Origin of the sequence: Maledivibacter halophilus (genome assembly GCF_900167445.1) — a bacterium.
In the GTDB taxonomy this organism is placed as follows: Bacteria; Bacillota; Clostridia; order Peptostreptococcales; family Caminicellaceae; genus Maledivibacter; species Maledivibacter halophilus.
This window is the reverse complement of record NZ_FUZT01000004.1, coordinates 1-57,301: the sequence shown is the minus strand read 5'-3', so window position 1 is coordinate 57,301 and position 57,301 is coordinate 1. Positions and strand designations below refer to the sequence as shown.

The window sequence follows — 57,301 nt, the reverse complement described above, 5'->3', positions numbered from 1 at the left end:
TTTCTTCTATGCTGCTGTGTCCTAGCATTTCCTTAACCAATGTGATATTGTACTCGCTTTCCCTATAAATAGAATAGGCGTAAGTTTTTCTAAGGGAATGAGCTGTAATATTTTTTAGTCCAAATTCTTCTCCAGCTTCCTTCAGTATCACACTTACTCTCTTTACTTGAATATGTTGATTTCTGCCTTTTCTTGATTGGAATAGATATTCATAATCTCTTTTATTTTTTATATAATTCCTTAGAATTATTTCAAGGTTGTATATGACTTTAACTACCCTTGGTTTGATATTTTCTTTTCTTATGTTTTTACTATTTACCTTCTTGCCTTCCAATATCTCAAAGTACCCATTGGCCAAAGCTATTTTTATATCCCTAACCTTCAATCTAACTAAATCTCCAGCTCTATATCCTGTAGCTATTCCTAGTACAAATAAAACATAGTTTCTTATACTTTTATATTTTAAATAATCCTGAATATCTAAAACTTTTTCTCTATCTTTTATGGGATTAGCTGGCTTCTTTTTCTTTCTAGGTTTTTTACAGCTCATAATATCACCTTGGTTTTTCTTTATATAGCAAATCCTTTTCAGTAATTCTCTTAAACTTAGAACAATTCTTACATCCAACGGTCTCTTGAATTTCCCTTATAATTTCAATTCTCATTTGTCTTTTAATCTCTAAGTAATCTTTTCTGTTTCCCCACTTAATTCTATCCAATTTAATCACCTTCTAAAAACAAAAAATCCCCAGGGTTTCCTGGAGATTTAATCAAATAATATATAGTTCTACTTGATGCAAGTATAACACAAAATATAATGATTTTTATTGCATTTTCGTTGCAATTTCGTTGCATATACTTTTTTATCTATCTAATTCTTGACTTATAAAATTGATTATCTTATCCTTTTTTCTTTTTACAGTGCTTTTATCACATAATAGTACACTAGAAATATTATTCAATGACAAACCTTCATTATACTTCATTTTAACTATTTGCTGCTGCTCATCATCAAGCTTTTCTAATACTAGCTTTATATCTAAAGCCTTATTTTCCTTATCTCTGATTCTACGCCTTAGTCTATATTTCTTTTTTTGTGCTTCTTCCAGCTCTTGCTCAAGCTTAACAGCTTCTCTAATTAGCATACTTTCTATTGGAGATTTTTCCTGTATTCCTCCATTGACCTTTAAAGTATCATAATTGATCCCCTTAAGATTATCTCTTAGCACGTATCTACATTCTTTGATATCACTTTTTATTTGTAATATCCTTCTTTCTGTATGATCTATAATCCTTTTAAGTCTCTCGATTTTTCTAATTCTTTTAAAATGATTATATAATATCCACTCTGTTTTACTATATGAGCTATTATTTCTCATTCTCTACACCTCACTTGTCTTATTTTCTCTCTACAAAAATATAGTCCCAGGATAATATTTCAATCCTGGGACGCTTGGTCCGCTATATTTGTTTCTATGTAGTTCCACTCTCCACATTTTCTACATTTTATTTTTATCTTGCCCTGGCACTCACAAAGAAGCCTACCACATTTTTTACAATGTATTTCTGTCATTAAAATCCCCCTTTGCTGATGTTACACTTGCTTACTTCCCACTCTCCTTTTCCTATTATTTAATTTATCCATTTTTTTCTTATGCTTCTTTATGAGATTTTCTAGTTCAAAGACTTCTTTTATGTTCTTACAGCCTTTTTTAGTTTCTATACGAATGATTAATTTCTTTTGTTCAATTTTATTTTGCAGCTCTCTTATTGACTTATTTGTGATACAAACTCTATATTCTTTATTGCAATTAGGGCAATTATAATATGTCTCTTGGATCTCATCCCCCAATGATCTTTGTTTCAGTTTTTTTAGCTCAAAGCTTTCTTTACAGTTGTCGCATGTTATTTTCATATTTGCCTCCTGATATCTTATATTTAACGTCTATATTTTTTGCTTTTATTTACAGCTATGTTATAATTATTATGCTATTTTCAATAAACCTTAAAGGCGTGATCAAATGGATTTAGTTATGGATATAATTTACAGTTCAATTATAATATTGACTGCAATTTTCAGTTCTTTTCTATCAATTAAAGCCGTTAGAAATGGGAATGCTAAAACAAATGTTTTTGGTGTTCATTCAAATGGATTTTTAATAAATTTTGCTCTAATAATCATTTGGTACTTCTCTTTAAAGCTAATGTCAAGTAAACTAATGGCTAAAATTAGTGCTGCTCTTTCAATCTTAATTCTTGTACTAGTAGATAATATTTTACGTTATAAATATATTATTGATAAAAAAGAATACCGAATAGTTGAAATAGTAATATTTGATACTATTAGTTTAATTGGTCTATTAGTGTTTTTGTATTATGCTTGGCGTTAAGTGTAAAGTATCTACGATCTAATACCCATCAAACTCAGGTAAATTATTAAATTCTTCTTCGTCCATTTCTCCAGTCTCCAAATAATATGGACCTGCTTGATATACTTTATCTTCAAGATCTTCTTCTGTTAGATCATTTATTTCTTTCTTATATTTTTCAACTTCTTCTTTTGTGAAATCATCAGCACATTCAACATCGCATGTTATCATTTCTTTTGCATGGTCTAAATTATCAAATGCACACCAATTTCCTTCAAAACAAGTTTTATAAATTTTCATCACTATTCCCCTTTCTACGTGTAACCTCAATTCACCATTGTTCATGTGTTAAAATATAGTAGTGCTGTGTTAGTATATACAAGGAGTGTTTACTATGACTTTCTTATTATATGGTTTCATTATTGCTTCAATGATTTTATATGGCAACACTATTACTATAATTAAGAAAATTAAAGATGATAAAGATTTTTCAGGAAATTTGTTATTTGGTATTTTATTAGTAGGATTTATAGCTTTCTCACTTTTAAATTTTTTATAAAAAAATCGAACTAACACAGCTTACAAACTAAATTTTAAATAGTTACACAAAGTCCTCAGTTAGTTCTAATTACCTTTACTTCCAGTACTCATGTTTACAAATAAAGGTATAAACATAGTCCATAATGGTATTGCTGATTTAGTAATACATATTGCTGTAGATACTGCAATACTTGTTGATATCCAAACAAGTCCATATGCTAGAAAAAAATATTTATTTGAATTAAACATTACTGAACCCCCTCATGTTTATCTAACAATTCAATAGACTTTACAATTAGTTTTTCATACCCTTCAACCGAGCTATTATCTTTAATTATTACACCGTAGAAATCTTGAACAAACTCCACTAAATCACGATTCTGTGCTTGTAAATCTGCTATTTTATCATTTGCTTTATCATAAAAAGTATTTAATTTTTTATTTTCATTAATTATATCTCCTAAATCACCTTTTATTACATTCATCCTGCCCCCTCACTTTCTAGTCCATTTGATAATATGGAAGAACATCATATCCATCATCTTCTAGACTTTTTTTCATAGCTTCCATTGCTCTATTTCTGCTATTAGCAATTCCACACCCTACTGGAGATATCATATATCCGTTGCCTATCCATTTTCTTTTACCTCTACAATATAACCCCGCTCCCTTTATAGTTTCTAGTACCTTGTCTTCCCTAGCTCTTGGCAATCTTAAGAATACACAATCTAAATTAGCAGTTCCTCCATCTTCAATATTTCCTGCCTTCATACTTGCTTTTCTAGCTTTTATTAAGCTATTATTTAACTTTTTATAATCCATTCAAAACCCTCACTTTCCAAATATCCTAATAACTTTAAAATCCCTTTCTTCCCATTTTTCACATTTATCCTTGCTATAACCTATATATGTCAATGTGTTCCCATGTTTGCAATCATATATTTCTCTATTCGTCTTTACCTCTGTGCCTGTGCAACTGCCATACTCACATGTTTTACACTTCATGTTTGCCTCCTTGGGTATCAACTCTATAGTCGACACCATTAAATATTATTTCTCGCACTGCTTCATCAAATAGCCCACAACTCAAACATAGATATCTGCCCTTCTAAAACATCAGGCCCAGCAGCTTTAAATTTCTTTTCTTGTTTAACTTGTACCTTCTCTTTTTTAGAGGCTTTCTTTCCTTTCTTATCTCTATTTTCACTTTTATAATCTACAGATATTGCACCATTAACCTGGACTGCTGCTAAAAATCCTTTTTCTCTTAGATAGTCCCTGACTTGTATTGCGGTATCATGAATAATGCATCTTGTATTAAAATTCTTTATGTTGTATTTCTTATCTCCAATAGTCAAAATGACAATGCAGCAAGCTCTATTGCTGTCAGATGTAAAATGATTTTTGCATAAATTGTATCTAGTTCTATTTTCAATAGTTATACCTTTCCCTTTCAATTTAGGAATAACAGTTTCTTTTTCATCTTCTCTTAGATCATATGTGTAACTTCCATAGGAACTTCTACGTCCTATATAAAACATTCTTCTATTTATTACTAAAAATACACCTTCATATTTACTTTTGTTATAGAAATTAATCCCTTTTTTTAGCTTTAAATTATATCTACATTCCTTTTTTATTTCCTCATCTGGGTGAATACAAAACTCTTGTTTTGAGCATTCTTTGTATCTAGAACATACACTAAACATAATCTCTCCTTTTATTGTTTATTTTTTTCTTTACAGTTCCCATCTTCACCTATATAGACTATTTGGGAATAACAAAACCCGTTCTTGTTGTTCTTACAGGTTCTAACATTGCATTGGATTACTTTCATATTCAATCCTCCGTTAATATTCTATTTAATCTATTTTTTAATGCCATTTGTTAGATAGCGTGGCGGTTTTCTTAATTTTGCACTGTTTACTAACTTTGCTACATCATCAATACTTTTTGCACATTCGTTACAACAGTATGACCAAAAAACCCTTGGATTTACTACGGTCATATCTTCAATTTCATATCCAATTTCTCTCTTGAATTCTCTATTGCAGAATCTGCATTCTTTCCAGAAAAAAGGTTTTATTCGTTTTATGATAGGATATAATTTTTCTCTTCTTACTCTTTTCATCCGAATTCCTCCTCCTTCTCTAACTAGCACCTTAGTTTGAAAAATCAGGATTTTTAATCCATGATTTGCCATCCCAAATTTCCTTTCTTTTAGGATAAATTTTTCTACCTAAATATCTAAAGTGTTTTTTAAATTGATTACAATTTATTACAAATCCAAATGCTCCACCATGTTCATTAGGCAAGTCGATACTAAAAGTATTATCTTTATGCCTTGTAACAAGATAAGCTTTTTGATCTTTGACTAACTTAATTAACGCACCAGTTTCTATTTTAATATTTACATTGTCTTTAACTTCATAGCCATCATACATTGAGAAATCTTCGAGTTTGTGAAAGAAGCTTAGTTGTCGACAATTCACTTATTTCTCTCCTTTCAGTCAGTATCACCTTTACTGCACTTATAGCATTGATATTTGTTCATATTGCCTATAATTTACCCATAATATTTCCGTTCTTCTTTTCCCCTGTTCAGCATTAGTTTTAAATTCGTGTTTAGTCCATCCCGGTAATAGATCATTATACAATTCTGAATCATATCCACTTAACATTACAGGTCCTGAATGCTTTTTTAATAACTTAATAAGCTTTTCATGTTCTTCATTATCAGTCATTTCAACATTATAATATCTTTGTTTTCTGGTACTTAATAAATATGGCGGATCCACATATATCAAGCAATCTTTGTGGTTATATTTTTCAATAAGTTTCAATGCATCTGTATTTTCAATTTCTGCATCTTTCAATCTATCTGCTGCTTCAAGTATTCTTTGAGGTATTCTATTCCAATCTCCCGTAACTCTTTGTTTACACTTGGCCCCTAATACCGGTCCTGCATGTCGCCAGCTGGAAGTGTAATATTGCATTCCTGCTCTGGCCATATTGGATCTTGCTAGAAATCTTCTAGCTCTTTCTATTTCATCACCCTCAACATTATATGATTCTCTATATTCATCCCTTGAATAAGGTGTAAAATATACTCTTTCTGCAAGTTCCTGAGGATTATCTCTAATAACTTTAAATAAATTTGTAACTTGTAAATCTAAGTCATTCAGTACCTCAGTGTTAACAGGTGCCTTTTGAAAAAATACTGCTCCCGAGCCAAAGAATGGTTCAAGATAAATTTTATGCTCTGGCATTAATTTAATTATTCTTGATGATAAAGTCCATTTCGCCCCTGGCCATTTTAAAACTTTCAAAGTCTCACCCCTTTATGAGTTAACTACAACTTTAATCCTACTATCCTCAGTTCAACATCAACCACAACACAACTGTCACTACCACAGACGGAATCACTACCGTAATAAGCTTTTCAAGAATTGCAATTACTATCTTTCTTGCAAAGCTTTTTTTATTTTTCACTTAATTATCATCCTTTCTAAAATAATTTACTTAGTTCTAATAAAACTAAACACAAACTCAACTTATCCTCTTAACCTCAATAGCACCAATAACCACATCCACCTTCAAAAAGCTCTTACGCACATGCCCAGTATGTATCTGAAAATATGGATGCTTCATATCGTTTAAGATTACTTTTCCTTTTACTTCTTTTTTGCCGTGTCTGCCCTTTTCTTTATACTTAACAGATACTCTGTCACCAATATCTAGATTAACTTTCAGCTCGCTTTTCTTAAGCATATCTTTTCTTTCTGGAACAGCTCTTATATACTTAGCCATTTAATTCGCTACCTCCTCACAATTTAAACAAATAAATTTTAAATAATAACCGCCATTCCTCATAACAGGTATTACATAGCAGCTGCTATTTCTATTAATTTTAGAACTGCATTCATTACAAATAACCTCACGTTTTATGCTTTTTACAAAGTCATTACTGTTCACTTTCATTTTTCCATCCATAGATTTTTTTAGCCTTATTGAAAGCTTCTTTTTCACTGTATCCATCAAAATATAATCGTACTGCCTCCTCAGCAATTTTTCTAATTATGCCTCCTCTATCCATCAAATCAACTCCAATTTATTAAATTTTTTAACATAATAATCTTTCATTGATATGTGGCATAATTCACATCTTTTATAACCTTTAAAAACCTTAAACTTCTTTATTTCGCCACAATAGGGACACCAATAATAATTCTTTGGTAATTTTCCAATCCAATTAGGTTTAGGCCTTATTTTTAAATGCTGATTAAAATAGAATTCAATTCCTATTTGTCCAGGTAGTTGAGCATTCATATAATCACCTTCTAACTAAACAACAATTCTTGGATTTCTTCATTTTCTTTTTTTGCTAATTTACTTCTTACGCTTTCATCTGGCAGATATACTGGCGTGGCCATTCTTTCTATTCTGTTTTTTATACGTTCATCATGCTTAAGATCTTCAATGGCTAAATTTGAAGTAAATATAGTTATCTTCTTACCTACCATTCGACCATTTAAAATGTTGTAGAATATTTCTTTTACCCACTGCTTATCTTCTTCTATTCCAATATCATCAATTATTAAGACCTCAACATTTTTTATTGCATTAAGCAGCTCATTTTGTGTTATTTCACTATTTTTGCTATATGTATTTTTTATCTCTTCCAAAAGGTCTAAGGTAGTTATAAACTTCACTCTAACCTTTTTATAATTAACAAGTGCATTTCCTAAACTTGCTGCAAGTCTTGTTTTACCTGATCCCTTTACATAGCTGTAGAAAAATAAGCCTTTACCCAGCTGCTTCATAAGATCATAATTTTTAACAAAATTTACTGCTGCCTTTTTAGCCATTGCAGCTCTAAATTTACTTTCACTATTTTCATATAAATCTAAGTCAAAGGAGTTTAATGTCAGCTCTTTAAACTCTTTGGGTATATTTGCGAACTTTAGCCTTCTTTCATGTATGCTGTCCTCACGACATTTGCAAAATTTTACGGTGTTGTTTTCTTTATCGATTATCATTCCTGAACCATCACACTTGCCATATCTACAACTAGAAACTGCACTCTGTATCTTTGATTGTTCCATCTGCTCCGACGAGCCCTTTTTCTTTTGCAATTCTTTCAAGTCGTAGACTTTCTTCTGAAGGCCCTGTTTTTTCAGTATCTTGGCTGTGCTTTCCATTACTGTTACCACCTCCATATTGATAATTTGCAATCTGCTCTGCTGCAGCATTTCTCATTATTCCGTAGCAGTAATTTTCTTTTTTATCGTGATGTTTGGGATTGTTAATATAAATACTCAGCGCATACATTACAGCAGATACCTTATACTCCTGCCATTTTTTATATATTTTCAAAATAACACTGTCAGCAATCTTCCCATGCTTCCTGGTCCATCGTAAAATATCAAAATATTCATCAATAATTTTCAGTTGATTTTCTGAATACCTAAGACGCAAATTTTGAATTTGACGTATATTGTTTTTGTTAGTAGTCTTTGTAGTAGTCTCTGTATGTGTAGTCTTTGTATTTGTCTTACATTCTGTTGTAGGAGGGTGGTACATTTCATTGTAGGAGCCTCCTACATCCTGTTGTAACACCCTCTTACATTCTGTTGTAACAGGGGGGTCATCTTTTACCAGTACTCTGTCAATGCCAGTAATCTTTTTCAGCTCACCTGGTATTAGCTGTATAAACATTACATTGTTTAGCTTTTTACCATTTACTACAATAGTTCTAAACTCAATTTCTATAAGTCCCTTTTCCTTCAGAAAATCACATGCGAGCTTCGCTTGTCTTTTGCTAATACCAAACCGGTCTCCTAGTGCTTGATAACTCTTTTGAAGTTTATCAGCCTTAAATTTCTGCTTGTATCCTATGGCTTTACCTGTGGCTTCATCCCTAATAAGGGTTGGTTTATACCAGTAATAAATTTCACTGAGAATAAGTATTGCATTCATATTGGGCTTACCATTGTCATACCGTAAATTCTCAATCCAACCATTATCAATAATGTTGCCATCAAGAGCTAGGTCCTTTACTTCTATTACTGCTGTATTTATTTTTTGCATGATTAACATACCCCCTTTATAACAAAGTTTGGAGCAGGGACTTAAGTCCCTGGCCCCTATATATGAAAATAGGAGGATTAAAGATAATATATATTGTCAATACTATAGCTATAAACAGAGCAGCTAGTGTCATGACAAATCTGCTTCTGCCTTTGCGGGGTTTATAGCCCCGCCTTAGTTTTGCTAAATTGGATTTCAAATTATCACCTTCCTAATATCCATTTGGCTCACCACTTATATAAGTTTTATATAAACTTTATATAAGTTTTTAAAATAGTAACTGAATTGTTATATAAGTCTTATATAAGTTTTATATAACTACTTCTCATCATCATTATCCTCAAAGCTGCTAAATGCTGCTTCAAAACTATTATTTTTTAGCATGTCATCAATATTTAGTTCTTCATTCTTTTTTACAATCTCCATGCCATCAAGAATAATTTTTAATTCTTCTTTTACAATTAATCTCACTCTTTCTTCAGTAAGATTAGCTTCAGACTTACCTCTGTGCTTTTCATAAAATCTAATAGCCCTGCAAATATAATCAGACAAATTTTTCTTGTCTTTTTTAAGTAAAGTTATTAAGTCCCATACATCATCGAATTCATCTTTGACTGATATGAGCTGAGTTCTAGATTTTGCCATTATATTTTCTCTCTCCAAATAATAGATTGCCAATAACGCTTACTTCCTTAGCATCATTTAAAACATTGCTCAGCTTTGAAAACTTGGTATGAGAATTTATTTCATCCCTTATTAGTAGGGAGGTTCCACCAATAAAATTAAGCCTTTCCATAGTTTCAAATGTAATCTTCTTCTTTGCTGATTCCTTGATTATGTCATTTAAATATTCAATTTTGCACTGGCTTATAACTTCCTCAGACCCTTTAACTTTTTCGCCCCAAGACTCTATGTATCCATTTTTTAGATAATCAATTATCTTATCTCTATTAATTCCCTTATCAAACTTTGATTCCAATTTTTCTATGGTTCTATTCTCTAGCTCAGTACCCCCAAAATCTAAAGTAGTCATATATTTAACTGAACAATTTTCTACAACAACAAGTCCTATGTTGTATTTACCTATATCGATAATGCAGCTCTTACCCTCAAACAACTGAGGGTAATGAAAAATACATCCAACACTCTCAGGAAGGAAAAGAACATCAACTATCTTAAAGTTGTAAGGTATATCATTAACTGTAATCTGGATTTCCTCCTGGCTTTTATAAAATTCCATGTATTCTTGCTTAAGCTGCTTTGATTTATAACTGGTTGAAGGAATATTGTTAACAAGAACTACTTCCTTCTCCTCTGGGCCTAACATTTGAGCAATAGCTGTTAAGGTTGCAATTTTGTGAATCCTGTTCTTTTTACTTCTCTCATCTGCCGCATCTACTTCTCCTTGATTACCTAATACAACGGTACTTCCATCATATTCAACCTTGAAGCTGTCTTCACCGATTATGTCATTGTTATTTAGATCATCTAGAACAGTCATTCTTGTTTTAAAGTGATCTGTTTTTATTTTTCTATCTTCGCCTGTATATGCATACTTTGTGCTGTCCTTTCCTGGATCTACACTCACTACTTTCAAAACTCTCTCCTCCTTTTTACACATACTGCAATCTAGCCTTTTCATGTCTATCTATGGCATTGATACATGCCTCTCTAAATATAAGAACTTTTTCTCTAGCTGATCCAGTAACATTAGGATCATTTAGCTTCTTATCAAGTACTTTTAGATAATCTTTCTCCTGCTTTAAAGTTGCTTCTATCTGCTTTAACATCATTTCTCTATTATTCATATAAATCACCTTAATCCATCATCTGTACTGTTTTTGAAGGACTTTCTAAAAGCAAATCGTTCTTCTCATTTTCCAATAGTTCGCTAATTATACTAATTAGATGCTGATAATTCTTCCAATCACACGAAAAAGTAATTGTTTTCTTGAAAATATATAAGTTTTTATCAACTTCTTTATAGGTTTTACATCCTTTTTTTAACTCGAAAATGATTTCCTTTGCAACTTCCATAGTGGTCTGCTTGTATCTCTCTAATATATCTAATTGATTTTCTAAAATCTCTTTTTTAATCAACTTTTATTCCACCTTTCAATAATTTACTCAATGCCTCTCAAGAAATTATGAATCAGAATATCTTTCCAACAGAATAGTTATTTCAACAATTGTCTTTGCAATTGGCACAACATTTTCACAAGAGCGTGTCTCTAAACATTTTTCTTGTGCAGATAGCAGTATTTCTATCTGCTTTTCTAAAATCTCTTTTTGGTTCAATCTACTCACCACCTAACTATTTGGTTTTAAAACCCTATCATGATATAATAGGGCTAGAAAGTTTTCTTAATGCCCTTTTCTAAAGGGTCTCTTTTTTTGTGTAAAATACAGCTTTCATGATTGCCTTCCCTTTCTATTGATAGTCATAGTTTCTAGCTTCTCTTATGTGGAAGCTTCTTATATACTTGTTTCCATGGACATCTTCAGCATACTCAGTCTCAATAACAACATCTGAATAAAATATCTGATATGCAATCTCTATATTGCCCATGAATATCTGTACAAACATATAACTCTTATCGCTATCATCACATTCAAATCTAAAAATCTCTATTCTGCTAACAATATTTTCTTTAAAATACATATCAGATAAATGCACATTGGCTCTTCTAGAAACATCAATCTCAGTAATATTTTTTGTCTCATTATTTCTGCTGTGCTTTCTAGGCTTCATTTCTGCCATTTTGAATAATCTCATCTCTTTATCCATGACTTCGTGACCTCCCTTTTAAAATCTCATCTTGAAAACACTACTGATAATGTTGCTCCTGCCATTTCTTGAAGTTCTTTTGTGACTTTGTTCCACTGGGACTCTTCGTGTTTTTCTATCTTTCCATCACAAGCAATTTTGATCATAGATGATTTTATATTTTCAACATCCTCTGATTCTTTTTGTAGTAATAGAATTGACTGTGCAATATTGTCAATATTTATCTTTGGCAAACACTTCTTTCCAAGCTCTGAGGAACATCTTAGATGTTCATATCCCAACCATTTAGCTTCATATACACTAACCATTTTTTCAACTATGTAGTTATTTGGAATTGGTTTTAGTGATTCATAACCTGCTAATGTCCTAGCACCTATATTCATCAACTGTGCTGCTTGTTCTTGGGTTAATCCTGCATAGTTTCTAGCTAATTTGTATATGCTCTTGCATGATGATTTCATTCTATTTCACCACCTTTCGAGGTAAAATAATAATAAGAACAATCTCACTTGTCTGGAAGGAGCTTCTGCCTTCCTATGTTTTTTTAACTAGGCAACTCCATCTTCATCATTGGATTTTTCAGATTCTAATTCAATGAGAAATGTAGTGATTAATTTATTTATTTCTTTTTTTAATTCTTCTTCAGTTTTTTTGCCTGTATAAATTACTGTATCAGTGCCAGTAGTCATTGTTTGCCTCCTTTCGTTAATTTGCTATTTTTTAAGATTAAAAGATTAATAATGAGTTAAAATTACTTCAAATGCTTCTTGTAGTGCTGTTCTAATATCTTCTACTGGATAGTAATTATTACTTAGGCTTATTGTTATATTTAAGCCACCAAATACAGCACCACCATCTTTGCCAAAGATATCGAAGTCTATTTCTAGGTTTACTGGATATTTCTCTATTTGCATTTTTCATAACCTCCTTGACTGTCTAAATTATGGGAATAATAAATATTTATGGTGTTATTGTTGATTAAAAATTTCTTTTACTCTTTTTTTCCAGAGTTTTAAAGTTTGTATTTCATTTTTTAAAACTTCTATTTGCTGTTCTGGAATTTCGCCATCCAGTTCAGCAACCATTTTCTTTAACTTTGCAATAGATTCATTTGCTTTTTTTAGACTTTTATTTAGTGATTTATCATTCAATTTTTTACCTCCTTTTAGCAAGGTTATAAGTACTGAAACTCTGACATTTTCTGAATCTTAGCTCTTGTATTCTCTAATACTACATATGCGTCACCATATGTGATCTTAGATTCTTTCATAAGCTCAAAGATTTCATCAACTAATTTTTCAGCCTTTGCTTCAGTAATGGATTCAAATTTTTTAATATAATATCTTTTAATTTTGGCTTCTTTGCTTAGCTCAATAGGATTGTAAGTTTGTTTATCAGGTTTTGTTTGCACTTTTGCTAGCCTCCTTTCCATAATTTACAGCTTTTCTAAGCTGATAAATTTATTAAAATAATATTAAAGGCTACTCACGACTAAATAATTCTGTAGCTCTTACACCTAATGCGTGGGCCAGCTTGCAGATAACTACATATGAAACATTTGTCTTTATGCCATTTTCTATTTCTGATAAATAGCTTTTTGATACTTGGGATTTTTTTGCTAGTTCTGATAGTGATAAGCCTTTTTGGGTTCTTGTTTCTTTAATATAGAGAATCATAATTTTCAGCTCCTGCTAATATTTACATCTTTTTATGTGTTGTCAAATACCAGATAAATAATTATGCACTCGTATGAAAAGTATCGTTTATGGAAACTTTATTGCCAAAAAAAATATCTTCTATTTTCATTCCCAGCATTTCAGAAATTTTTTTTGCTTCATCTAGTGAAAACTTAATTATCCCACTTTCTTTTTTATAGTATGCTCCTTCAGTCTTTAATCCTAAAAGCTTCTTCATATGAGAAGCAGATATTGATTTGCTTTTTCTGATTTCTCTTAGGTTATCATACATATTCTTCCCTCCTTTAAAAAGTTTCCATTATGGATACTGTTATTATAGTATCTTTTTTGGAAACTGTCAATAGTTAAATATTAAAAATATTCTTTTTTGGATACTTTCTTTAGTTTCCATTTTGGATAGTGTAAAATATCTATATAAGAAATTGGAGTTGATAAAATGAATTTTCAAAGCAGACTAAGGCAATTACGAAAAGAAATGAATATGACTCAAGAAGAACTTGCTCAAAAGTTAAACATCACTAAGGCAAATATATCAAAATATGAAACAGGTAGAATACAACCTAATATTGAAACATTAACTTTTCTTTCTAACTTTTTTAATGTTTCTATTGATTATTTACTTGGTAGAACAGACCATAGAAAATTAATCATAAATCCTGAAGGTAACTTAGATAATCAAAATAATAAATATAAATCATATGATGAAATTTCAAATAAAATTAAAAATAAATTAGTAAATGAAGGACTTATAGAATTTGATCAACCTATTCCTGAAAAATATCTAAATATCATGATGGATGAATTTAGAGAAAAATCAAAGGATCGTTTATTAAGTTGGAAAATTATTGATAGGATTAGAAAAAAATTGATGGAAAATAATATTTTAGATGAAAATGATCCCATTACTCTAGATATTATTGATTTAATTTTTGAACATGGTGAAAATGCTGCTATAGAAATATTAAAGTTAAAGAAAAAGCACGATAAATAATAAAATTTATCATGCTTTTTTTATTTTGTATATGAAGTTATTAATTATATAATCAACTTCTTCATCTTTTAAATTTTGTATATTTCTCAAAACACTCATCAAATCTTCCTCTTCTATTTTGTCCAATAACAGTTCCCCCTTTTGATTTTTACCAGTGGCAATTCGGCGAACTCGTGTTCGTGTTTTGTTATGTATATTTTACCATTAGTTTTTATTTAATTCAATAGATTTGTTCGGTTATTATTTTGTAAAATGATTTTATTTTATAAAAAATTCGCTATTATTTTATTATTCGACTTGTTTTACTTGGTTTCGACATGGGTGGTGTATTATACTAATAGTGTTTTAGAGAGTTTCTATATAAAAGTCTCGCTAGTTTCATTATTATTGTATTACATAATATAAATAAATAACTTTTATATAATAAAAATAAACTCACCGCATTTAAAATTTATTTAACGAGGGGGAATAGTTATGAAAAAAATTTTATTGAGTGTATTTCTTTTTTTAGTTTTCTTTGTAGTTTTGATGGAAGCTCCAATTATAGCTTTATTAATGATAATAGGAACTTTTTTCTATTATAAAAAGAAAAAAGCTAATAAAAATTTAGATAGTAATAATTTAGCTAGTAATAATTTAAATAATGAATTTAATAATGATAATCCTGATAGTAAATTGACTATTGAAAATCTTGATAATGAATCTCCATCTAAAAATTCTAATCATATATATTTTAATGTTGCTGGAATTTCTAAAACCAATGACCAAAATCAAAATATTCAAAAGCTCATAAAGGGCTTTGTGAAAGAACACATAGAAATGGTTGGATATAGATATGAAGATATGACTAAAAAAGAAATATTAGAATCTTATGAGAATGTATATGAAGCTGACATATATGGTGATCATGAAATAAAATTTGAACCTGAACCAGATAACCCATATGATCCTAATGCTATAAAAGTAATACACGAAGATATTGGCCATATAGGTTATGTCCCTAAAGATATAAACAAAAAAGTATTAGATATTATTTCTTCTGATTATAACATCGAATGGAAATTAATAGGCGGAAAATATAAATATGCCGATATCGATGATGACGGTAATGAAAAAGTAATAACTAAGACTTTGAACTATGGAGTTACTATTGATTTATACTATTAAAATTAGATATAAAATCCTAACTTAGTTATGTTATTTTACTTATCTTTTTCAAATTTAGCCATTGACCGTAATCCATGGTAATGATATATCTGAAAATACTTTTTAAAATATAATTGTCGTTAATTTTTTGGTTGGGTAAAACAAAACGGGGGTTTCTTTTATGGATTGTTCTATAAAAAATATAAAAGATGATTTATGTACAGCTCTAGTAAATCAAAATAAAGATTTAGTTATTGACTTAAGTGAACTAAGTTTAGATTTAGTTTTTGATGAAGGGTTAACTAAGGATATACCATTATTAAGGACTATATCAGCTATATATAAGACTGGTATAAATATAAAAGACCGTCATTTTACAAAAAAATTAATTGCATTTATAAATGATTTTAATCAGACTACTATTACAGAAAAGAGATACATTGAATTTAGGACTAAAATGCAAGATACTAATTATAAAGTAAAAGCTATTGAAGATTTAATAGTAATAATTGATAGAGCAAGGAATTATAAGAAAATTAAATGGATTACAAACTTATTTAAAAGTTATATAGAAAAAAATATAACTTGGGCTGAATTTTGTGAGTTCTGTGATTATACTGGATACCTTGTAATATCAGATTTACGATTATTAAAAAAGCTGCTAGACGCTGGTACAGGTGGTAAATGTTTAAGCTACCCTAGCAATAAGAATGAAATCAGTTCTGCTTATAAATTAATTAACTGCAATCTCGTATGTATAAATATGACAACTGATAATTTCTTAGGTACTACCCCTGTTACTACAATATATTATATTACTGATAATGGAATAAAATTTATTAATTCTATTAAATAGATTTAGAATGATTTAGTCAACTGATACAGGAGTTCCCAATACAAGTTTTTGAAATTTTAGGTGTAATTTTGTTGTTTTTGTAGATAGTGTAAAATATCAATATAGCGATTATAAATATTAAAGTTAAAGAAAGAGCACGATAAATAGTAAAATTTATCATACTTTTTTTATTTTGGGAAATTTTCGCTGAAACTGTATTAGTCGTCTCGTTTTGATATATTTCGACACTGTAAATCAATTATAATATTGTATAGGATAATTAACATATATCGACATTTTAGAATTGTAAAAATATTTATAGATTTATAAAGGGGCGATTATATGAATTTATCAAATGAATCATATGAGTTGAAAATTAACTATCAAGAGAATACTATTAATCCTGAAAAAATATTCTCTACAATGTCTCAACTTATATGCAATATGAAAGAACTAGATAATTTACTTATAAATTCGTTCCCTGTATCTATTAAAACCGATGTTGTTTTAGAAAACATTGAAGTTGGTTCATTAAAAGCAAGATTTAGAACAGTTCTTGAAGCAATTCCTGATGAACTATTAGCAGATTTTAGTTTTACTAAACTAATTGGACATTTTTCTGTTAAAGCTAAACATAAAATTATTGAACACCTGAGTAAAAAAGATACAATTGAAAATAAAGCCCATATTGAAAATATTAAAAATGATTTACAACAACTTGCTAAACAGAATTTACAAAGAAACATATCAATTCCGCAAAAAGAATTATTACTTAATTTAAGTAAAATATCAACTACTATGCAAGAAATAGGAAACCAAAATACAGCAATTTATATCAGTAGTAGTGGTTCTACTGCCATAAATAAGAATTTTCATTTATCCATTTCACAAATCGAAGAACTACTTATTCAAGAAGTCAAAACAATAAAATCAGATATAGTTTTACAAGTAAAAAAACCTGATTATTTAGGAAGTTCAATGTGGGAATTCTATTATGAAAATCATGTAATCCATGTCAAAATTAAAGACACTAATTGGCTTAAAAAATTTCAAGATGGAGAAATTGATTTGCGTCCAGGTGATTCATTAAATGCAAAAGTTGAAATTGAAATGCTAATTGATGAAAATGGGACTTCTATAAAAGAAAATTATATGCTTTTAAAAGTAAACAAAATACTTAAGAAGTATATTGGTGAACAAATTAGCTTTTTTTAAAATCACTAATTTTTTTTGTGATTGAACAACTACTCTCTATATTATTCATGTAACAAATAATTCTATAATAAAATATTTACTAAAATAATGTTGCTAATCTTTTTTCTATGTTTCAACGTCGGTTGTATATTATATAGGACACGGGGACAGGTTGGCTGTCCCAAAGAAATATATAGTTTATAGGGACAAATAACCTGTCTCTTTGTCCCTACATTTCTCTTTCTTTCCTTGGTTTCTTTTTTGTATACTGTAAATAGTAAATTTATGATTTCAGTAAAATTTATATACATTTGAGAAACAAAAGTTTCTTTTCTATCAATTTCTTATATAATGTAAATAAAATTATAAAAATATTAAGGTGATTTAGTGTGAAAAAACAATTTGGAGATAGATTAAAAGAACTGCGATTAGAGCTTGGATTAACCCAAGAACAATTAGCCCAAAAATTTAATACTGGAAAAGCTTCAATTTCTCACTATGAAAGCAATAAAAGATTACCTGATGCTAGTACTATAGAAAAGTTCGCAGATTTCTTTGAAGTTTCTGTTGATTATTTGCTTGGAAGAAAAGATACATATTCTAGTGAAGAACTTCTAAAACATATTCCCAAAGAATACAAGAAATCATTTGAAAAGCTCAATTTAGAACAGCTTAAATTCGTAAAAAAAATGGCTGATGAAGATATTGACCCTAATTTATTAATTGATACTATGAATAAAATCAATGAGTATTATGAAAAGCTTAATAAAAAAAAACACAATAAATAGAAATATAAAAATAAAGTGGTGGTATTATGGAAAACAAAACTTTTGAACTATTAGAAAAAATGTATACAGATTTTAGTCAACGCTTTGATAAGATTGAAAATGAAATAGACAAGCTTAAAACTATAGAAAAGAAGGTTAATAAAAATACTCTGCTTCTTGAAAAGACTAATAAAGACATACAAACTATAGCAGAAGTTCAAGAAAACCATATAAATCAAAATATAAGACAACACAATGAAATTATAAATAGACTTGATTCTGACATAGATATCCTTAAAACTGCTGTTTCAAATATATCTAAGGACCTGAAATTTATTGAACACAAAGAATTTCAAAATGAAAAAGCTATTTTCAATTTAAAAGATGATCTTAAGGTTATTAAATAAAAATATAAAAAGTTGCTTGTTAATAATAAGCAACTTTTTTCATGTTTTTCTTATTTATAATATGTAAATCTTTCAATATCACTTCATCAATCTCTTCATCCAATTCTAGATACACAACTTCTTTTTTATTATTATTCAAATAATATATCTCCCTTTTGTCATTTCCAGTGGCGGGTTATCGAACTTGCGTTCGTGTTTTGTTATGTATATTTTACCACTTAGTTTTTATTTAATTCAATAGCTTTGTTCGGTTATTATTTTGTAAAATGATTTCATTTTATAAAAAATTCGCTATTATTTTATTATTCGACTTGTTTTACTTGGTTTCGACATGGGTGGTGATTTATACTAATGTTGTTTATAAGATATATTGTATATAATTGTCACAAATATTTTAGTTAGCTGACATAAAAATAAATGTTTGGAGGTATAAAATGAAAGAAGAAAAATTATTAGTAGAATTAATGGAAAGAATTAAAAACTTAAATTTTAATGATGATGTTGAATTAGATGCAATTAAGAAGAGAATGTATATGATTATTAGTAATATTTTTGGGAAAAAAAGTAAATATTTAAAAGACTTAGGAGCTACTTCATTCTATCCTATGGTGTTTCCAGCAAGTGATGAATATAAGAGAAAAACTTGGAATACAGGGCAAAACAGATTAATAAATATAACATCTACAATGTTAGATGAACTTAAACTATTTCCTAGTAAGGATACTAATGATGACATAGATAAAGAAAACTTCGATGTTAATAATCGCCAAATTTTTTTAGTGCATGGACACAATGAAGCAATGAAACAGACAGTAGCTAGAGTAGCTGAAAAAATTGACTTTAACCCAATTATACTGCATGAAAAAGAAAATAAAGGAAGAACTATCATTGAAAAATTTACTGATTACTCAGAAGTTGGGTTTGCTATAGTATTACTGTCAGGCGATGATTTAGGGGGAGTAAAGTCGGATCCACAAACTCTCAAAACACGTGCTAGACAAAATGTTATTTTTGAAATGGGTTATTTTATTGGAAAACTAGGAAGGGATAGAGTTGTTGTTTTGTATACTCCTGAAAATGATTTTGAAATGCCATCAGATTACTCAGGCGTTATTTACATAGAATTTGATAATAAGGGGGTCTGGAAGTTTGAATTAGCCAAAGAGTTAAAATCTTGTGGTTATGATGTTAATTTAAATAAGTTACTGTAGTAAATTTCTACGTCAGTTAACATGGGCTTGAACGACATCTGTAGAAAATGTTAGGGTAATTCATCGACGTCGCAAAGCCTAAGAACGTTATGTAACATTAGAGCTTAGAGATTATCATAAGCAAGGAATGATTATAATAAGCCATGGGGACGGTTCCTGTGGCTACTTTGTATTGCACTACAAAATCAATAACAGGTCTCACCTCCCCTATTTACTCATTTAAATTATTATCCCTACTTGTTGAAACCCATGTATCTTTTTGTTTGGTTAGTTCCATCTCTTCAGTCTTTCTCTTTTCTAGCAATAGATTATCGAACTATTGCTGGTTTTTATTATATATATTTTCCACTTGCTATTTTTTATTAAATAAATTTACTTGATTATTATTGTGTAAAATGATTTTATTGTATAGAAAGTTCGCTATTTCTTTATTGTTCGACTTGTTTTGCTTGGTTTCGACATGGGTGTTGGTTTATAATAGTATTGTTTGAGAAATATCTGCCATTGACAAGGCTATTTTAATATTTTTATCATAGCTTCTTAGGTATACAATGTAATTATGACAAATATATAACTTTATCAATTATTAAAGCAAAATCTACTCAAATACTAACTTTCATTTTAGGTGGGAATGTTATGAAATTTATTAAAAAATCAGTATTATTTCCGTTGATTATATGTTCAATATTTATTTCAATAAGTTTTGCCCAAGAAAATGGAAATGATAAATTAAGAGAATACTGTGAAAAAGTTCCTATAGAAAATGCTATTGGCCAAATATTTATTGTTGGATTACCTGATGTTGATTATACAACATACAGAGATAGGTCTATAGTTGATACTTTAATAAATGACATCGCAGTTGGTGGCGTTATGCTAAACACTTATAACTTTTATATAGATAAAAATATTTACGATAAAAAAGGAAAGGAATATTATCTTTCAGAAATAACAGAAATGATCAATTATCTCCAATCTAAAGCTATAAAAAGTAAATTAGGCATTCCTCTATTTACATGTGTTGATTTTGAAAGCAATTACTCATCAATAAATAAAGGAATTAAATTGCCACCGTCAGCTTTAACAATGGGACATACTAATAATACCACCTATGTAAAAGATACTGGTATCATGGTTGGTAATGAACTAACAACAATTGGTATAAACATGTTATTTGGTCCAGTATTAGATACACCAGAAAATGTTAATGGAGAATATGATGATACATTGGTAAATAGATACTTTACAAATAGACCTGATATGACAACAAGTATAGCCTCTTACTATATTAATGGGTTAATTGAAAGTGGAATTATGGTTGTAGCAAAACACTTTCCAGGCTATTGTGATTTAGGTAAAAACCCACATAGTGGTATTCCAATATTTTCAGGCAATTCAAAAACAATACAAAAAAATATTACTATATATAAAAATCTTAAAAATTCATTAACTGGTATTATGTCTGCTAATTATTATATAGAAAAGCTAAGTACAGAAATACCATTAATGTTACATAATACATTTCCTGATTTTTTGGTATACAATGATGATTTATGTAATAACGGTTTCAATGTTACAGAAACAGATTTGAGTAATAAAATAATTATTACTGATGATTTGAGTAATATGCAAATTGTTGAAAACTATAAAAAGAAAAATGATTATACTTATTCTGATATAGCTATTCAAGCATTTAATGCAGGACATGATATGATATTATTCTCACATTTTGGAGAAGATGGTTCTATTAAAAATTTTGAATTAGAAGATTTTAAAAAGATAATCAAGGATATGACATGCCATATAAAATCAAATAAAAAAGCAGAAAAACAATTTAGAAATTCTCTTTATAAAATTTTAAGTTGTAAGAATAAATATGATGGACGATTAAACCAAAGTTACCCAGATTTTAAAAAAGCATGGACTAAAGGACCCTATAAGAACATACAAGATCATGTTGATATTTCATTTTTAAACAAAAAATATAAAAGTAATAGTGATTTAGTTTTTAAAATGATTGAAGATGGATCAGTATTATTAAATCAAAATAATCAAATAAGCATTAATGGTTCTAGAGTTCTTATAATAGGATCAAAGCCACATATGATAAAAGATGGGATTAGTGGATTAGTTAAATCTGTTGATTGCTTAGATATAGCAACATATTATGAGTCTAAAAATGAATTAAATGAAGTAATAACTAAAACAATTAGTGATATTAAATCAAAAAGTACAGATATTGATCTAATTATTTTTATTGTTGAAAGTGTTGACCATGGGACTATTATAGAGACCTTATATTTAGAAAAACTAATAAATGAGGACAATACAATAATATTAAATCACACAATTCCAACTGTATTGTCAAATGAGATTTTAAAAAAGATCAAAATTTTTAATACAATGTCTAGAATCACCGAGTCATATGAAGTAGATAAGGTTTTTCTAACTAAACCAAAGAACTGGAATGATGAATTTCGAATAAACCTTGGTTATAATAAATCAATTAATGATGTATTGCAAATCGATTTCAAAATTAACCCTTGTGAATTGAAGGACAACCTACCAATTTTCATGACACATAATGAAGAAAAGTTTAATGAGCAACTTAATGATGTAAAACAGAAGAACTCGACACTATTATTTGAAAAATTTCAATTGACTTCTAGAATTGAGAATAAAATAACAATTATTGATAGCCTGCAGAAACAAAATAATAGAAAAAATACAATAATTATAGTTTTATTATTGTTCTTACTTATAACATATCGAGAAAAAATATTTAAGCTTTTGGAATCATTTTGTAATATTATTAGATATAAAATCAACTTAAAAACTTTAAAACAATTGTCAGACAAAATGTCATTAGTTGGCAACTACTTAAGCGGACTAAAAACTATGGGAAAGGTAATTCTTTACATAGTAATTGTAATATTAATTGCCTTTGGATACATTACAATTAAATATCCTGAGGGTACTTCTATCCAAAAAATAATACAAACTTAGTAATAATAAGTGAGATTTTCTGCTAACTTTTTAGGACAAGGGGACAGGTTAACTCAATGTCGTCAACTTAAGAAAAAGAAAGCCATGGGGACGGTTCCTGTGGCTTCTTTTTACCACACTACAAAATCAATGATAGCTCTATCTTCCCCTATTTACTCATTTACCCTATCATCCTTAACCTTCCTCTTTTCTAGCAGCAAGTTTTAGAACTATTACTAGTTTTTCATCATGCATATATTCCACTTGCTATTTTTGAATAAATAAATAAATTTATTTGATTCTTATTCTCTAAAATGATTTCATTATAAAAAGCTTGCTATTTCTTTATTGTTTTACTTGATTTCGGCATTGATATAGGTGTATACTAATGTTGTTTTTTTAAAATAAAATGAAATATTATTTTTATAGGAGGATAAATTTTATGTTTAAGAATAAGACTTGGCGTATTCCATTAGTATCAATTTTCACAGGCATAATTATTTCTAGTGTTAGTTCTTTTACTGCATATATAATGGCTAGAAACACAAATGAGTGGACAATTTCTATGGGAAATTATCTTTTTTTGACTGAAATGATACTTGCTATAGTCTTATTTTTTATCACGGGTCTTTTCTTTTTACGTGATATGAGTAAAAAAGATATTATGAAATCAGCTGTTATTGTAGTGGTATACTCCATTGTGATTATATGTATTGAACAGATACTTATTCATATAGGCCAATATCCTTCTATTTTGATATTTTCTTTTGTACCTGTAGAGCTGTATTCAGTTATACATCAATTGTTTTTAAGATTTACAGGATTACCTTTATGGATAGGCTTAATTCCAAGTATATTTTCTCCATTTTTATATGTTGTATTTGGAAAAGACCAGCTAGAAACGTAAGAAAATTGTGTACAAATGTTATTTTCAAGAAATATTGTTTATATATGTTGCAAATGCTTTAGTTGGGTTAAATTAATCCGCTAGGTTTTTAACACCCGAATAGAAAAAAGCCCATTTAAAAAATTCATTATAAAAAATGATTATGAGCCAGTTAGGAGAGATAGAATGCATAAGAAAAAGTATAATATAGAAGGTATTCCAGTAATAGAATGGGGAGAAAGAAAATCCCATGTCTTTATTGCAGTACATGGAAACATGTCTAATAAAGAGGATACAGTTATTGAATTACTTGCAGAAAATGCTACAAAAAAGGGTTATCAGGTAATAAGTTTTGATTTACCTCAGCATGGTGAACGTAAGGATGAAGATATACCATGTAAAATACAATTTTGTGTACAAGATCTTAAAAAAATAATATCTTATGTAAAACAACATTGGGAAAATATAAGTCTTTTTGGGTGCAGTATGGGAGCATATTTTAGTCTTTTAGCATATAGAGAAGAAAATTTAAGGCAATGTCTCTTTTTATCACCAGTTGTGGATATGGAACGAATCATTAATAATATGATGATGTGGTTTGATATAACACCTGAGATGTTAAAAGAAAAAAAGGAAATTCAAACGCCTATTGGACAAGTTCTTTATTGGGATTATTATAATTATGTAAAGGATCATCCAGTAGACACATGGGAAACTGCTACTTCAGTTCTTTATGGTGCTAAAGATGAGATGTGCGAATTTGAAACAATAGAGAATTTTGTTAAGCTATTTCATTGTGAGCTAGAAATTATGCAAGAAGGCGAGCATTATTTTCATACTGATGAACAATTAAAGGTGTATAATAATTGGCTGAGTAAATGCATCATAGAAAGGTAATATATTTCAGTAGAAGCCAAGGGTAAAGTTACCGCGGCTTCTTAACTTATATGCAAAGGACTAGAGGACAGCTTAACTGTCCCAAAGAATTTATAGTGTATGGGAACAAAAAACCTTCCCCTTTATCCTTGATAAATATTAAGGTATTATATTTACTTTATTTATTCTCCCTGTGAACATTCAATCTTCTTTTCATATCTATATAATAAAAAGAAAATTCCAAAGGCTATAAAGCTTGAAATCATATCATATATATCAAAGGGACTATTTAAGAATTTGTCATGTATCACTTCTGATAAAAGTAATGCTATATAGCCTCCAATCAATATAAAAACAAACTGTTTGCAAGATATTTGTTTTTTAAACACAACTGAATAGATTTCCTTAGCTAACATTGGAAGCAATAACCCTACTCCAAAATTAGGAGCAACTCCAATCATAAAAGCTATAGTTCCGTTTAATTCAATATTTGAATCCCTTATAAATATAGTTAGCATCCATACCATTGCTCCAATTAACCCTAATATTTTTGTCAATCTCATTTTTCTATTTTTCAATTCATCACCTTTTATAAATCTTTCCATGCTTCATCCTCCTCAGGTCTTAGCCAATCCTTAGCTAAACTTTCTTCACTTGCTAACGTTATATCATCTATTTCAAAGTTTTTGTTTTTCTTTTCTTTATATTTAATGAAATCTATATAATCTGCAACTTCCTCTAAAAGATGGGGAGGTAATTTTTCTATTTCTTTAACTATTGCCTCTTTACTTATCATAAAATCACAAGCCTTTCATGCTATACTATTACTTTTATTATATCACGTACATACATAATTTTTTTGAATTGCACAAAATCAAATAGCAGCCCCCACATACAACTTCTCAATTCAAACTTAATCTTAAATTTCTGCAGCTAACCTTTTTTATCACTCTGACAAACAAAAGCTTTCCACCTCTACTGTTCTTCTCCCCCCTTCTATTTCCCCCAAAAAAACATTATAATTAAATAAACAGATTATCAAAGTAGGTGGTATTTTATGAACGTATGTATATATCTTAGAAAATCTAGAGCTGAGGAAAATATGTCTGTTGAGGAAGTTTTGAGTAGGCATAAGACTACTCTTTTGGCTTATTCTAAGAAGCATGATTATAATGTTTTGGATATAAAGGAAGAAGTGGTTAGTGGAGAGTCTATTGCTAGGCGTCCTAAGATGTTAGAACTGCTTGGGGAGGTTGAGGATAATAAATATGATGCTGTATTAGTTATGGATATGGATAGGCTGGGCAGGGGCAATATGCGTGAGCAAGGGCTTATACTAGAAACCTTTAAGGAGTTCAATACCAAGATCATCACTCCAAGAAAGACTTATGATCTGACTGATGAATTTGATGAAGAGTTCTCTGAGTTCGAGGCTTTTATGGCCAGAAGAGAATTAAAGATTATTAAGAAACGTCTTCAGCGTGGTAGGCTTAAAAGCCTTGAAGAAGGGAATTATATCAGTCCTTATGCTCCATATGGCTATGATAAAAAAGATAAGACATTAGTTATAAATGAAGACGAGGCTAATGTAGTCAGATTAATCTTTGATTTGTATGTAAACCATGGATATGGTGATACTAAGGTGGCAAGATATTTGGAAGATAAAAAAATTTCTAATAAACACGGTAATACAGCCTGGGATAAAACTACCATTAGAAAGATGATTCAAAATCCAGTTTATATTGGTAAGGTTGCATGGAATAAACGTGTGTACAAATACCAGCCCAGCGGTAAAAGAACCAGTAAGTTTAGAAATAAGGATGAATGGATTATTCATGAGGGTAAACACAAAGCTATTATTGATGAAGATATATTCAATAAGGCCCAGGTGCTATCCAAGGAGAGATATATTCCCCATGTTCATGTAACTAAACAAATTAGAAATCCTTTGGCCAATCTTATAAAGTGTGGATCATGTGGTGCCACTATGACTACAAGAACAGCCAAGGGTAAAAAGGATAGTATCAGATGCTATAAAAGCTGTGGGAATAAATCCAGCTACATAGAGCTTGTTGAAGAAAGGGTTTTGAGTATTATCTTGGATGAGCTAAAAAGGATTAAGTATGAATTTGAACGAGAAAAGGCTGAAATAAATACTACTGAGATTGAGGTTTTAAAAAGTTCTATAAGATCAAGTACTAGAGAAATTAATACTCTTAAGCAGCAAAAAGAAAAGCTATATGATTTATTAGAGCAGGGTATATATGACAATGATACCTTTTTAAATAGAATGAATACCATATCACAAAAGATAGATACCGCAAATAACGACATAAATAGACTTCACAGGCAATTATTTAAGCTTAAGGAAGATAAGTATATGGAGAGTAATAAAATTCCTCATATAAACAATTCTATTGAGCTTTTAGAGAATACTTATTATAATCTAAGTGCTGAAAAGAGAAATAAGTTCTTAAAGACTATTATTGATAAAATTACTTATTTTAAGGATAAGGATGCTTCAAAAAGTGAATTTAGTTTAAAGGTTAGTCTAAATATATAGCCTCCCTAAAGGCTGAAACCTTTGGAAATACTATGGTGGTATGATGGGTCTGTCAATGGAATGAAGGCGGTTTCTACTGTAGTAATGAATAGAGTCAGAGTTCCTTATGGGGAGTATCATAGAGTAGGTCAAGGTGATATAAGAAAAGTAATATATCAAAAGGGACAGTTTGACTGTGTACGTTCAGTAATAAGAGGTGTCCCCAATCCCCAAACTGTTTGGGCCAATCCCCCTGAACAGATACATTATGAAATAGCAGACTGGGCATTGTCCGGGAATCGATTATTTACAGTTGGATACTCCCTATGGTACTTTAATCCTTTTAAACCTACATGCCCATATACTTTCCCTAGGAACGGAACTGGAAATTTTCAAGTTAGGGTAGGTGAACACTGCTTCTATAATCCTACTGAAAAATATGCACAAACTTAAAATATATATAATTTAGGGAGGTTTCAAATTAATGTTTCCAAATTACTATTTTAGAATGCCTATGTATCAAATGATGAATAATCCTATTGGTGAAAATGTTATGATGGGGTTACCTGCTGAGGACGAAGATTTCAGAGAAGCTCAAGATGTTCCTATGACTGGATTTGGTACTGGAGCACCTGATTTTGAATTCGAAGCAGGCCCCTCAGTACAAGATGATATCAACTATACACAAGGATATTTGAGAACCAAGATCGGTAGCTATGTTAAAATCGAATTTTTAATTGGTACAAATCTATTTATTGACAGGGAAGGAATATTACAAAAAGTAGGAATCAGCTATGTAGTTATAAGAGAAGCCGGTACTGGTAATGAACTAATGTGCGATATTTATTCAATCAAATTTGTAGAGTTTTACGATAACAATAATACTAATAGTCCAAACAGCCCCAAAAAGCGTTAGAATTTGAAATGCCAGCACACAATTAATGCTGGCATTCATTTTATTATCTTTAGTCATTTAGTTTTAAAAATTTCTTTTCTCTTCTTAAAACACCTCTAGAATAGCTTGTTTCATAGGTCTTATGCTTTCCATAGTATGCCTTTAAGTTATAGGGACCTCTATTGTATTCTGATAGTATTCTATCATAATTTTCTCCATAGGATTCTTTCAAAACACTTAAATAAATTACACCAAGACCAATATTATACTCAGGCTCAAATATACGTTCGGGATCATATTTTAATCCTAATTTATAACCATATTTCTGTGCAAGCCACTTTTCAGTAGAAGGTATAATCTGCATATACCCTCTATCATTATGACTACCTACCTCAAATTTATTGAAATTACTCTCAAGCTTAATAACCGCTAAAATTAATGAAGGCTTTATATTAAACTTTTTAGAATACGCAGCTATTATTGCAGAGGTTTCAAAATTAAGAGGAGTACTTTTTTCTATTTCCTGTACTTTACTTAAATCACTACTCATATCTATATTTATATACTTTTGCAATCTCTTTAATTGATTCAAGATTTTTTGTTTATTTTTAACCTCCGACAATAGCTCCTCTAAATCCTCTATCTTTTTATCAATTTCACCAGATAAAATATTGTGTTCTTTTTTTATCTCCTCTGCCTTAGATATATTAATTTTATAATCTTCTTTAATTGAATATCGGGCATAACAAATATATACAGCATTTATGAGTATAATTATTAGAATCACAATATTAATTATTTTTTTAGCTTTAATATCAATCACTCCTTTCATCCCAAATTATTATTTTATTTATCGGAATTTTAATTTTTGTCTTTTCTGACCCCAATATAAAAACACTAATAGTCAAAAAACTTTTAGTGTTCTCGAAAAATGATTATAATACATCTAAAATTAATTTGCAATATTTTCTAATAAATTTAGCTATATTTTCATGTTAATGTTAAATTTACCTTTACTTTCTTTCAATTATACTATATATTTTTAAGATGAATATATAATACTAAGAAATGATATAACATAATAAGGACTGAATTTATTATGGACATAAATAAATTAATTAGAAAGATAATACTGATACTTTTTCTTCCCCTTGGGATAATCATATCTTTTCTTGCCTCACAAGCTCCTCAAACAATTGAAAAGATTTATTCTAACAATATTTACATATTCATAGGACAAACAATAAGTGTGATTACAGGTATTCTTCCCTTTTCCCTTGGTGAGATTTTATGCTATTTTACAATATTTTATTTTATTTTAGTACTAATAAAAACAATTTTTAAAGCTCTTAAAAAAAATAATAAAAGAATCTATATATTGCTAAATTTTTTTATAAATACTTTAGTTTTTATAAGTATAGCTTATTTTACTTTTATAATGGTTTGGGGATTAAACTATCATCGTCTTCCTTTTTCAGTTATATCAGGTTTAGATATAAGCCCTGCTTCAGTTAATGAATTAGTTATGGTATGTGATAATCTAATAGAACGGGGAAATAAACTTCGTAGTAAAATTAATGTAGACTCTTTCGGTGTAATGGATTTGACCTACGATTACAATAAAGTTTTTAGTAAAGCCTCAAGGGGATATGAAAAGGCTTCCTATTTTTACCCTGAGCTTATTGGTAATTACGGAAATCCCAAAGGAGTAATTTTATCTAGAGGAATGTCCTTGTCTGGAATCTCTGGAATATATTTTCCCTTTACCTTCGAAGCAAATGTTAATACAGAAATACCAGATTCAATGCTTCCATTTACTACAACCCATGAAATGGCCCATCAACGGGGCTTTGCTAGAGAGGATGAAGCAAATTTTATAGCTTATATTACCTGTAGCTTGCATCCGGATCCTCAATTTAAATACTCCGGGACTCTCATGGCTATAATTCATTCCATGAACACCTTATCTAAATATGATAAGAAAAAATATCTTCAGCTTCAAAATAAATATAGCAAAGGAATTGTTAAGGATTTAAATTATATTAATAAATTTTGGAACAAATATGAAGGTCCAGTGGAAAAAACCTCTAGAAAACTTAATAATGCATATCTTAAATCAAATTATCAACAAGATGGTATTCACAGCTATGGTAGAATGGTGGATTTATTAATTGCTGAATATAGACAAAAAAACAAAGGTAATTAAATCACCTTTGCTTATCTTTCATTCATTGGAATATATTTATTACCTATATTTACAATTTCATAGGCTGGTCTCAAAATCTTTTTATCACTTACAATCTGCTCAATTCTATGGGCACACCAGCCAGCTAATCTAGCAGCTGCAAAAATTGGTGTATAAAGCTCCTGAGGAATATTAAGCATTTCATAAACAAATCCCGAGTATAAATCTACATTTGCACATATAAGAGTATCATCTCCCTTTAATTCCTTAAATATCTCAATAGTAAGCTCTTCAATATTTTTATATAAATTAAATTCATCCATTGCATCCTTTTCTATGGCTAATTCTAAAGCCTTTTTCTTCAAAAGAACTGCCCTTGGATCGGATTTTGTATATACAGCATGACCCATACCATATATAAGACCCTCTTTATTAAAGACTTCCTTTCTAAGTATTTTTATTAAATAATCCTTAAGATGTCCTCTATCCTTCCAATTCACAGCATTTTTCTTGATATCAAGTATCATCTCTCTTACCTTAACATTGGCACCTCCATGTTTAGGTCCCTTTAAAGCTCCCACTGCTGCTGCAACAGCAGAATAGGTATCCGTTCCGGAAGATGAAACCACATGGGTTGTAAAGGCAGAATTATTTCCTCCCCCATGTTCTGCATGTATTACCAAGCATAAATCCAATATTGCAGCTTCTGTTTTTGTATATTTATTATCTGGTCTAATCATAAATAAAATATTTTCAGCAGTTCCTATACCTCTCTGAGGAGAATGTATAAATAAACTTTTTTTGCCGAAATAATGAGCCTTTGCTTGATATCCATAGGATATTATTGTTGGAAACCTAGCTATAAGCTTTATACTTTGCATTAGAAGATTTTTCACACTAATATCGTCAGGATTATCATCATTGGAGTATAATGCCAAAACACTACTTTGTAATTTATTCATAATATCTTTACTAGGTATTTTAAGAATCATATTTTCCGTAAAGCTTTGGGGTAAATACCTCCAATCATCAAGAAGCTGGTTGAATTCATCAAGCTTCTTAGCCGTTGGAAGTTCTCCAAATAATAGAAGATAAGCACATTCTTCATATCCGTGGCGACCATCCCTTTGAAAATCATTTACAATATCCGTTAATTTCATTCCTCTATAAAATAATTTTCCATCTATTGGTATTTTCTTGTTATCTTTAAACTCATATCCTTGAACATCAGCAATTTTAGTAATGCCTACTTTTACTCCAGTACCATTACTATTTCTCAGACCCCTTTTTATATTAAACATATTATAATATTCAGGTCTTATTATATTATTCTTTTCAGCCGTAATAGCTAAATTATCAAACACCTTTGCTGAAGAATTCTGCATAATTTTATTTACCCCCTTTTCTAGGACAAATACGTTTGATGTAGTATTTGTAGTTATAAGTTCCAAGCTCTAAGTTCTAAGTCTTAGAGTCCTTTTTATTATTTTTTAGAAATTTTTTCTATTATTGCTTTAGTCATTTCTGATGTTGTAGATATTCCTCCTAAATCCTTCGTAATATATTTCCCTTCTTCTATAGTTCTTTGTACAGCATCTATTATTAAATCAGATTTTTCCTTTTCTCCTAAATAATTTAGCATCATTGCTCCTGATAGTATTACTGCAGTGGGATTAGCAATATTTTTACCTGCAATATCTGGAGCACTTCCATGAACAGCTTCAAATACTGCAATGCCTTTTCCAATATTTGCTCCAGGTACAAGTCCCAATCCACCTACAAGCCCAGCACATAAATCCGATAAAATATCTCCATACAAATTTGTGGTTACAATGACCTCATATTTTTCTGGGTTCATTACTAATTGCATACACATGTTATCAACTATGACTTCTTGCAATTCAATATCAGGATATTCCTTTGAAACTTCCCTTGCACATTCTAAAAACAATCCATCTGTAAGCTTCATTATATTGGCCTTATGAACCACTGCCACCTTCTTCTTACTATTTTCCTTTGCATAATCAAAAGCTTCTTTTATAATTCTAAGGGATGCTTTTTTAGTAATAACTTTTATAGCCTGTGCAGCACCCTCAGTTTCCTTTTTTTCTATTCCACTATAAAGTCCCTCTGTATTCTCTCTAAAAATAGTTAAATTTATATTTTCAAAGGGCGTATCTATTCCTTTTATCTTTTTTACCGGCCTTATATTTGCAAATAAATCATATTTTTTTCTAAGCAGAACATTTATGCTTCTAAAACCACATCCAATAGGCGTTGTTATAGGACCTTTAAGAACTACTTTATTTTTCTCTATACTTGTATAAACTTCATCTGGAACAAGTACTCCTTTTTTTTCATATACATTAGCTCCTGCATTTACTATTTCCCATTTTACATCTATACCAGTGGCATCAATAATTTTTCTTGCAGCCATCGTTACCTCTGGCCCTATGCCATCACCCGGTATAAGAGTTATATTATACATGCTAATCACCTTCTCTAATCTTTATTTAAATTCTTAGCATAATTTAGATATCCACCACATTTTAAAATTTCAATCTCCCTTTCAGAGCCTTGGAAGATTAACTTTACATCAATATTCTTTGTTTTATTAATTAAATTTATTTCTAAATTATTATCAAGAGCTTCCATAATATTTTCTAATTCAAGCTCATCAAATTCATCAAATTTATTATAATTCTCTTTATTTTTAAATACTAATGGAATAATTCCAGAATTTATTAAATTATTTTTATGAATTCTTGCAAAGGATTTAGCTATAACCCCTTTAATTCCAAGGTATAAAGGTACTAAAGCTGCATGCTCTCTACTAGAACCCTGGCCATAATTCTCTCCACCTATAACAAAGCCCCCATCATTTTTCTGGGCAATTTTATAGAAATCATCTACAACAGTTCCAAAACAATATTTAGACAATTCAGGTATATTTGATCTATATGGCAAAAGCTTTGCATTGGAAGGCATTATATCATCTGTAGTAATATTATCCTTCATTTTTAGAAGAACTCTTCCTTTTAAACTGGATTTCAATTCCCTATTTATAGGAAATGGTTTAATATTGGGGCCCATTACGACCTCTAAATTATCTCTGTTTTTAGGAGGATAAATAAAATAATTATCATATACATCAAATTTATCTGGTATTTCAACCCTAGGCATATCTCCAAAGGTTGAAGGATCAGCGAGGTATCCAAATATAGCTGAAACAGCTGCTGTTTCAGGACTAACAAGATATACATCAGCGCTTTTTGTACCACATCTACCTTTAAAATTCCTATTAAAGGTTCTGAGGGAAATAGCATCAGTCTTTGGTGCCTGGCCCATTCCAATGCAAGGACCGCATGCAGCTTCAATAATTCTTGCCCCTGCAGAAATTAAATCTCCCAATGCACCATTATCACTCATCATCCTTAATATATTACTAGAACCCGGTGAAATAACTAAACTAACATCGGGATGAACCCTTTTCCCCTTTAGTATTTTAGCTACCTTCATTAAATCCGTATATGATGAATTAGTACAGCTTCCTATTGCCACCTGATCTACCTTTAAGTTTTTAATCTCCCTAACTAAAGCAACATTATCAGGACTGTGGGGCATTGCTGTCATAGGCTTTATATCACTTAAATCAATTTTCACCTTTTTATCATAAAGGGCATTATCATCTGCAAACAGATATTTAAAGTCCTTTTCTCTTCCTTGTCTTTTTAAAAAGTCCTTTGTAATATCATCACTTGGAAAAATCGATGTTGTGGCTCCTAACTCTGCCCCCATATTGGTTATTGTTGCTCTATCAGTTACTGATAATTCTTTAACTCCCTCACCTGAATATTCAACAATATATCCAACTCCACCTTTAACACTTAGCTCCTTTAAAATAAACAAGATTACATCCTTTGCTGAAACCCAAGGCTTAAGCTTTCCAGACAATTCAATATTAAGTATTTTTGGAGCCTTCATGTAGTAATATCCATTTGCCATGGCCACTGCAACATCCAAACCTCCAGAGCCAATACTTAGCATTCCAAGACCTCCACCAGTTGGCGTATGACTGTCAGATCCTATTAACACATCACTAGGTTTCCCAAATCTTTCTAAATGTAATTGATGACATATTCCATTACCAGGTTTTGAAAAAATAATTCCATATTTTGCTGCTGCAGATTTAATAAACTCATGGTCATCTGCGTTTTCAAATCCCGATTGAAGAGTATTATGATCTATATAAGCCACAGATAAATCGGTTTTAATATGTTTAACCCCCATGGATTCCAATTGAAGATAAACCATTGTCCCTGTAGAATCCTGTGTAAGAGTTTGATTAACTTTTATAGATATTTCATTTCCTTCTATTAGATTCCCTGATAGTAAGTTCTTTTCAAGTATTTTATAGGTTAAGCTTCTTTTCATGTACATCTCCCCTTTAAATAATTAGCTCAGTGAATTTATTATTTTTGCAATGTATTATTGTATACGATTATACTTGTATGATTATTCATTGTCAAGCATATTTTTGTTTAGAAATTTCTGTAAAATAAAAAAACCTGAGCTAAAACTTTCATATTAGCACAGGTTTTCTTCTGTTTTTTAACTTTATCACTAATAAAGCTTTATATATTTAGGAAGTCCACTTTCAGTGATGATTTTATGGGAACCCCTTATTAATGGGGCTATATATTCTACTGCTTTTTCCGTTACATTGTTTTTTTCAGGTGTTATCCATTGGTGTGGAAAATACTTGATACTATTTGCCACTTTGCAGGCTTCCACTCTCAAAGTTTCAATTTCATAAGGGCTGTTTTGTATTCTTTCAATCCCAACCATACATCCTGTATGACCTTCAGTAGAATATCTAACAGCTTCTTTTCCTAATCTACATGCCTCTAAAATATCAGTTTGTGATGCTAAGTGCATGGCGCTGCGCTGAGTTACTCCAAGCTCTAATACCTTTATTCTGGGAGTTATTTTGTTTTTGATTATTAAACTTTTTAAATAATCCCCAACTCCACCTAATTGCACATGGGAAAAAGAATCATGTTTATTTGAAGATTTTACTTCAAAAAGATATTCTCCATTTTCATCCTTTAATCCCTCTGAAGCCACTATATAAACTTTATTATTCCTTTGAAATCTATTTTCTACATCAGCTAAAAACTGCTCCTTTGAAAAAACAGTTTCCGGTAGATATATAAAATCAACAACGGACTTTCCATTTAATTTAGCAAGGGAAGCACTAGCTGCAAGCCAACCAGTATCTCTACCCATTGTCTCTAAAATAAAAATACCATTATTTGAATATACACTTGAATCTAAATAGGTTTCAAGGGTTATTGTAGATATATATTTTGCAGCACTTCCATATCCAGGTGTATGATCGGTATGAAATAGGTCATTATCAATAGTCTTGGGAATTCCAATGATTTTTTTGGGGATTCCCTTTAGCTTGGCATACTGACTAAGCTTGCTTACTGTATCCATTGAATCATTTCCACCAATATAAAATAGGGTTTCAACATCTAATGCATCTAAGATATCAAAAACCTTTATATACTCTTTTTCATCAACATTAAAATCTTTCATTTTATATCTGCAAGATCCCAATGCAGAAGATGGAGTATATTTTAAAATCTCTAAATCCTCATCACTAAGCTCAGATAAATTTATTATCTTATTTTGTAAAACTCCTTCAATGCCATTAATTCCACCATAGACATTATCATAATACCTTAATTTTTGGTTTCCTTCTACAACTCCAACTACACTTGAATTTATTACAGCTGTAGGTCCTCCAGATTGTGCAACTAAGCAGTTTTTCATTCTATCTCTCCTAGTATAATTTATTAAATTAATTGTTTAGAATATTCAATGCTTTATCAACTATATTATTTACTGTAAATCCAAATCTTTCAAATAATAATTCTCCTGGTCCAGATGCTCCAAAATGATCTATAGAAATAATGTCTCCATCTAAGCCCACATATTTATGCCATCCTAGTGAAGATCCTGATTCAACAGCTATTCTCTTAGTAATATCCTTTGGTAATATTAGTTCCTTATATTCCTTTGATTGTTCTTCAAACAATTCCCAGGAAGGCATACTAATTACCTTAGCTTTAATACCTTTTTCTTTTAAAACTTTAGAAGCTTCATATATTAATTCAACTTCAGATCCAGAAGCCATTAGAATTATATCCGGTGTTTCATTCTTTTCTTCTGTTAATATATATGCTCCTTTGAGGGCTTCTTTGCCTGTATTATTAAAAATTGGTAACTTTTGCCTTGTCAATACCAATGCTGTAGGACCATCTTTTTTATTTAAAGCTACATACCATCCTGCCGCTGTTTCTTTAGGACCAGAAGGTCTAAAAACAGTAAGATTTGGTATACTTCTAAGCATTGCTAATTGCTCAATAGGCTGATGGGTTGGCCCATCTTCTCCTACTCCTATACTGTCATGGGTTAGTACATAAGTAACCGGTAGATTCATAAGGGCTGACAATCTCATTGAAGGTTTCATGTAATCACTAAAAACAAAGAATGTTCCTCCAAATACTTTTAAGCCCCCATGTAATGCCATACCATTAAGTATTGAAGCCATAGCATGCTCCCTTACACCAAAATGAATATTACGACCTAAATAATTGCTGGCTGAAAAATCTGATTCAGAATTAATATTAGTCTTATTTGATGGAGCCAAATCAGCTGATCCTCCTATTAAATTAGGAATTCTTTCAGCCAATCTGTTTATAATTTCTCCTGAAGCTGCCCTTGTCGCCATCCCTTTATCAAAGCTCCAAAATTCTTTAGAATCTAAATAATCCATAGGAAGCTGATTTTGATACCAGTTTTTAAATTCTTCAGCTAACTCAGGATAGCTTTTTTGATATTTTTCCCATTTTTCATTCCATTTATTTTCTTCTGTTTCTCCTCTTTTAGCCATTTCATTCATATGTTTTTTTACATCATCGGGTACAGTAAACTCCTCTTTTTCTTTCCATCCTAAAAATTTCTTCATTTCTTTTATATTATCTACTCCAAGGGGAGAACCATGGGCAGAGTTTTTCCCTTGCTTAGCAGGACAACCATATCCAATCTCAGTTTTTATAACAATAAGTGTTGGTTTTAAATGATTTTTTTTGGCAGCTTCAATTGTCTCCTCAATTTTTACTATATCATTTCCATCTTCTACTTCATATATCTCCCATCCACATGCCTCAAAACGCTTTGCGACATCTTCAGTAAATGCTAGATCCGTATTTCCTTCTATAGTAATAGAGTTGGAATCATAAAGCACAATAAGTTTTCCAAGTCCTAAAGTTCCTGCCAAGGATACGGCTTCATGACTTATACCTTCCATCATACAGCCATCACCGGCTAAAACATAAGTGTAATGATCAACAATATCACACCCAGGTTTATTGAAATAAGCAGACAAATGGGCTTCTGCCATAGCCATACCAACTCCATTTGCAATACCTTGTCCCAGTGGACCAGTTGTTGTTTCCACACCAACAGTATGCATATACTCAGGATGACCAGGTGTTTTACTATCTATTTGTCTAAATTTCCTTATATCTTCCATAGTAAGTCCATATCCAAATAGATGAAGTAATGAGTAAATAAGCATTGAACCATGACCTGCCGACAAAATAAATCTATCTCTATTTGTCCACTCAGGATTTTGGGGATTATGCTTCATATTTTTTGCCCAAAGAGTATAAGCCATGGGAGCAGCACCTAAAGGTAATCCTGGATGTCCTGAATTTGCCTTTTCAATTGCTTCTGATGATAATACTCTAATTGTATTAATACTTAGTTGATCTAAATTCATAAAATTTGCCTCCTTTAATCTTACATAAAGTTATATAATCATTATATAACTTTAATTACAATGTCTCAATTTATTTAATATAATAATTACTTCCCAATTGATACGGTAACAAATAGCTTTATTAATTTTTATCCTTGTTTAACTTAATATAAACTTCTCTATAATTTCAGCTACTCCTCCATTGTTATTATCCCTTTGGGTAATATATTTAGCATACTGTTTTATAAAAGAGTTTGAATTATTCATTGCAACACCCAAGCCGGCTTTTTTTATCATGCTCAAATCATTTTTGTCATTTCCAATAGCTATACACTCATCTAAGGCGTATCCATAATACTCTGCTAATTTTTCCAGTGCATTCCCTTTATTAACACCCTTTTGAGTTACTTCAATATTGTTAGCTTCAGAACTAGTTACTTCATATTTGTTTAGACTCCTTAATCTATTATTGATCCTCTTTAAAACAATTGGATTTTCATCAATAAATGATATTTTATATATTTTTGCATTATTAGTATTTTGTATATAAGTAATAGGTTCTTTCACTAATTTTGCATCTATTCTAAATTCTGGGGGCACAATTTGATTGTATTCAGAGTTAATTCTATTTATAGTTGTAATTTTATTAGTACAAACACAATTTCTAGAAATATCACCATTTCCAAAGCTAAAATATATATCATTTTTTTCTGCCATTGCTATATCAATAATTTCAAACAACTCCTCAATATTTAAAGGATTAGAAAAAACTTCTTTTTCATTAATAGTTATTAATCCTCCATTATTGGTGATAACTGGTTGTCTTTTGTCAATTTGCATATTATAATACTGTGTTGATAAATATATTCGTGCTGAACACATGGCAAATTTCACTTCTAACTCCATAGCCTTCTTCATTAAAGCAGCAGTTCTATTATCAATTTCATCTTTACTGTTTAATAATGTACCATCTAAATCCACAGAAACTAACTTGTAATTCACAGAAGCTCACCTCATCCAATTCTGAATTTTCACAACTTAATTATACTACTCTAAAATCATTTTAATCAATGCAATGATTTTAATAATTAGTACCATAACTATATGGTAAAGTTTATAATTGAAAAAATTACACAATTACCTTTTTAAAAAGCTAGATACCATATCTATTATAAAATTTTCTCAATTAAAAATAATAAATTTCAAAGAAAAAACACAAAACAATCAACTGCTTTCTTTGAAATTTATTTTAAGTTCACTTAAACATTATTTATTTTATCATAAATTCTTCTTCAATATTGGATATTTTTTTTATCCTTTTTGTATGTCTTCCCCCTTCAAATTTTCCATTTAAAAATACATCAACAATATCCAAGGCCAATCCCCTAGCCACAACCCTTGCTCCAAGGGCTAATATATTTGCATCATTATGCTCTCGAGTTGCGTGGGCACTAAATGTATCACTACATAAGGCTGCTCTAATTCCTGGTACTTTATTAGCTGCAATACTAATTCCTATCCCGGTCCCACATATTAATATACCATAGTCGAACTTCTTTTTTACCACTTCTTTCCCAACAATCAATCCATAATCAGGATAGTCTACCCTTTCATTAGTAAAGGGTCCAAAATCCTTTACCCTTATTCCCTTTTCTTTTAAATGATCTATTATATATTTTTTTAATTCTAGTCCAACATGATCACTAGCTATTGCTATCTTCATTTTTACACCCCATTATATATTAATATAAGGAAATTGCGTAATTATATCTTTTAAAAACCACCTGCTATATCTGGCTTTAAAATCTATAAAAAACAAGCCATATATTATGCAACCTAACCAATTTTAAATTATGAACCTATCTCATTAATATCAGATTCCATTATGGCAATAGCAGCAGCACCAATAACACCTGCATTTTTCCCTAAATAGCTCTCTTCTATTGAACAGCTATTCACTAGTTTTGGAAAAACTCTTTTTTGAACAACTTTTTTTACTTTAGGTAATAAATAATTTTTTTCACTAAACAATCCACCACCAAGAATAATTTTTTCAGGGTCAAAGGTAACAAGCATATTTCCTACACATATACCTATATACTCTATAATTTCTTCCATAATTTCTATTGATATCTTATCTCCTTCTTTTGCTTCCCTCATTACCTCTTTAGCAGTAATATTTTTATACTTTCTTAATGAGGTTTTCACTTTACCTTTAAGGGCAGCTATGGCTTTTTTTGCTATAGCAGTTCCCGAACATAATGCTTCAGCACATCCTCTATTGCCACATCCACATATAGGACCATTTTTATCTAAAGTAGTATGACCAATTTCCAGGGCATTTCCAGTACTTCCTCTATAAATTTTACCATTTATAATAACTCCTGCTCCAACCCCTGTACTAAAGGTTATATAGCCCATATTCATTGTGTTTTTCCCCGAGCCAAAAATATACTCTCCTATTGCTGCTGCATTTGCATCATTATCTAAATATGTAGGTAAAGAAAATTTCTTTTTAATAGAATCTGTAATATTAAAATTTTCAAAGGGTAAATTAGGGGCTTTTATTATTATTCCACTTTTAGAGTCTAGGGGTCCAGGTGCACCAATACCCAAGGCTAAAATATCTTCCTTTGAAGTAGTTTTTAAAATTTCTTCTATAGCATTATTAATTCTTCCTTTAACAATTTTTTCTCCTTTATGGGCCATTGTTGGAATAACAACACTTTTCTCTATTTTTCCATCTAAAGCAACTAGGCTTGCATTTATTTTTGTACCTCCAAGATCTACTCCTAAAACATATCTCTCCATGATTATTCTCCTTAATTACTTTTTCTTCATTTCATATAAATCATATCTAAGGTCAATAATTTCCTTGGCTAGATCCATTAATGTTTGGGATGTCATCATATGATCTTGAGCATGAACCATTAATAATGTAATTTGGCTTTTAGGATCCTTTATGTTTTCCCTTATTAATTCCGTTTGACTTTCATGGGCATAATGTAATTCCTTTGCTGATTCCTCTAATAATTTTTTAGCTTTATCAAAATCATTCTTTTTAGCATTTTCCATAGCTTCTATGGCATTACTTCTGGCACTTCCACTATAAGAAATTAAATTTAATATTGCTTGCTCATTCATAACTATATATCCTCCAAATCTTTTCTATAAATATCCTTTAATTCTTTTAAAAATTCTTCATAGCTTTTACAATTCAATAGCTTCATTGTAATACAGTCATTCTCCAATATTTTTACAATTAAATCAAATATACCATCCATGTATTTGTATTCCTTTGGCTTTATTGCCAGCATTAACATTATATGAACTTTTTTTGTTTCATCCCAACAAACACCTTTTTTGTTTATGCATACAGCAATTCCTGTTTTTAATGCACAGGCCCTTACGGGATGGGGAATGGCTACCATTTCACTTAAAGCTGTGGAAGAAACATTTTCTCTTTCATATACCTTTGGCAAAAAATCATCCCCAGCATATTTTTTATCCTTTAGATTATTCGCTACTATATTTATTATTTCATCCTTTGTGTCTGCTTCCTCTGATATCATAAACAATTCTTTATTAAATACTTCATCAAGTCCAAATCTATTTCTTTTTTTTGTAACATTTATAAATCTACTGATTTTTTGAATATCCTTTTTAGTGGGTAAGCCCTTTATTACTATTACAGGCTTATACTTTGATTTTACTGGTACTGTCGATACTATAAAGTCACATTCCAATTTATCTACAACATCAAAATCCAACATAGAAATAGACATCATTATATCTAATTTTTTACCAAAAATTTTATTTAACTTAGTTTCTAATACCCTACCAGACCCAATACCAGAACCACAAACCAATAAGACTTTTTTCCTTTGATATTTTGCTTCTTCCTGCCTTTCCATGGCAGCTTGTAAATGAAGGGCAATTAAGGATAATTCTTCATCATTGAATGTGCCCTTTATTTTATCTTTAATTGCATCAAGGGCTTCAATTGTCATATTGAAGCTTAAAGGAAACATTCTTTTTATTTCTTTAACCATAGGATTTCTTAAGTTTAATGAGTACTTTATTCTTTTTATAGCGGGTTTAATATGCTGGGTCAAATCATTTATTAACCCTTCATCCTTAGAAAAATCATACCCATATGTTTTTTTTATTGTTTTTATCATGCTGTTTACAATTTCAACAGCTAATGCACCATTCTGCTTATCATATTCTTGTCCAGACTTTTTAGAAGAAATATGTAATGTGAGATAATCAATTTCCTCCTCAGAAAATTCTACCCTTAAAGAATTGGACAAATCCTCAACAATATCATTTATTACTTCTCTATCTAATTCACTAACTTCTATATCAGTAAAAAATTCTTCTTCTATAGAAAATCCATTATTAATCCTTTTAATAGTAATACATATATGGTGTATTAAATTATTTAAATTGACTTCCGCTATTCTTATATTATGATAGGCTATATTTTTAAGAATAACTTTTTTAATTTTATTTACATCAATATCCTTAAAATATTCTACATCCTCTATTACATTCAATGTATTAGAATTATTCCTAGAATATATATAATGCTCTGCTATACATGATCTAATATTCTTTTCTTCTCCGGCTACTTTAATTCCATAACTAGCTCTTCTCTTTATAATCAAATTGAATTTTTTCAATTTTTCTTTAACCTTTTTAATATCACTATTTAGAGTTGACTTACTAACAAATAATTCTTCTGCCAACTCGTCAATCATAAGATAATCTTTTTGCACTAAAAGCTTTTTAATAATATATATCACTCTATCTTCAGTATTATTGGGGAATTCAATATCTCCATTACAGCAATTACTATCTTGAAAAAATTTTTCAATCATATTTCTATCCTTGTATTTTATAACATAGCCTTTGTTTCTTACCAAAACTATCTCACCATCATAAGGTAATAATAAAGAGTTTATATCATTTATATCCTTTCTTATGGTTCTAGGTGTTACACCAAATTTGTTGGCTAAAATCTTTTGATCCTTAGGTTGACTACTTTTATATAATACTTGAAAAATATCTTTAGCTCGACTAGACATAACCACTTGCTTTCTCCCCTTGTTATAGTGAAGCAATATTAGAACTTGATTTATAGATTTTAAACAAATCCATACTTCAAGATTTTCAATATCTATAAATCACCTTTCAATTTATTTCACTATAGTAAATACTTTTAACAACACAGGCCTTCATAGGTCATCATTAACTTCATATTACCATTAATCTTTAAATTTTCAACACCATAGGGTATCAAAAAATTATCTCCTGTTTTTATTCTATATCCATTAACTTTTCCTTCTCCACCTATTACTGTCACTAGCAAATAATTTTCATCAAATTTAAGTTCCAACTCACCATAAGCTTCAATTTTTTTAACAGAAAAATATTGATTTGATATATATATTGTTTCTTTGCCACTTTTAAACTTCTTTTCCTTAATATTTGGATCAGTATTTCTTTTAGAAGGTATGTTGACACATTCCAAGGCCTTATCTATATGTAATTCTCTTTTCTCACCTAGTTTATTTACTCTATCGTAATCGTAAAACCTATAGGTTACATCACTGGCTTGCTGTATTTCATAAACTAAATTTCCTCCCTTTAAAGCATGTAATTCTCCTGCAGGGATATATACAAAATCATCTTTCTTTACTTTTTTGTGAAAAAGAAGTTTATTCCACTTTTTATTTTTTACACATTCAATAAATTCATCTTTGTTTTCCCCCTTGTGACCGTAAACAATTTCTGCTTTTTCCTCTGTATCAATAAAATACCAGGCTTCATTCTTTCCCGATAAATAATTGTACTTTTTTGCATAGAAATCATTGGGATGAACTTGTATGCTAAGATCATCTTCAGCTCCTACAAGGGAGACAATAAAGGGAAACTTAATTTTACTATTTTTATTAAAAAGATATCCATGATTTTCCCATAGGTCCAATAGGGTTTTACCTTTAAATTCTCCGTTAATTATTTCATTACTTTCATTAGACTGTGCACTAAAGACCCAGCATTGTCCAGTAGATGATGGCAAAAAACCATAATTAAAATAATTTTTTAATTTTTCTCCTCCCCATATAGTTACCTTAGGAATAGGTTTAAAAAAAATTAATTCCGACATATTTACCTCTCCTTATTTTTATATTAACATAGAGGTTTAAGGAAATTCCATAATTTATATATTATAGAATTTCCTTATTGAATTGTTATTCTAGCTAAACATCAACTATAAAGCCCTTAAATTATTTATTATTTCACTATAATCCTTTGATTTATTAAACAGTACCGATGTTCCTAGAACAAAGCCATTTACTTTTTCACTTTTAAGCATTCTAATTTTCTCTAAGCTCAGAGCTCCATCAGCATATATCTCTACATTATGATTCTTTTTATCTATGATTTTTTTCAAATCCTTTACTTTGTCAAAAACATAGTCAATAAAGCTTTGCCCTGCAAATCCTGGATTTACAGACATTATTAAAATAAAATCAACTTCTGATAAAAGATATTTAATGCTATCAATAGATGTCCCAGGATTAATAGCAATTCCAGCCTTCTTTTCCTTGTTTTTAATCTTTTTTATAACTCTATCTATATGAACACAGGATTCAAAATGAACACTTATCATATCTATGTTAATGTCACAAAACAAATCAATATATTGTTCAGGCTCATCAATCATTAAATGTAAATCTAAAGGCTTATCTGTTAATCTCCTAATCGCTTTTATATCTTCTAATCCCAAGGCAAAATTAGGAACAAACTTTCCATCCATTAAATCAAGGTGAAATCCATCTACATCAGCATCTTCTAATGCTCTAATTTCATCTCTTATGTTGCTAATATCTGCACACATTAAAGAAGGAAAAAATTTTACCATTTATAATCACCTTTCTGTATTCTACTTACTATCCTTCAAACCCATTATTAAATATAGTTTTCCTAATCCATTCACCACTTTTTTTAACGGTTCTTTTATTTGTTTCTAAATCTAAAGAAACATATCCATATCTATTTTTATAAGCATTTGTAAAGGACCAATTATCTATAAAAGTCCACAAATGGTATCCAAATACATTACATCCTTCTTCTTTTGCCCTGTGAATCCATATCAAATGTTCCTTTATAAATTCTATTCTATAGTCATCCTGTATCTGACCATCTTCATTCTTATGTTTCTCTTCACCTTCTATGCCCATGCCATTCTCTGATATAAAGTAAGGTATATTCCCATAATTATCTCTAATATCTATTGATAAATCATAAATTCCCTTAGGATATATCTCCCAGCCTCTAGAGGTATTCATTCGTCTACCAGGCATTTCAGTATAATAATCAAAAAATGTTTCTGGCATTATTGGTGCCTGGGGATTTGGAATATTCTCCTTTGCTTTAATTCTTCTTGGCTGATAATAGTTTACACCTAAATAATCCACTTTGTTATTTTTAACTGTTTCTAATTCCTTCTTTTCTGCATTTGGACATAAATTATTTTCCTTTAAAAATTCAATTAAATCCTTGGAAAAATGCCCTTTTACAACAGGATCTAAAAAACTTCTATTAAATAAAAGGTCTGCTGTTTTGGCAGCATTAACATCTGAAGGGTGGCTGCTTCTAGGATAGGATGGCGTTAAATTCAGTACAATACCTATCTGTCCTGGCAAATCTAATTTTCTATATTCTTCTACTGCTCTGCAATGGGCAATAATAGTATTATAAGCTGCTCCGATTCCCTTTTTAAAATTTAATTCAAAGGGATAATGGGCTCCATATAAATAACACATTTCTATAGGAACAATAGGCTCATTAAAGGTAATAAAATAATTCACCTTTTCACCATATAGTGAAAATACAGTCTTGGCATAATTAACATATGCATTAACAACCTCTTTATTTGCCCATCCTCCTTTATTTGCAAGCTCAATTGGCATATCGAAATGAAATAAATTAATAATCGGTTCAATATCCTTTTCTATTAAATAATCAATTAAATCATGATAATATGCTGCTGCATCGGAATCTATTTCACCTGTTCCTCCCGGTATTAGTCTGCTCCATGAAATAGATGTTCTAAAGGAATTTAAATATAACTCCTTCATAATATCTATATCCTTTTTAAAATTACTGTAAAAATCAGATAATTTATTAGGACCCACATTATTATAAAATCTAAAGGGTTCTTTTTCATACCATATATCCCAAGTAGATTTACCCCTTTTATTTTTATTTCCTTCTGTTTGCAAGGATGAAGAGGCTGTTCCCCACCAGAATCTCCTTGGAAAATCATAAAACATTTTAAAACACCTCACATTTATTACAATATAAAGTATTCTAGAATCTAGAATACTTTAATATTTCTTATTTATAATATTAATTAAGCAAATTTCATAATTGCCTTCAGTTATTTATTTTCTTGCTTTTTTTCCAGTTCTAGCTTTTGTTTATCTAGTATAAGTACGAATGGCAGCCATATTAGAATAGCAACAACAATATTTATAAGCTGTAATATGCCTCCAGCAATTGATTCAGTTGCTAATATCCCACTTAATATTGGAGGTACAGTCCATGGTATAGCTATATGGGCTATTGGTACTAAGCCCAATTTCATTGAAAAATAGGTAATAATATTTGTAACTAAAGGACATAAAATAAATGGAATTAATACAATTGGATTCATTACTACTGGAAGTCCAAAAACAACGGTTTCCATAACATTAAATAAATCTGCGGGGGCTGCCAATTTACCTAATTGCTTTAATTGCTTACTTTTAGCAATAAATAGAAGTATAATGGTAACTGCAATAATTCCTCCTGGTCCTCCTAAACCATTATAAAAAACTTCAATAAATTGTTTATTTATTATGTTTACTGCTTCCCCACCAGCATTAATAGCATCAAAATTTTGTTGTGATAATGACATCCAAATAGGGTCTATAACCGAATAAACAATAATTGTACCATGTAACCCAAAGAACCAGAATAGCTGGATAAATGTAGTTGCTATTAACACAGAAAACAAATTGTTTCCTAGTCCCATAAGAGGTGTTTGTAGGACTTTATATATAAATTCATGGGCGTTTCCCCATCCTGTATACTGGAACACTATTTTTATTATAAAAAATGAAATTAAAGTGATAATTAGTGGAATCAGTGAACTAAATGATTCTGTAACTGCCTTTGGAACTCCATTTGGCATCTTAATAGTCCAGCCTTTTTTAATAACGAACCTAAATATTTCTGTTGCTAAAATGGAAGTTATCATTGCCACAAACATACCCTGTGCTCCCATATACTGCATAGGTATAATTCCATCGATAACCTTTCCTTCTACAGTAAGGGAAAAGGGTGTAATCATGAAAAATGACATCAGAGAAATGAAGCCAGCATATAAAGAGTTAACCTCATATCTTCGTCCTAGATTATAGGCTATGGAAAAAGCTATAATTAGGGCCGTAAGATTCATAGTAATTAAAGAAGCATGTCCTAAATAACTTCCTATATTTTCTACTCCACTATCACCTATAATTTTATTTAAATAGGGTAAATTAGGTACAATTACACATATGGATCCAAAAATAATAAAGGGTACCGATACTAAGAAACCATCTCTTATTGATGCTAAATATCTATTTTGATTCATTTTAACAGCTATGGGCATCAATTTATTTTCTAATAATTCTGTTACTTTATTATTCATCTAAATTCATCCTCTCTTGTAATATTTTAATACCACTGCTAGTTCCAAATCTAACTGCACCAACCTTAATAAATTCTTTAACCTGCCCATAGGTTTTAATTCCCGTACTTGCTTTAACCAAGGCATTGTCCTTAACAGCTTTCTTCATTAGCTTTACATCCTCTATAGTTGCTCCTCCTGTAGAAAACCCAGTAGAAGTTTTAACAAAAGCAGCCCCAGCTTCTACACTTAACTTACAGGCCTTTATCTTTTCTTCATCGGTCAATAAACAGGTTTCAATAATAACCTTCACTACAGCTTTTCCTTTAACGACTTTTACTATTTCCTTTATTTCTTCTTTAACATATCCATATTCTTTATCCTTTAATTTTCCTATATTTATTACCATATCTACTTCTGTACAGCCTTTATCTGCTGCAAGCTTTGCTTCTTGCACCTTTACTTCCTTAAAGGTTGCTCCAAGTGGAAAACCAATAACTGTACAAATTTTAACATTGGTTCCCTCTAAAAGATTTTTTGCATATTCAACCCAGCAGGGATTTACACATACAGATGCAAAATCATATTCCTTTGCTTCCATACAAAGCTTATATATATCATTCCTTTGTGAAAAGGGCTTCAACAATGTATGATCAATAGTTTTACTTAACTTCACAATATCACTCTCCGTCAAATCCATTATTTTTAATTACATCTGAATACCAAAGTCCACTTTTTTTAATTTTTCTTTCCATAGTATCCTTATCTACTCTGATTAAGCCATAGCGATAAGTCATTGACCTAATCCAAGACCAATTATCCATAAAGGTCCATGGATGATATCCATTTACATTACAGCCTTCTTTAATTGCGTGATAAATCATTTTTAAATGGTTTTTGATAAAATCAATTCTATAATCATCTTGAACAATTCCCTTTTCATCAATGAAGCGTTCTTCTTCCTTCATTCTAACTCCATTTTCCGACACATAGCATTTTATATTTCCATATTCATCCCTAAGCAATCTTAAAGCATCTAATAACCCCTTTTCATAAATTTCTCTACCAAAAGCCTTTCTACCGCCATTGGTATGGCATACCTCATAAAAATGCTCAGGAAGTAGATGGGTTTTTGGATTTGGACTGTACAAAGGAGCTCTAACTCTACATGGGTCATAATAATTAACGCCCAATAGCTGAATAGTATTTTCTTTAAGTATCTTTAACTCTTGTGTGTTATATTCTGGTGTTAAACCGTGTTCTTCCCAAAACTCCCAAATCTCATGGGGAATAGTTCCCTTTATAAAGGTATCCAAGAAAAACTTATTTCTAAGCAAATCAGCTATTTTTGCTGCTTCTATATCCTTTTCATGGCTCCCATAGGGATATACTGTATAAACAGCCGTAATGGTACCAATTTCTCCATCCAGACCTAATTTTTTATATTCTTCTATGCATTTAGCAGATCCAACTAAAAAATTAAAAGCCCCTTGGAAAAATCTTTTAAAATTTACTACTAATGGAGGGTGATAATACATCAAATATCCTAATTCAATATGTACTGCTCCCTCTACAGATGTAAACCACTTCTTAACCCTGTCTCCAAATAGCTGAAAGCATGTTTTACCATAGTAAGCATATTCCTCAATTACTTCTTTTCTGTCCCATAGCTTATCCCCATCCATCAAGTATTGAGGGGGATCAAAGCACATTAACCCAATAAAGGGTTCTATATCATTTTTAATCAACTCATTTATAAGGGAGTTGTAGAATTTAACTGCTTTTTGATTAACCTCTCCTTCTTTTCCATTAGGTAAAAGTCTTGACCACGAAATTGTAAACCTGAATGTTTTTAATCCAATTTTCTTAGCCAGTGCTATATCTTCCTTATATCTATAATAAAATTCTACTGCTTTTCCAGGGCCATGTTCCATATCTTCAAATCTCCATGGATCTATTTTAAAAAAATGATCAAAAACACTGGGGGTTCTACCATCTACGTCTCCAGCTCCTTCTACTTGAGTAGCAGATATAGCTGCTCCCCACCAAAAACTATCGGGAAACTTATATTTTATATCACTCATTTTCTTAGCCTCCTGTAAAATTCTATTTATTGCACATTTCTTCTGCTAATTTTAAAACATTAGCTCCATTGCAGCTGCCATAATCTACTATTTCTATTACACCAACTGGCTTTCCCTTACATTTTGACTGTATTTTATTCTTTAGAAATCTTACCTGTGGTGCTAATAAAATAACATCTGCATCATCCATATGTTCATGAATATCGCCTTCAGGAATAGCCCATATTTTATATTCCTTACCTTCAGCCTTTGCAATTTTCTCCATTCTGCTTACCATTAAGCTTGTTGACATTGCAGAAGAACAAACTAATAAAATGTTCATATGATTACCTCCTATTTTTTATATTTAAGAAATGATTTTCTTTATATTTCTAATTTCAATTTTATTGTATTACATAATAAGCTTAAAATTAATTCATATTATTTCCGATTACTTAAGGTGAAGTGGAAATTTTCTTGTTAGAGATATAACTATTTTAACCCTCATTTATATAACCCTATCTTTGATAACCGACCCTTCTACCATAATTCCAAGATTCCACTATTATTACCTCTAGATATACCAATTTAAAAAAGGGCTCCACGCCCTTTATATCTCCTTTTTATATATCCTATAGGTTTTATATTTCTTTCCTCCAAATCTTTCTATATCCCTTATCATCTCATTATTGTATTCCCATATAGTTGATCCTTCTCCATATTCATAACCTTTTTTTACCGCAGCTTTAAAGACATTACTATAAATAGCCGCTGGGACTCCTTTCTTTCTGTACTTTGGAATAACAAAAAGCACAAAAAACCTCATCCTATTTATTTTCCCCTTATTAAATAAATACTTTAAAAACCCAAGGGGAAATAATCTACCATTCATTTTCTTTAAGACTTGATTATAATCCGGAAGTGCAATATTAAATCCAATTGGTCTTCCTTCATTAGTTCTAGCAATATAGATAAGATCAGGATCAGCAACAGGAACAAGCTGCTTTGCAATCATTTGAATCTCTTCATCATTGGGTGGAATGAAATCATACCACTCCTTAGGCATGGCTTCTTCAATTATTTTTTTTACATCCATCATCTCTTTATCAACATTCTTTAAATTTAATTTATCTACTTTAAAACCATATTTATTCATTGCATAGGGTATATACTTCTCATACCTTTCGTCCATTCCATTAGAAATATAAGATCTATATCCATAGCAGTCTAAATATTTCTTAAATCCATAATCTATAAAGAATCTTTCATAATACTTTTTATTATATGTATTCATTACAAGTGTCGGATCAGTAAAATTATCAATAAGTAGTCCTCTATAATCATCTCCTCCTGGAAGTGAAAGGGGACCAATTATTTTTTCCATACCTCTTTTTCTAAGCCAAGATTCAGCATATTTAAATAGTTCCTTAGCAACTTTATCATCCTGTATACATTCAAAAAGGGAAATATATCCTTCTTTATAATTCTTTTCATGGTTCAAATGATTATTTATGCCTACACATATCCTTCCACTAGGAATATTATCCTTATACGCCAAAACTAAAGAATATGGTCCACTTTTACTAAGCATATTATTTTCCCCTCTTATTGTTTTTCTAAATTCTGAAATTAAAGGAGGTACCCAGCAAGGGTCATCTCTGTAAATCTTCCAAGGTAATTTAATAAATTGATTTTCATGAGATCTTTTCTTTACTTCTACTATTTTAACTTCACCCAAATTGCTCACCCTCATCTTAAGTATACTTTCAATCTCTTTCCTTTTTTAAAAAAAAGCGTATTATATATTTCTAGATATATATAGATTTACCTTTCTTTATTTAAATTTTTTTAAATACTATTTATTATGTGAGGAAATTGCATAATTCTAACTTGGCAAAATTGCATAATATATATGGTATGCCTTTGGAGCTTTTCAAACTATATTTAGTAGATAGTTTTACAGAAGGTAATTATGCAATTTGCTCATATAATTGAAAATATTTTGGAAGGCCATTTTTGGGAAACCTTGAAAACTTGTTGTCAACTTATTCCAGGAAAACGTTTGATATTTCAAAATTTTCTGAAAATACCATTGACTTTTAATATCTCTCTTGCTATAATACATATCAACAAATAATTATGGGAAGGTTTTAAAGAATCAGATAATTTATGAAATCATCTAATTGGAGGGAAATATCATGTGGAAAAAAAACAATGCAAACTTTACTAAAACTAAAAAAGAAGAAAGGGATGCTTCTACTAAAACTATTATAAAAACATATTTACAATTTCAAGCTTTTCCTATGAATTTTTGGGGTGAAGGTCCTTTTAGTGATGAGTTAATATTAAACTACGATATTTAATAAAATTTTATACAAAAGACAATAAAGACTCTACTAATTTATTCTTTAATAAATTAGTAGAGTCTTTATTGTAGTTTTTTACTCCATAATCCTTTAATCTATGTTTAATACTAGCTTTCTCATATATGAAAATTATAAACTCTTTAATATTTTCAACACGCTTTACCTTAAATGCTTATATTAGCATGTGAAAATCCTGTATATAATTTTGTTTAATTTCATAACTTCTCCTAATGTCATACTAACCGCTATTTTATGTGGAATATTATACTTCATAGTTAATGGATAAGATATAGAATGACAAGCTGTGGTTTTTGTATTGCTAAAGGCAAGACCAGCATATAAAAACCCATACAAAATTGAAAAACCCAGTAATACCATCCATGAATATTTTTAAATTTCTTTATATCTTTATCAGAATGCCCTAAAGAATTCCTGGTCATCTACTATGTATTTTGACTTATTTTACTCTATCTTCTTTTGGTTCGTAAGCAGTAGAAAATTAACATGCCAAATAATAAAAATAAATATGATAATTAAGACACTTATTAAAATTTTTATGATCATTTAATAAACTTAGGAGCTGTACACTACTTATCTATTCACTATTTTACACATATATTAATACAATGTACTAGGCCTAGCTCAAACCTTGCTAATCTTTGAGTTTGAGACTACTTGTTAATATAAAAAGAAACATCAATAAAATTTTATAAAGGTGGCTTATAATTATGTCGATTATTCCTTTTGAAAGGCTTATCAGTAATACTTCTACTGTATTTCTTGGTATTGACATGGATCAAGCTGCAATAAATGCAGCAAATGGTATAGGAAATCATCCAGACTTTGTTCCACGACTTCCAAATTGGTCTTCAATAGAAAAATTTGATAATGACAGTAGTTCTGAAGATTTTTCACCCTTTGGAGGCGTTCAAAACCCTGATTATATCTGGGATCAGCCGACATCAGATGGCCAAACATCAGCTTTTGCAATTGCTTCTAAAGAATTTACAATACCTTCCACTTTATTAACTGCATCATTTAGTATTTTTCTAGATGCCGTTGCCGATAATGCAATGAAAGTAAAAATTGAACTATTTGAAAAAATTGGAGGCAATTTTGTGAAAACAGCTCCTCAACCCTCTGGATTGGGAGATATTACCTGGATATCAGGAGACCCAAATAACCCTGCTGTAGGATTAACTGAAACAAAACCCTTTAACTGGCAGGATATTCGCATGTATTCTACTCGTTTTACAGTTCCTTCTTCAAAAACACTAAAAATCGTTGTATCTTTTGAAGCAACTAATTACCTTATTCAACCGCCTGGTTCATTCAATGCAGCAGGTCTACAATTTGTTGCCGATATCTACGCTACAGTACCTGAATTTCTTTATATATCAAATATTGGTGATAATACAATAAAAATTTATGATATTACAAACCCTGTAGTTCCAGTACTGACAGCACAATTTAATGGAGGTGTTTTTAATTTTCCTGGTGGTTTAGCTATTACAGACAGTATTCTTTATATAGCTAATAGTGGTAATGATACTGTAGAAATTTTTGATATTACAAATCCTATAGCTCCAGTACATGTATCACAGTTTAATGGAGGCAATCTAAATCAGCCTTTTGGATTAATAGTTACAGATAACATCCTTTATGTAAGTAGTGTTAACGATTCTACTGTACAAATTTACGATATTACAAATCCTACTACTCCTTCACATTTGGGACAATTTAATGGAGGTAATTTAAGTTCACCTAGAGAATTAGCTATTACAGGTACTACTCTCTATGTGGCTAATAGCGGTAATAACACTGTACAAATTTATGATATTACAAATCCTACTACTCCGGCACATTTAGGTCAGTTTAATGGAGGTAATCTGATTAATCCTGTAGGATTAGCTATTGTAGATAATACCCTTTACGTATCTAATAATACTGATAACACTGTAGAAATTTATGATATTGCAAATCCTGTTACTCCCATACATTTAGGTCAATTTAATGGAAGTAATCTAAATAATCCTGCGGGATTAGCTATTACAGATAACATTCTTTATGTAGCAAATAGTGGTGATAGTACTGTAGAAATTTATGATATTACAAATTCTACAGCTCCAATACGTATAAGAGAATTTAATGGTAGCAATTTAAATTCCCCTATTGGATTAGTTATTTTTACATTGTTAGACTAAAGAGTTCAAAAATGTAAACGGTTTAGAAAATCTTTTACATCAAGACAATTGAAAGCCTAAAAATTGCCGCTTTTCCATAAAGCAGCTAGAAAACAGAACTTATATTTACTATATTCATGTCCTAAAATTTCTGGCTTAATTAATAATAATTCGACAACAGTTCAATATCAAAATCCTTAGACTTAATTTTTTGTTAAAATACAAGATACTATTTATATAACTAATTCTTGTTACCTATGTCTATTATGTATAATATTCTGTTCATTCACTAAAATAGCTATTGTAACCATAAGAGCACTCAAAGCCCCAAAAATGATTACTGCTGGAGATCGATTCTTCCCAAATAATTTATCGGTTGACCGTAGTAGTATCAATGAACTAAAGATAACTGTTTTCACTCTAATATCCATTTGTTCAGCAAAATATAATGGAATCCAAGTTAATCATCCATATCTACAGATGCTTGACAAAGTAGATATCACACACCATATACAAAATCTCCACTGACTAAATAAATATTTATAGGGAAAAAAGATTCCCTCTTTTTTATTTAAAACCCAATACTCATTTTCAATATTATTTATTCTTTCATCTTCTTCCTCATAGTCATATAGCCCAATATCATTTGGCGTTTCTTTTACCATAAACTAATATATCATAAATTCAAATTAGATGTTAAAAGCTCTGGTTTGAATTTTCAATTGAATATCCCCAATGAAAGCTATATTGTTACAGTCGATTTTAATCGAATTGAACAGGTTTTTTCTAATCTGATTTTTAACGCTATTAGACATACTTCTAAAAGCGGAACAATATCTATAGGATATATTGTTAAATACAGTGTAGAAGAATCTACCTCTTATACTAATTACAACATTGAAAGTTCAAATGCAAAAAAACAAATAGATGATTCAATATTTTGTTCTCCTATAAAAGAAGTTATCATTAGTCGATTGTTAAATTCTACAATCGGCTTTTTTGCTATATTTCTGGCCGATAGGCCATTGTATTTTCCTCCACTATGTCGATATTAGTAATATACCACTAAAACCAAATACCAACATAGGGAGGTTGTTACCATGTTTTCTTTATCAGAATTTAAGCAACTAAATCTATTTGAACAATTTTCATCTTTAAAAGTACTTTCTTATGAAAAACCAGAGGTTTTTCTAAATTTAATTAAAGATAATTTTAATCTTGAATCTTTTATACCTGATGCTTTTCGTAACCATTATTACTCTAGTTTAGGTAGGAATAGAGACTATAATCTTTCTTCAATACTTGCAGCTTTATTATTTATGCATATGTTCAATATTCCTACAACTACTTTACTAACCCTATTCCTTCAATTTTCAAAGGTTCTCAGAGAGTTTTGTGGTTTTAATAATAAAGTCCCTGATGATTCCTTTTTTAGTAGATTCAAAATTAATTATGAAAAAGATATTTGCGATTTATTTAATTCTATGACCTCTTATGTCTTAGATATTTGTAATGAATTTGATGAATCTTTAGATGACGATTCACCTTTAAAAGGCTTAGCTTCAATACTTATTTATGATACATCTGGGTTAAAACCTAAGGTTAAAGAAAATAATCCTAAAACTTTGGCTTCTGAGATAAATAAGCAAAAAACCTATGCTAAAATCACTAATAATGAAATTTTCAATCCTTATGCTGCCGCATATAAAAACATGCCTAAACAAGCTGAGACTAATTCTTCTATTAAATTAGATTTTGTTAATGGTCATTTTGGTTATTTTTATAAATTTGGTATTCTTACTAATGGTTTTGGAATACCAATGCACATTAACTTTTTTGATGATGATTTTTATTCTTCTATAGACGATGTTTTTGATACTCCAGAGGAACAAAAATTTTCCTTTGATAATGCCTCTCTAAAGCCTGTAATAGACCAATTTTTTAAACATAATCCTAATAAAAAATTTATTAGTTTCCTTGGCGATAGTGAGTTTGATAGCTATAATAATTTTTCACTTTTAAAACATTATGGTTTTGAAAAAGTTTTTATCCCTATTAACACCCGCAATACTAATCGTGTTGATAATTCTGACTTAGAATTTGATGTATCCGGTGCTCCTCTTTGTCTTCTTACTAAAGAACCTTTTATTCCTGAAGGAATTTGTAGAGGAAAAAATAGAAGCCCTCGTTTAAAGTATAAATGTCCTAAAGCCCGTAGGGATAAAAAAGGTAAATGCTATCATACTTGTGAAAATCCATGTACATCTTCCAAAGCTGGAAGAATGCATTATGTTTATCCTGATAAAGACTTTAGACTTTATCCTGGCATTCAAAGAAATTCTGATGAGTGGAATTCTACTTATAAGCTTAGAACAACTATTGAAAGAACTATAGCTTCGCTAAAGAAAAATTCCTCTATTGCTTTTCCTATAACTTTAAACACAACCAGTATGAGAGCCAATTTATTTTTAACAGCCATAACTAAATTAATTAATGTTATAGTTGCTAACGCAATAAATAAACCACAATATTTTAGAAGTATCAGAAAGCTTTATAAATTAGCTTCTTAACACTATCCACAAGTTAATATTTTTTCACTATGCTACGCATTATTTTATATTAAAAAATTATGGGACTTAATAAATGCGTCCTTTTTTGTGCTTTTTTCTATGTTTTTTCAGTCTTTGTTGTGGATAACTCTTTAATTTATTTTACAATCCACTA

The 57,301-nt window shown here is 30.0% G+C and carries 76 protein-coding genes (1 of these 76 cut by a window edge); 20 read left to right on the top strand and 56 right to left on the bottom strand.

The features are described 5' to 3' along the window. The 5 genes from B5X81_RS08405 to B5X81_RS08395 all read right to left on the bottom strand — a co-directional run. Positions 1-550, bottom strand: the 5' portion of a protein-coding gene (locus B5X81_RS08405; protein WP_079490926.1) for a tyrosine-type recombinase/integrase. 77 nt of this gene lie to the left of the window's left edge; the window shows 550 of its 627 coding nt (coding positions 1-550); its start codon is at positions 548-550; the stop codon falls past the left edge of the window. A gap of 4 nt (positions 551-554) precedes the next feature. Next, complete coding sequence (locus B5X81_RS27350) at positions 555-719, bottom strand: hypothetical protein (protein WP_170917334.1); 165 nt, start codon at positions 717-719, stop codon at positions 555-557. 144 nt (positions 720-863) lie between these two features. Beyond that, positions 864-1,379: a sigma factor-like helix-turn-helix DNA-binding protein gene (locus B5X81_RS08400; protein ID WP_079490924.1), complete on the bottom strand. Its 516-nt coding sequence runs from the start codon at positions 1,377-1,379 to the stop codon at positions 864-866. A gap of 59 nt (positions 1,380-1,438) precedes the next feature. After that, positions 1,439-1,573, bottom strand: coding sequence for a Com family DNA-binding transcriptional regulator (locus tag B5X81_RS27000; protein WP_139380284.1), 135 nt, complete (start codon positions 1,571-1,573; stop codon positions 1,439-1,441). 21 nt (positions 1,574-1,594) lie between these two features. Beyond that, positions 1,595-1,915 (bottom strand): hypothetical protein, encoded by a 321-nt coding sequence (locus B5X81_RS08395; protein ID WP_079490922.1) that lies wholly within the window; start codon positions 1,913-1,915, stop codon positions 1,595-1,597. A gap of 106 nt (positions 1,916-2,021) precedes the next feature. Here B5X81_RS08395 and B5X81_RS08390 point away from each other — a divergent pair, with 106 nt between their 5' ends. Further along, a complete protein-coding gene (locus B5X81_RS08390) occupies positions 2,022-2,390 on the top strand; it encodes a hypothetical protein (RefSeq protein ID WP_079490920.1) in 369 nt (122 codons plus the stop codon). Between the two features lie 18 nt (positions 2,391-2,408). Here B5X81_RS08390 and B5X81_RS08385 read toward each other — a convergent pair whose 3' ends face one another. Further along, positions 2,409-2,669: a hypothetical protein gene (locus tag B5X81_RS08385; protein WP_079490918.1), complete on the bottom strand. Its 261-nt coding sequence runs from the start codon at positions 2,667-2,669 to the stop codon at positions 2,409-2,411. A gap of 94 nt (positions 2,670-2,763) precedes the next feature. Here B5X81_RS08385 and B5X81_RS27345 point away from each other — a divergent pair, with 94 nt between their 5' ends. Continuing rightward, entirely contained in the window at positions 2,764-2,928 is a 165-nt protein-coding gene (locus B5X81_RS27345) for a hypothetical protein (RefSeq protein WP_170917333.1), read from the top strand. 65 nt (positions 2,929-2,993) lie between these two features. On the opposite strand, the gene B5X81_RS27340 is transcribed toward B5X81_RS27345, so the two are convergent. From B5X81_RS27340 to B5X81_RS08280, 26 genes are all read right to left on the bottom strand, one after another. Continuing rightward, positions 2,994-3,158 carry a hypothetical protein gene (locus tag B5X81_RS27340; RefSeq protein ID WP_170917332.1) on the bottom strand — a complete coding sequence of 55 codons (165 nt, stop codon included), beginning with the start codon at positions 3,156-3,158 and terminating at the stop codon, positions 2,994-2,996. Further along, positions 3,158-3,394, bottom strand: coding sequence for a hypothetical protein (locus tag B5X81_RS08380; protein WP_079490916.1), 237 nt, complete (start codon positions 3,392-3,394; stop codon positions 3,158-3,160). Before B5X81_RS08380 ends, B5X81_RS27340 begins: the two co-directional genes overlap by 1 nt. 16 nt (positions 3,395-3,410) lie before the next feature. After that, the gene (locus tag B5X81_RS08375) at positions 3,411-3,731 is read right to left on the bottom strand and encodes a hypothetical protein (RefSeq protein WP_079490914.1); all 321 of its coding nucleotides are present in this window, start codon (positions 3,729-3,731) and stop codon (positions 3,411-3,413) included. A 9-nt stretch (positions 3,732-3,740) separates the two neighbouring features. Further along, on the bottom strand, positions 3,741-3,914 hold the full coding sequence (locus B5X81_RS27335) for a hypothetical protein (RefSeq protein WP_170917331.1): 174 nt from the start codon (positions 3,912-3,914) through the stop codon (positions 3,741-3,743). A 65-nt stretch (positions 3,915-3,979) separates the two neighbouring features. Further along, positions 3,980-4,618 (bottom strand): hypothetical protein, encoded by a 639-nt coding sequence (locus B5X81_RS08370; protein ID WP_079490912.1) that lies wholly within the window; start codon positions 4,616-4,618, stop codon positions 3,980-3,982. Positions 4,619-4,776: 158 nt separating this feature from the next. Beyond that, entirely contained in the window at positions 4,777-5,040 is a 264-nt protein-coding gene (locus tag B5X81_RS08365; protein ID WP_079490910.1) for a hypothetical protein, read from the bottom strand. A gap of 31 nt (positions 5,041-5,071) precedes the next feature. After that, positions 5,072-5,401 carry a hypothetical protein gene (locus tag B5X81_RS08360; protein ID WP_079490908.1) on the bottom strand — a complete coding sequence of 110 codons (330 nt, stop codon included), beginning with the start codon at positions 5,399-5,401 and terminating at the stop codon, positions 5,072-5,074. 39 nt (positions 5,402-5,440) lie between these two features. Then, positions 5,441-6,238, bottom strand: a complete 798-nt coding sequence (locus tag B5X81_RS08355) for a DNA adenine methylase (RefSeq protein WP_079490906.1) — start codon at positions 6,236-6,238, stop codon at positions 5,441-5,443. A 220-nt stretch (positions 6,239-6,458) separates the two neighbouring features. Then, positions 6,459-6,719 (bottom strand): hypothetical protein, encoded by a 261-nt coding sequence (locus B5X81_RS08350; protein ID WP_079490904.1) that lies wholly within the window; start codon positions 6,717-6,719, stop codon positions 6,459-6,461. Positions 6,720-6,873: 154 nt separating this feature from the next. Then, positions 6,874-7,005: a hypothetical protein gene (locus B5X81_RS28385; protein ID WP_280175256.1), complete on the bottom strand. Its 132-nt coding sequence runs from the start codon at positions 7,003-7,005 to the stop codon at positions 6,874-6,876. Continuing rightward, on the bottom strand, positions 7,005-7,238 hold the full coding sequence (locus B5X81_RS08345) for a hypothetical protein (RefSeq protein WP_079490902.1): 234 nt from the start codon (positions 7,236-7,238) through the stop codon (positions 7,005-7,007). The genes B5X81_RS28385 and B5X81_RS08345 overlap by 1 nt, the downstream gene beginning before the upstream one ends. Positions 7,239-7,249: 11 nt before the next feature. Beyond that, positions 7,250-8,014 carry a DnaA ATPase domain-containing protein gene (locus B5X81_RS08340; protein ID WP_244282037.1) on the bottom strand — a complete coding sequence of 255 codons (765 nt, stop codon included), beginning with the start codon at positions 8,012-8,014 and terminating at the stop codon, positions 7,250-7,252. After that, entirely contained in the window at positions 7,980-8,999 is a 1,020-nt protein-coding gene (locus B5X81_RS08335) for a hypothetical protein (RefSeq protein ID WP_079490900.1), read from the bottom strand. The genes B5X81_RS08340 and B5X81_RS08335 overlap by 35 nt, the downstream gene beginning before the upstream one ends. A 318-nt stretch (positions 9,000-9,317) precedes the next feature. Further along, positions 9,318-9,644, bottom strand: coding sequence for a hypothetical protein (locus B5X81_RS08330; protein ID WP_079490899.1), 327 nt, complete (start codon positions 9,642-9,644; stop codon positions 9,318-9,320). Beyond that, positions 9,631-10,587, bottom strand: coding sequence for a ParM/StbA family protein (locus tag B5X81_RS08325; protein ID WP_244282053.1), 957 nt, complete (start codon positions 10,585-10,587; stop codon positions 9,631-9,633). The genes B5X81_RS08330 and B5X81_RS08325 overlap by 14 nt, the downstream gene beginning before the upstream one ends. 25 nt (positions 10,588-10,612) lie before the next feature. Next, positions 10,613-10,807, bottom strand: a complete 195-nt coding sequence (locus B5X81_RS08320) for a hypothetical protein (RefSeq protein ID WP_079490897.1) — start codon at positions 10,805-10,807, stop codon at positions 10,613-10,615. Between the two features lie 10 nt (positions 10,808-10,817). Then, a complete protein-coding gene (locus B5X81_RS08315; protein ID WP_079490896.1) occupies positions 10,818-11,099 on the bottom strand; it encodes a hypothetical protein in 282 nt (93 codons plus the stop codon). A 45-nt stretch (positions 11,100-11,144) separates the two neighbouring features. Further along, a complete protein-coding gene (locus B5X81_RS27330) occupies positions 11,145-11,297 on the bottom strand; it encodes a hypothetical protein (protein WP_170917330.1) in 153 nt (50 codons plus the stop codon). Between the two features lie 133 nt (positions 11,298-11,430). Next, positions 11,431-11,787, bottom strand: coding sequence for a hypothetical protein (locus tag B5X81_RS08310; protein WP_079490895.1), 357 nt, complete (start codon positions 11,785-11,787; stop codon positions 11,431-11,433). A gap of 26 nt (positions 11,788-11,813) precedes the next feature. Continuing rightward, on the bottom strand, positions 11,814-12,248 hold the full coding sequence (locus B5X81_RS08305) for a helix-turn-helix domain-containing protein (RefSeq protein WP_079490894.1): 435 nt from the start codon (positions 12,246-12,248) through the stop codon (positions 11,814-11,816). Between the two features lie 87 nt (positions 12,249-12,335). After that, the gene (locus B5X81_RS27325; RefSeq protein WP_170917329.1) at positions 12,336-12,476 is read right to left on the bottom strand and encodes a hypothetical protein; all 141 of its coding nucleotides are present in this window, start codon (positions 12,474-12,476) and stop codon (positions 12,336-12,338) included. A gap of 45 nt (positions 12,477-12,521) precedes the next feature. Next, positions 12,522-12,701, bottom strand: coding sequence for a hypothetical protein (locus tag B5X81_RS08300; protein WP_079490893.1), 180 nt, complete (start codon positions 12,699-12,701; stop codon positions 12,522-12,524). A gap of 54 nt (positions 12,702-12,755) precedes the next feature. Beyond that, positions 12,756-12,938, bottom strand: a complete 183-nt coding sequence (locus B5X81_RS08295) for a hypothetical protein (protein WP_079490892.1) — start codon at positions 12,936-12,938, stop codon at positions 12,756-12,758. Between the two features lie 23 nt (positions 12,939-12,961). Then, a complete protein-coding gene (locus tag B5X81_RS08290) occupies positions 12,962-13,198 on the bottom strand; it encodes a hypothetical protein (protein ID WP_079490891.1) in 237 nt (78 codons plus the stop codon). Positions 13,199-13,268: 70 nt separating this feature from the next. Beyond that, complete coding sequence (locus B5X81_RS08285; RefSeq protein ID WP_079490890.1) at positions 13,269-13,463, bottom strand: helix-turn-helix domain-containing protein; 195 nt, start codon at positions 13,461-13,463, stop codon at positions 13,269-13,271. Between the two features lie 61 nt (positions 13,464-13,524). Further along, on the bottom strand, positions 13,525-13,755 hold the full coding sequence (locus B5X81_RS08280) for a helix-turn-helix transcriptional regulator (protein ID WP_079490889.1): 231 nt from the start codon (positions 13,753-13,755) through the stop codon (positions 13,525-13,527). 165 nt (positions 13,756-13,920) lie between these two features. Here B5X81_RS08280 and B5X81_RS08275 point away from each other — a divergent pair, with 165 nt between their 5' ends. The 10 genes from B5X81_RS08275 to B5X81_RS08230 all read left to right on the top strand — a co-directional run bounded on the left by B5X81_RS08275 (position 13,921) and on the right by B5X81_RS08230 (position 24,803). After that, positions 13,921-14,475, top strand: a complete 555-nt coding sequence (locus tag B5X81_RS08275; RefSeq protein ID WP_079490888.1) for a helix-turn-helix domain-containing protein — start codon at positions 13,921-13,923, stop codon at positions 14,473-14,475. Positions 14,476-14,949: 474 nt separating this feature from the next. Next, positions 14,950-15,642, top strand: a complete 693-nt coding sequence (locus B5X81_RS08270; RefSeq protein WP_079490887.1) for an HIRAN domain-containing protein — start codon at positions 14,950-14,952, stop codon at positions 15,640-15,642. Positions 15,643-15,802: 160 nt separating this feature from the next. Beyond that, positions 15,803-16,477, top strand: coding sequence for a hypothetical protein (locus tag B5X81_RS08265; protein ID WP_079490886.1), 675 nt, complete (start codon positions 15,803-15,805; stop codon positions 16,475-16,477). A gap of 321 nt (positions 16,478-16,798) precedes the next feature. After that, positions 16,799-17,671, top strand: a complete 873-nt coding sequence (locus B5X81_RS08260) for a hypothetical protein (protein ID WP_079490885.1) — start codon at positions 16,799-16,801, stop codon at positions 17,669-17,671. Between the two features lie 368 nt (positions 17,672-18,039). Further along, entirely contained in the window at positions 18,040-18,438 is a 399-nt protein-coding gene (locus tag B5X81_RS08255) for a helix-turn-helix domain-containing protein (RefSeq protein ID WP_079490884.1), read from the top strand. 26 nt (positions 18,439-18,464) lie between these two features. Continuing rightward, a complete protein-coding gene (locus tag B5X81_RS08250; protein ID WP_079490883.1) occupies positions 18,465-18,824 on the top strand; it encodes a hypothetical protein in 360 nt (119 codons plus the stop codon). A gap of 434 nt (positions 18,825-19,258) precedes the next feature. Continuing rightward, complete coding sequence (locus B5X81_RS08245; protein ID WP_208985024.1) at positions 19,259-20,035, top strand: TIR domain-containing protein; 777 nt, start codon at positions 19,259-19,261, stop codon at positions 20,033-20,035. Positions 20,036-20,671: 636 nt separating this feature from the next. Further along, a complete protein-coding gene (locus B5X81_RS08240; RefSeq protein ID WP_079490882.1) occupies positions 20,672-23,041 on the top strand; it encodes a glycoside hydrolase family 3 N-terminal domain-containing protein in 2,370 nt (789 codons plus the stop codon). 421 nt (positions 23,042-23,462) lie between these two features. Beyond that, a complete protein-coding gene (locus tag B5X81_RS08235) occupies positions 23,463-23,927 on the top strand; it encodes a hypothetical protein (RefSeq protein WP_079490881.1) in 465 nt (154 codons plus the stop codon). Between the two features lie 165 nt (positions 23,928-24,092). Next, entirely contained in the window at positions 24,093-24,803 is a 711-nt protein-coding gene (locus B5X81_RS08230; protein ID WP_079490880.1) for an alpha/beta hydrolase, read from the top strand. Between the two features lie 161 nt (positions 24,804-24,964). On the opposite strand, the gene B5X81_RS08225 is transcribed toward B5X81_RS08230, so the two are convergent. Continuing rightward, positions 24,965-25,387, bottom strand: a complete 423-nt coding sequence (locus B5X81_RS08225; RefSeq protein WP_079490879.1) for a hypothetical protein — start codon at positions 25,385-25,387, stop codon at positions 24,965-24,967. Continuing rightward, positions 25,372-25,578 (bottom strand): DUF2281 domain-containing protein, encoded by a 207-nt coding sequence (locus B5X81_RS08220; protein WP_079490878.1) that lies wholly within the window; start codon positions 25,576-25,578, stop codon positions 25,372-25,374. Before B5X81_RS08220 ends, B5X81_RS08225 begins: the two co-directional genes overlap by 16 nt. A gap of 261 nt (positions 25,579-25,839) precedes the next feature. Here B5X81_RS08220 and B5X81_RS08215 point away from each other — a divergent pair, with 261 nt between their 5' ends. From B5X81_RS08215 to B5X81_RS08205, 3 genes are read left to right on the top strand one after another with little or no spacing between them, the layout of a single operon-like run. After that, positions 25,840-27,345, top strand: coding sequence for a recombinase family protein (locus B5X81_RS08215; protein ID WP_079490877.1), 1,506 nt, complete (start codon positions 25,840-25,842; stop codon positions 27,343-27,345). A 21-nt stretch (positions 27,346-27,366) separates the two neighbouring features. Beyond that, complete coding sequence (locus B5X81_RS08210) at positions 27,367-27,777, top strand: cell wall hydrolase (protein WP_244282035.1); 411 nt, start codon at positions 27,367-27,369, stop codon at positions 27,775-27,777. Between the two features lie 31 nt (positions 27,778-27,808). Beyond that, positions 27,809-28,240 (top strand): hypothetical protein, encoded by a 432-nt coding sequence (locus B5X81_RS08205; protein WP_079490876.1) that lies wholly within the window; start codon positions 27,809-27,811, stop codon positions 28,238-28,240. A 49-nt stretch (positions 28,241-28,289) separates the two neighbouring features. Here the strand turns inward: B5X81_RS08205 and B5X81_RS08200 are convergent, their stop codons facing one another. Then, positions 28,290-29,042: a lytic transglycosylase domain-containing protein gene (locus tag B5X81_RS08200; RefSeq protein WP_170917328.1), complete on the bottom strand. Its 753-nt coding sequence runs from the start codon at positions 29,040-29,042 to the stop codon at positions 28,290-28,292. A 276-nt stretch (positions 29,043-29,318) separates the two neighbouring features. On the opposite strand from B5X81_RS08200, the gene B5X81_RS08195 reads away from it, so the two are divergent. Beyond that, positions 29,319-30,425 (top strand): DUF3810 domain-containing protein, encoded by a 1,107-nt coding sequence (locus B5X81_RS08195; RefSeq protein ID WP_079490874.1) that lies wholly within the window; start codon positions 29,319-29,321, stop codon positions 30,423-30,425. Positions 30,426-30,436: 11 nt separating this feature from the next. Here the strand turns inward: B5X81_RS08195 and B5X81_RS08190 are convergent, their stop codons facing one another. The 18 genes from B5X81_RS08190 to B5X81_RS08105 all read right to left on the bottom strand — a co-directional run bounded on the left by B5X81_RS08190 (position 30,437) and on the right by B5X81_RS08105 (position 51,766). Then, positions 30,437-31,789 carry a citrate/2-methylcitrate synthase gene (locus B5X81_RS08190; protein WP_079490873.1) on the bottom strand — a complete coding sequence of 451 codons (1,353 nt, stop codon included), beginning with the start codon at positions 31,787-31,789 and terminating at the stop codon, positions 30,437-30,439. 98 nt (positions 31,790-31,887) lie between these two features. Next, the gene (locus tag B5X81_RS08185) at positions 31,888-32,892 is read right to left on the bottom strand and encodes an isocitrate/isopropylmalate dehydrogenase family protein (protein ID WP_079490872.1); all 1,005 of its coding nucleotides are present in this window, start codon (positions 32,890-32,892) and stop codon (positions 31,888-31,890) included. Positions 32,893-32,906: 14 nt separating this feature from the next. Continuing rightward, entirely contained in the window at positions 32,907-34,838 is a 1,932-nt protein-coding gene (locus tag B5X81_RS08180; protein ID WP_079490871.1) for an aconitate hydratase, read from the bottom strand. A 189-nt stretch (positions 34,839-35,027) separates the two neighbouring features. Further along, positions 35,028-36,245, bottom strand: coding sequence for a 6-phosphofructokinase (locus B5X81_RS08175; RefSeq protein WP_079490870.1), 1,218 nt, complete (start codon positions 36,243-36,245; stop codon positions 35,028-35,030). A gap of 28 nt (positions 36,246-36,273) precedes the next feature. Continuing rightward, on the bottom strand, positions 36,274-38,259 hold the full coding sequence (gene tkt, locus B5X81_RS08170) for a transketolase (RefSeq protein WP_079490869.1): 1,986 nt from the start codon (positions 38,257-38,259) through the stop codon (positions 36,274-36,276). Between the two features lie 138 nt (positions 38,260-38,397). Continuing rightward, a complete protein-coding gene (locus tag B5X81_RS08165) occupies positions 38,398-39,240 on the bottom strand; it encodes a Cof-type HAD-IIB family hydrolase (RefSeq protein ID WP_079490868.1) in 843 nt (280 codons plus the stop codon). 268 nt (positions 39,241-39,508) lie between these two features. Beyond that, positions 39,509-39,961: a ribose 5-phosphate isomerase B gene (rpiB, locus tag B5X81_RS08160; RefSeq protein WP_079490867.1), complete on the bottom strand. Its 453-nt coding sequence runs from the start codon at positions 39,959-39,961 to the stop codon at positions 39,509-39,511. 128 nt (positions 39,962-40,089) lie between these two features. Then, positions 40,090-41,049, bottom strand: a complete 960-nt coding sequence (locus B5X81_RS08155; RefSeq protein ID WP_330397360.1) for an ROK family protein — start codon at positions 41,047-41,049, stop codon at positions 40,090-40,092. Between the two features lie 15 nt (positions 41,050-41,064). Continuing rightward, positions 41,065-41,382 carry a PTS lactose/cellobiose transporter subunit IIA gene (locus B5X81_RS08150; protein WP_079490864.1) on the bottom strand — a complete coding sequence of 106 codons (318 nt, stop codon included), beginning with the start codon at positions 41,380-41,382 and terminating at the stop codon, positions 41,065-41,067. A gap of 2 nt (positions 41,383-41,384) precedes the next feature. Continuing rightward, positions 41,385-43,328: a BglG family transcription antiterminator gene (locus tag B5X81_RS08145; protein ID WP_139380281.1), complete on the bottom strand. Its 1,944-nt coding sequence runs from the start codon at positions 43,326-43,328 to the stop codon at positions 41,385-41,387. 134 nt (positions 43,329-43,462) lie between these two features. After that, positions 43,463-44,410 carry a mannose-6-phosphate isomerase, class I gene (gene manA / locus B5X81_RS08140; RefSeq protein ID WP_079490860.1) on the bottom strand — a complete coding sequence of 316 codons (948 nt, stop codon included), beginning with the start codon at positions 44,408-44,410 and terminating at the stop codon, positions 43,463-43,465. 105 nt (positions 44,411-44,515) lie between these two features. After that, positions 44,516-45,169, bottom strand: a complete 654-nt coding sequence (gene rpe / locus B5X81_RS08135; RefSeq protein WP_079490858.1) for a ribulose-phosphate 3-epimerase — start codon at positions 45,167-45,169, stop codon at positions 44,516-44,518. 28 nt (positions 45,170-45,197) lie between these two features. Beyond that, the gene (locus B5X81_RS08130) at positions 45,198-46,583 is read right to left on the bottom strand and encodes a glycoside hydrolase family 1 protein (RefSeq protein ID WP_079490856.1); all 1,386 of its coding nucleotides are present in this window, start codon (positions 46,581-46,583) and stop codon (positions 45,198-45,200) included. A gap of 107 nt (positions 46,584-46,690) precedes the next feature. Then, positions 46,691-47,986, bottom strand: coding sequence for a PTS sugar transporter subunit IIC (locus tag B5X81_RS08125; protein WP_079490854.1), 1,296 nt, complete (start codon positions 47,984-47,986; stop codon positions 46,691-46,693). After that, entirely contained in the window at positions 47,979-48,641 is a 663-nt protein-coding gene (gene deoC, locus B5X81_RS08120; RefSeq protein WP_079490852.1) for a deoxyribose-phosphate aldolase, read from the bottom strand. The genes B5X81_RS08125 and deoC overlap by 8 nt, the downstream gene beginning before the upstream one ends. 4 nt (positions 48,642-48,645) lie before the next feature. Beyond that, positions 48,646-50,049: a glycoside hydrolase family 1 protein gene (locus tag B5X81_RS08115; RefSeq protein WP_079490850.1), complete on the bottom strand. Its 1,404-nt coding sequence runs from the start codon at positions 50,047-50,049 to the stop codon at positions 48,646-48,648. A gap of 22 nt (positions 50,050-50,071) precedes the next feature. Continuing rightward, a complete protein-coding gene (locus tag B5X81_RS08110) occupies positions 50,072-50,371 on the bottom strand; it encodes a PTS sugar transporter subunit IIB (RefSeq protein WP_079490848.1) in 300 nt (99 codons plus the stop codon). 267 nt (positions 50,372-50,638) lie between these two features. Beyond that, a complete protein-coding gene (locus B5X81_RS08105; RefSeq protein ID WP_208985022.1) occupies positions 50,639-51,766 on the bottom strand; it encodes a hypothetical protein in 1,128 nt (375 codons plus the stop codon). Positions 51,767-52,226: 460 nt separating this feature from the next. Between B5X81_RS08105 and B5X81_RS27320 the strand changes: the two genes are divergently transcribed. Further along, the gene (locus tag B5X81_RS27320) at positions 52,227-52,391 is read left to right on the top strand and encodes a hypothetical protein (RefSeq protein ID WP_170917327.1); all 165 of its coding nucleotides are present in this window, start codon (positions 52,227-52,229) and stop codon (positions 52,389-52,391) included. A gap of 180 nt (positions 52,392-52,571) precedes the next feature. On the opposite strand, the gene B5X81_RS28720 is transcribed toward B5X81_RS27320, so the two are convergent. Further along, positions 52,572-52,772: an iron-containing alcohol dehydrogenase gene (locus B5X81_RS28720; protein ID WP_079490844.1), complete on the bottom strand. Its 201-nt coding sequence runs from the start codon at positions 52,770-52,772 to the stop codon at positions 52,572-52,574. Between the two features lie 350 nt (positions 52,773-53,122). On the opposite strand from B5X81_RS28720, the gene B5X81_RS27775 reads away from it, so the two are divergent. Continuing rightward, positions 53,123-54,598, top strand: a complete 1,476-nt coding sequence (locus tag B5X81_RS27775) for an LVIVD repeat-containing protein (protein ID WP_208985020.1) — start codon at positions 53,123-53,125, stop codon at positions 54,596-54,598. A gap of 230 nt (positions 54,599-54,828) precedes the next feature. Here B5X81_RS27775 and B5X81_RS27770 read toward each other — a convergent pair whose 3' ends face one another. Both B5X81_RS27770 and B5X81_RS27765 read right to left on the bottom strand, forming a co-directional pair. After that, positions 54,829-55,008: a hypothetical protein gene (locus B5X81_RS27770; RefSeq protein WP_208985019.1), complete on the bottom strand. Its 180-nt coding sequence runs from the start codon at positions 55,006-55,008 to the stop codon at positions 54,829-54,831. A gap of 33 nt (positions 55,009-55,041) precedes the next feature. Next, the gene (locus tag B5X81_RS27765) at positions 55,042-55,242 is read right to left on the bottom strand and encodes a hypothetical protein (RefSeq protein WP_079490842.1); all 201 of its coding nucleotides are present in this window, start codon (positions 55,240-55,242) and stop codon (positions 55,042-55,044) included. A gap of 45 nt (positions 55,243-55,287) precedes the next feature. On the opposite strand from B5X81_RS27765, the gene B5X81_RS26990 reads away from it, so the two are divergent. Next, on the top strand, positions 55,288-55,632 hold the full coding sequence (locus tag B5X81_RS26990; RefSeq protein WP_139380280.1) for a hypothetical protein: 345 nt from the start codon (positions 55,288-55,290) through the stop codon (positions 55,630-55,632). Positions 55,633-55,677: 45 nt separating this feature from the next. Further along, positions 55,678-57,147 (top strand): transposase, encoded by a 1,470-nt coding sequence (locus B5X81_RS08085; RefSeq protein WP_079490840.1) that lies wholly within the window; start codon positions 55,678-55,680, stop codon positions 57,145-57,147. Positions 57,148-57,301: the final 154 nt, after the last annotated feature.

Coding starts and splice junctions, on each gene's coding strand:
- B5X81_RS08350 (WP_079490904.1), bottom strand. CDS start 6,719: ATGGCTAAGTATATAAGAGCTGTTCCAGAAAGAAAAGATATGCTTAAG.
- B5X81_RS08115 (WP_079490850.1), bottom strand. CDS start 50,049: ATGAGTGATATAAAATATAAGTTTCCCGATAGTTTTTGGTGGGGAGCA.
- B5X81_RS08320 (WP_079490897.1), bottom strand. CDS start 10,807: ATGAATAATAGAGAAATGATGTTAAAGCAGATAGAAGCAACTTTAAAG.
- B5X81_RS08335 (WP_079490900.1), bottom strand. CDS start 8,999: ATGCAAAAAATAAATACAGCAGTAATAGAAGTAAAGGACCTAGCTCTT.
- B5X81_RS27335 (WP_170917331.1), bottom strand. CDS start 3,914: ATGAAGTGTAAAACATGTGAGTATGGCAGTTGCACAGGCACAGAGGTA.
- B5X81_RS08260 (WP_079490885.1), top strand. CDS start 16,799: ATGAATTTATCAAATGAATCATATGAGTTGAAAATTAACTATCAAGAG.
- B5X81_RS28385 (WP_280175256.1), bottom strand. CDS start 7,005: ATGGATAGAGGAGGCATAATTAGAAAAATTGCTGAGGAGGCAGTACGA.
- B5X81_RS08110 (WP_079490848.1), bottom strand. CDS start 50,371: ATGAACATTTTATTAGTTTGTTCTTCTGCAATGTCAACAAGCTTAATG.
- B5X81_RS08195 (WP_079490874.1), top strand. CDS start 29,319: ATGGACATAAATAAATTAATTAGAAAGATAATACTGATACTTTTTCTT.
- B5X81_RS08225 (WP_079490879.1), bottom strand. CDS start 25,387: ATGGAAAGATTTATAAAAGGTGATGAATTGAAAAATAGAAAAATGAGA.
- B5X81_RS08390 (WP_079490920.1), top strand. CDS start 2,022: ATGGATTTAGTTATGGATATAATTTACAGTTCAATTATAATATTGACT.
- B5X81_RS08395 (WP_079490922.1), bottom strand. CDS start 1,915: ATGAAAATAACATGCGACAACTGTAAAGAAAGCTTTGAGCTAAAAAAA.
- B5X81_RS08400 (WP_079490924.1), bottom strand. CDS start 1,379: ATGAGAAATAATAGCTCATATAGTAAAACAGAGTGGATATTATATAAT.
- B5X81_RS27320 (WP_170917327.1), top strand. CDS start 52,227: ATGTGGAAAAAAAACAATGCAAACTTTACTAAAACTAAAAAAGAAGAA.
- B5X81_RS08345 (WP_079490902.1), bottom strand. CDS start 7,238: ATGAATGCTCAACTACCTGGACAAATAGGAATTGAATTCTATTTTAAT.
- B5X81_RS08175 (WP_079490870.1), bottom strand. CDS start 36,245: ATGAAAAACTGCTTAGTTGCACAATCTGGAGGACCTACAGCTGTAATA.
- B5X81_RS08250 (WP_079490883.1), top strand. CDS start 18,465: ATGGAAAACAAAACTTTTGAACTATTAGAAAAAATGTATACAGATTTT.
- B5X81_RS08330 (WP_079490899.1), bottom strand. CDS start 9,644: ATGGCAAAATCTAGAACTCAGCTCATATCAGTCAAAGATGAATTCGAT.
- B5X81_RS08125 (WP_079490854.1), bottom strand. CDS start 47,986: ATGAATAATAAAGTAACAGAATTATTAGAAAATAAATTGATGCCCATA.
- B5X81_RS08340 (WP_244282037.1), bottom strand. CDS start 8,014: ATGGAACAATCAAAGATACAGAGTGCAGTTTCTAGTTGTAGATATGGC.
- B5X81_RS08375 (WP_079490914.1), bottom strand. CDS start 3,731: ATGGATTATAAAAAGTTAAATAATAGCTTAATAAAAGCTAGAAAAGCA.
- tkt (WP_079490869.1), bottom strand. CDS start 38,259: ATGAATTTAGATCAACTAAGTATTAATACAATTAGAGTATTATCATCA.
- B5X81_RS08180 (WP_079490871.1), bottom strand. CDS start 34,838: ATGAAAAGAAGCTTAACCTATAAAATACTTGAAAAGAACTTACTATCA.
- B5X81_RS08190 (WP_079490873.1), bottom strand. CDS start 31,789: ATGCAGAATTCTTCAGCAAAGGTGTTTGATAATTTAGCTATTACGGCT.
- B5X81_RS08215 (WP_079490877.1), top strand. CDS start 25,840: ATGAACGTATGTATATATCTTAGAAAATCTAGAGCTGAGGAAAATATG.
- B5X81_RS27325 (WP_170917329.1), bottom strand. CDS start 12,476: ATGACTACTGGCACTGATACAGTAATTTATACAGGCAAAAAAACTGAA.
- B5X81_RS08385 (WP_079490918.1), bottom strand. CDS start 2,669: ATGAAAATTTATAAAACTTGTTTTGAAGGAAATTGGTGTGCATTTGAT.
- B5X81_RS08130 (WP_079490856.1), bottom strand. CDS start 46,583: ATGTTTTATGATTTTCCAAGGAGATTCTGGTGGGGAACAGCCTCTTCA.
- B5X81_RS27340 (WP_170917332.1), bottom strand. CDS start 3,158: ATGTTTAATTCAAATAAATATTTTTTTCTAGCATATGGACTTGTTTGG.
- B5X81_RS28720 (WP_079490844.1), bottom strand. CDS start 52,772: ATGGTATTACTGGGTTTTTCAATTTTGTATGGGTTTTTATATGCTGGT.
- B5X81_RS08220 (WP_079490878.1), bottom strand. CDS start 25,578: ATGATAAGTAAAGAGGCAATAGTTAAAGAAATAGAAAAATTACCTCCC.
- B5X81_RS08370 (WP_079490912.1), bottom strand. CDS start 4,618: ATGTTTAGTGTATGTTCTAGATACAAAGAATGCTCAAAACAAGAGTTT.
- B5X81_RS08310 (WP_079490895.1), bottom strand. CDS start 11,787: ATGGATAAAGAGATGAGATTATTCAAAATGGCAGAAATGAAGCCTAGA.
- rpe (WP_079490858.1), bottom strand. CDS start 45,169: ATGGTAAAATTTTTTCCTTCTTTAATGTGTGCAGATATTAGCAACATA.
- B5X81_RS27345 (WP_170917333.1), top strand. CDS start 2,764: ATGACTTTCTTATTATATGGTTTCATTATTGCTTCAATGATTTTATAT.
- B5X81_RS08185 (WP_079490872.1), bottom strand. CDS start 32,892: ATGTATAATATAACTCTTATACCGGGTGATGGCATAGGGCCAGAGGTA.
- B5X81_RS08085 (WP_079490840.1), top strand. CDS start 55,678: ATGTTTTCTTTATCAGAATTTAAGCAACTAAATCTATTTGAACAATTT.
- B5X81_RS08245 (WP_208985024.1), top strand. CDS start 19,259: ATGAAAGAAGAAAAATTATTAGTAGAATTAATGGAAAGAATTAAAAAC.
- rpiB (WP_079490867.1), bottom strand. CDS start 39,961: ATGAAGATAGCAATAGCTAGTGATCATGTTGGACTAGAATTAAAAAAA.
- B5X81_RS27765 (WP_079490842.1), bottom strand. CDS start 55,242: ATGGTAAAAGAAACGCCAAATGATATTGGGCTATATGACTATGAGGAA.
- B5X81_RS08230 (WP_079490880.1), top strand. CDS start 24,093: ATGCATAAGAAAAAGTATAATATAGAAGGTATTCCAGTAATAGAATGG.
- B5X81_RS08280 (WP_079490889.1), bottom strand. CDS start 13,755: ATGTATGATAACCTAAGAGAAATCAGAAAAAGCAAATCAATATCTGCT.
- B5X81_RS27770 (WP_208985019.1), bottom strand. CDS start 55,008: ATGGATATTAGAGTGAAAACAGTTATCTTTAGTTCATTGATACTACTA.
- B5X81_RS08275 (WP_079490888.1), top strand. CDS start 13,921: ATGAATTTTCAAAGCAGACTAAGGCAATTACGAAAAGAAATGAATATG.
- B5X81_RS08365 (WP_079490910.1), bottom strand. CDS start 5,040: ATGAAAAGAGTAAGAAGAGAAAAATTATATCCTATCATAAAACGAATA.
- B5X81_RS08235 (WP_079490881.1), top strand. CDS start 23,463: ATGTTTAAGAATAAGACTTGGCGTATTCCATTAGTATCAATTTTCACA.
- B5X81_RS08150 (WP_079490864.1), bottom strand. CDS start 41,382: ATGAATGAGCAAGCAATATTAAATTTAATTTCTTATAGTGGAAGTGCC.
- B5X81_RS27000 (WP_139380284.1), bottom strand. CDS start 1,573: ATGACAGAAATACATTGTAAAAAATGTGGTAGGCTTCTTTGTGAGTGC.
- B5X81_RS08240 (WP_079490882.1), top strand. CDS start 20,672: ATGAAATTTATTAAAAAATCAGTATTATTTCCGTTGATTATATGTTCA.
- B5X81_RS08300 (WP_079490893.1), bottom strand. CDS start 12,701: ATGCAAATAGAGAAATATCCAGTAAACCTAGAAATAGACTTCGATATC.
- B5X81_RS08305 (WP_079490894.1), bottom strand. CDS start 12,248: ATGAAATCATCATGCAAGAGCATATACAAATTAGCTAGAAACTATGCA.
- manA (WP_079490860.1), bottom strand. CDS start 44,410: ATGTCGGAATTAATTTTTTTTAAACCTATTCCTAAGGTAACTATATGG.
- B5X81_RS08285 (WP_079490890.1), bottom strand. CDS start 13,463: ATGATTCTCTATATTAAAGAAACAAGAACCCAAAAAGGCTTATCACTA.
- B5X81_RS08155 (WP_330397360.1), bottom strand. CDS start 41,049: ATGGAGAGATATGTTTTAGGAGTAGATCTTGGAGGTACAAAAATAAAT.
- B5X81_RS27775 (WP_208985020.1), top strand. CDS start 53,123: ATGTCGATTATTCCTTTTGAAAGGCTTATCAGTAATACTTCTACTGTA.
- B5X81_RS08380 (WP_079490916.1), bottom strand. CDS start 3,394: ATGAATGTAATAAAAGGTGATTTAGGAGATATAATTAATGAAAATAAA.
- B5X81_RS08265 (WP_079490886.1), top strand. CDS start 15,803: ATGGATTGTTCTATAAAAAATATAAAAGATGATTTATGTACAGCTCTA.
- B5X81_RS08270 (WP_079490887.1), top strand. CDS start 14,950: ATGAAAAAAATTTTATTGAGTGTATTTCTTTTTTTAGTTTTCTTTGTA.
- B5X81_RS08145 (WP_139380281.1), bottom strand. CDS start 43,328: ATGTCTAGTCGAGCTAAAGATATTTTTCAAGTATTATATAAAAGTAGT.
- B5X81_RS08205 (WP_079490876.1), top strand. CDS start 27,809: ATGTTTCCAAATTACTATTTTAGAATGCCTATGTATCAAATGATGAAT.